Source organism: Microbispora sp. NPDC046933 (genome assembly GCF_040644635.1).
Classification (GTDB): Bacteria; Actinomycetota; Actinomycetes; order Streptosporangiales; family Streptosporangiaceae; genus Microbispora.
Genome location: NZ_JBEYWW010000018.1, coordinates 1 through 56190, shown reverse-complemented (window position 1 = coordinate 56190; position 56190 = coordinate 1). Strand labels below are relative to the sequence as shown.

At 71.5% G+C, this 56190-nt stretch carries 52 protein-coding genes and 1 pseudogene (1 of these 53 only partly in view); 29 read left to right on the top strand and 24 right to left on the bottom strand.

What is annotated here, in order from left to right; translation table 11 throughout:
- Positions 1–405, bottom strand: the 5' portion of a protein-coding gene (locus ABZ857_RS23800; RefSeq protein WP_357046288.1) for an Rrf2 family transcriptional regulator. The gene continues 24 nt to the left of window position 1, outside the view; 405 of the gene's 429 nt are visible here — the first part of the coding sequence; the start codon lies at positions 403–405; the stop codon falls past the left edge of the window.
- A 125-nt stretch (positions 406–530) separates the two neighbouring features.
- Between ABZ857_RS23800 and ABZ857_RS23795 the strand changes: the two genes are divergently transcribed.
- From ABZ857_RS23795 to ABZ857_RS23780, 4 genes are all read left to right on the top strand, one after another.
- A complete protein-coding gene (locus ABZ857_RS23795; protein ID WP_357046287.1) occupies positions 531–1091 on the top strand; it encodes a cysteine hydrolase family protein in 561 nt (186 codons plus the stop codon).
- 173 nt (positions 1092–1264) lie between these two features.
- Positions 1265–1912 carry a methyltransferase domain-containing protein gene (locus ABZ857_RS23790; RefSeq protein WP_357046286.1) on the top strand — a complete coding sequence of 216 codons (648 nt, stop codon included), beginning with the start codon at positions 1265–1267 and terminating at the stop codon, positions 1910–1912.
- 230 nt (positions 1913–2142) lie between these two features.
- Entirely contained in the window at positions 2143–2475 is a 333-nt protein-coding gene (locus ABZ857_RS23785) for a hypothetical protein (RefSeq protein ID WP_357046285.1), read from the top strand.
- 249 nt (positions 2476–2724) lie between these two features.
- Entirely contained in the window at positions 2725–2886 is a 162-nt protein-coding gene (locus ABZ857_RS23780) for a hypothetical protein (protein ID WP_357046284.1), read from the top strand.
- Between the two features lie 40 nt (positions 2887–2926).
- Here ABZ857_RS23780 and ABZ857_RS23775 read toward each other — a convergent pair whose 3' ends face one another.
- From ABZ857_RS23775 to ABZ857_RS23760, 4 genes are all read right to left on the bottom strand, one after another.
- Positions 2927–4510 carry a fatty acyl-CoA synthetase gene (locus ABZ857_RS23775; RefSeq protein WP_357046490.1) on the bottom strand — a complete coding sequence of 528 codons (1584 nt, stop codon included), beginning with the start codon at positions 4508–4510 and terminating at the stop codon, positions 2927–2929.
- Positions 4511–4720: 210 nt separating this feature from the next.
- Positions 4721–6706, bottom strand: coding sequence for a glycosyltransferase family 39 protein (locus tag ABZ857_RS23770; protein WP_357046283.1), 1986 nt, complete (start codon positions 6704–6706; stop codon positions 4721–4723).
- Between the two features lie 127 nt (positions 6707–6833).
- A complete protein-coding gene (locus ABZ857_RS23765; protein ID WP_357046282.1) occupies positions 6834–6977 on the bottom strand; it encodes a hypothetical protein in 144 nt (47 codons plus the stop codon).
- A gap of 102 nt (positions 6978–7079) precedes the next feature.
- Positions 7080–7952 carry a LysR family transcriptional regulator gene (locus ABZ857_RS23760; protein WP_357046281.1) on the bottom strand — a complete coding sequence of 291 codons (873 nt, stop codon included), beginning with the start codon at positions 7950–7952 and terminating at the stop codon, positions 7080–7082.
- Between the two features lie 114 nt (positions 7953–8066).
- On the opposite strand from ABZ857_RS23760, the gene ABZ857_RS23755 reads away from it, so the two are divergent.
- Positions 8067–8930 carry an aldo/keto reductase gene (locus ABZ857_RS23755; RefSeq protein WP_357046280.1) on the top strand — a complete coding sequence of 288 codons (864 nt, stop codon included), beginning with the start codon at positions 8067–8069 and terminating at the stop codon, positions 8928–8930.
- Positions 8931–8952: 22 nt separating this feature from the next.
- Here the strand turns inward: ABZ857_RS23755 and ABZ857_RS23750 are convergent, their stop codons facing one another.
- Positions 8953–9822 carry a hypothetical protein gene (locus ABZ857_RS23750; RefSeq protein WP_357046279.1) on the bottom strand — a complete coding sequence of 290 codons (870 nt, stop codon included), beginning with the start codon at positions 9820–9822 and terminating at the stop codon, positions 8953–8955.
- Between the two features lie 220 nt (positions 9823–10042).
- On the opposite strand from ABZ857_RS23750, the gene ABZ857_RS23745 reads away from it, so the two are divergent.
- The gene (locus ABZ857_RS23745; RefSeq protein ID WP_357046278.1) at positions 10043–10867 is read left to right on the top strand and encodes an SAM-dependent methyltransferase; all 825 of its coding nucleotides are present in this window, start codon (positions 10043–10045) and stop codon (positions 10865–10867) included.
- A 39-nt stretch (positions 10868–10906) separates the two neighbouring features.
- On the opposite strand, the gene ABZ857_RS23740 is transcribed toward ABZ857_RS23745, so the two are convergent.
- The 8 genes from ABZ857_RS23740 to ABZ857_RS23705 all read right to left on the bottom strand — a co-directional run bounded on the left by ABZ857_RS23740 (position 10907) and on the right by ABZ857_RS23705 (position 17918).
- Positions 10907–11710: an ABC transporter permease gene (locus tag ABZ857_RS23740; RefSeq protein WP_357046277.1), complete on the bottom strand. Its 804-nt coding sequence runs from the start codon at positions 11708–11710 to the stop codon at positions 10907–10909.
- A complete protein-coding gene (locus tag ABZ857_RS23735; protein WP_357046276.1) occupies positions 11707–12681 on the bottom strand; it encodes an ATP-binding cassette domain-containing protein in 975 nt (324 codons plus the stop codon). Before ABZ857_RS23735 ends, ABZ857_RS23740 begins: the two co-directional genes overlap by 4 nt.
- A gap of 26 nt (positions 12682–12707) precedes the next feature.
- Positions 12708–13553 (bottom strand): DUF4097 family beta strand repeat-containing protein, encoded by an 846-nt coding sequence (locus ABZ857_RS23730; RefSeq protein WP_357046275.1) that lies wholly within the window; start codon positions 13551–13553, stop codon positions 12708–12710.
- 100 nt (positions 13554–13653) lie between these two features.
- Positions 13654–14211, bottom strand: a complete 558-nt coding sequence (locus ABZ857_RS23725; RefSeq protein WP_357046274.1) for a toxin-antitoxin system HicB family antitoxin — start codon at positions 14209–14211, stop codon at positions 13654–13656.
- Between the two features lie 93 nt (positions 14212–14304).
- Positions 14305–14916: a helix-turn-helix domain-containing protein gene (locus ABZ857_RS23720; protein ID WP_357046273.1), complete on the bottom strand. Its 612-nt coding sequence runs from the start codon at positions 14914–14916 to the stop codon at positions 14305–14307.
- A gap of 17 nt (positions 14917–14933) precedes the next feature.
- Positions 14934–16550, bottom strand: a complete 1617-nt coding sequence (locus ABZ857_RS23715; protein WP_357046272.1) for an MFS transporter — start codon at positions 16548–16550, stop codon at positions 14934–14936.
- A gap of 37 nt (positions 16551–16587) precedes the next feature.
- Complete coding sequence (locus ABZ857_RS23710) at positions 16588–17541, bottom strand: ATP-dependent DNA ligase (protein WP_357046271.1); 954 nt, start codon at positions 17539–17541, stop codon at positions 16588–16590.
- A gap of 32 nt (positions 17542–17573) precedes the next feature.
- The gene (locus ABZ857_RS23705; RefSeq protein ID WP_357046270.1) at positions 17574–17918 is read right to left on the bottom strand and encodes a hypothetical protein; all 345 of its coding nucleotides are present in this window, start codon (positions 17916–17918) and stop codon (positions 17574–17576) included.
- Positions 17919–18013: 95 nt separating this feature from the next.
- Between ABZ857_RS23705 and ABZ857_RS23700 the strand changes: the two genes are divergently transcribed.
- The 6 genes from ABZ857_RS23700 (at position 18014) to ABZ857_RS23675 (ending at position 23418) form a co-directional block, all read left to right on the top strand.
- Positions 18014–18910, top strand: a complete 897-nt coding sequence (locus ABZ857_RS23700) for an MMPL family transporter (RefSeq protein ID WP_357046269.1) — start codon at positions 18014–18016, stop codon at positions 18908–18910.
- A gap of 37 nt (positions 18911–18947) precedes the next feature.
- Entirely contained in the window at positions 18948–19760 is an 813-nt protein-coding gene (locus tag ABZ857_RS23695) for a methyltransferase domain-containing protein (protein WP_357046268.1), read from the top strand.
- A gap of 225 nt (positions 19761–19985) precedes the next feature.
- Entirely contained in the window at positions 19986–20921 is a 936-nt protein-coding gene (locus ABZ857_RS23690) for a ribose-phosphate pyrophosphokinase (protein WP_357046267.1), read from the top strand.
- Between the two features lie 39 nt (positions 20922–20960).
- Positions 20961–21674 carry a hypothetical protein gene (locus ABZ857_RS23685; protein WP_357046266.1) on the top strand — a complete coding sequence of 238 codons (714 nt, stop codon included), beginning with the start codon at positions 20961–20963 and terminating at the stop codon, positions 21672–21674.
- Position 21675: 1 nt separating this feature from the next.
- A complete protein-coding gene (locus ABZ857_RS23680; RefSeq protein ID WP_357046265.1) occupies positions 21676–22800 on the top strand; it encodes a CapA family protein in 1125 nt (374 codons plus the stop codon).
- Between the two features lie 12 nt (positions 22801–22812).
- Positions 22813–23418 (top strand): CBS domain-containing protein, encoded by a 606-nt coding sequence (locus tag ABZ857_RS23675; RefSeq protein WP_357046264.1) that lies wholly within the window; start codon positions 22813–22815, stop codon positions 23416–23418.
- Here ABZ857_RS23675 and ABZ857_RS23670 read toward each other — a convergent pair.
- Positions 23411–23872, bottom strand: coding sequence for a MarR family transcriptional regulator (locus tag ABZ857_RS23670; protein ID WP_357046263.1), 462 nt, complete (start codon positions 23870–23872; stop codon positions 23411–23413). The two genes, ABZ857_RS23675 and ABZ857_RS23670, sit on opposite strands and share 8 nt — an antisense overlap.
- Positions 23873–23968: 96 nt before the next feature.
- Here ABZ857_RS23670 and ABZ857_RS23665 point away from each other — a divergent pair, with 96 nt between their 5' ends.
- Genes ABZ857_RS23665 through ABZ857_RS23655 form a run of 3 tightly spaced genes read left to right on the top strand, consistent with a single transcriptional unit; the run spans position 23969 to position 26057 of the window.
- A complete protein-coding gene (locus tag ABZ857_RS23665; protein ID WP_357046262.1) occupies positions 23969–24739 on the top strand; it encodes a pirin family protein in 771 nt (256 codons plus the stop codon).
- Between the two features lie 23 nt (positions 24740–24762).
- Positions 24763–25098 carry a GNAT family N-acetyltransferase gene (locus tag ABZ857_RS23660; RefSeq protein WP_357046261.1) on the top strand — a complete coding sequence of 112 codons (336 nt, stop codon included), beginning with the start codon at positions 24763–24765 and terminating at the stop codon, positions 25096–25098.
- A gap of 32 nt (positions 25099–25130) precedes the next feature.
- Complete coding sequence (locus tag ABZ857_RS23655; RefSeq protein ID WP_357046260.1) at positions 25131–26057, top strand: pirin family protein; 927 nt, start codon at positions 25131–25133, stop codon at positions 26055–26057.
- Here the strand turns inward: ABZ857_RS23655 and ABZ857_RS23650 are convergent.
- Positions 26050–27528 (bottom strand): MFS transporter, encoded by a 1479-nt coding sequence (locus ABZ857_RS23650; RefSeq protein WP_357046259.1) that lies wholly within the window; start codon positions 27526–27528, stop codon positions 26050–26052. The genes ABZ857_RS23655 and ABZ857_RS23650 overlap by 8 nt on opposite strands.
- A gap of 118 nt (positions 27529–27646) precedes the next feature.
- On the opposite strand from ABZ857_RS23650, the gene ABZ857_RS23645 reads away from it, so the two are divergent.
- Complete coding sequence (locus ABZ857_RS23645) at positions 27647–28570, top strand: SDR family oxidoreductase (protein ID WP_357046258.1); 924 nt, start codon at positions 27647–27649, stop codon at positions 28568–28570.
- A 1-nt stretch (position 28571) separates the two neighbouring features.
- The gene (locus ABZ857_RS23640; RefSeq protein WP_357046257.1) at positions 28572–29417 is read left to right on the top strand and encodes a MaoC/PaaZ C-terminal domain-containing protein; all 846 of its coding nucleotides are present in this window, start codon (positions 28572–28574) and stop codon (positions 29415–29417) included.
- Between the two features lie 158 nt (positions 29418–29575).
- Here the strand turns inward: ABZ857_RS23640 and ABZ857_RS23635 are convergent, their stop codons facing one another.
- Complete coding sequence (locus ABZ857_RS23635) at positions 29576–30295, bottom strand: helix-turn-helix domain-containing protein (RefSeq protein WP_357046256.1); 720 nt, start codon at positions 30293–30295, stop codon at positions 29576–29578.
- A gap of 158 nt (positions 30296–30453) precedes the next feature.
- Between ABZ857_RS23635 and ABZ857_RS23630 the strand changes: the two genes are divergently transcribed.
- Together ABZ857_RS23630 and ABZ857_RS23625 are read left to right on the top strand one after the other, a co-directional pair.
- On the top strand, positions 30454–31623 hold the full coding sequence (locus ABZ857_RS23630) for an acyl-CoA dehydrogenase family protein (RefSeq protein WP_357046255.1): 1170 nt from the start codon (positions 30454–30456) through the stop codon (positions 31621–31623).
- A gap of 2 nt (positions 31624–31625) precedes the next feature.
- Positions 31626–33749 (top strand): acetate--CoA ligase family protein, encoded by a 2124-nt coding sequence (locus tag ABZ857_RS23625; RefSeq protein WP_357046254.1) that lies wholly within the window; start codon positions 31626–31628, stop codon positions 33747–33749.
- Positions 33750–33823: 74 nt separating this feature from the next.
- Here ABZ857_RS23625 and ABZ857_RS23620 read toward each other — a convergent pair whose 3' ends face one another.
- Positions 33824–33946 (bottom strand): hypothetical protein, encoded by a 123-nt coding sequence (locus ABZ857_RS23620; protein WP_357046253.1) that lies wholly within the window; start codon positions 33944–33946, stop codon positions 33824–33826.
- Between the two features lie 332 nt (positions 33947–34278).
- Here ABZ857_RS23620 and ABZ857_RS23615 point away from each other — a divergent pair, with 332 nt between their 5' ends.
- The 3 genes from ABZ857_RS23615 (at position 34279) to lanL (ending at position 38593) form a co-directional block, all read left to right on the top strand.
- Positions 34279–34674 carry a cellulose binding domain-containing protein gene (locus ABZ857_RS23615; RefSeq protein WP_357046252.1) on the top strand — a complete coding sequence of 132 codons (396 nt, stop codon included), beginning with the start codon at positions 34279–34281 and terminating at the stop codon, positions 34672–34674.
- 39 nt (positions 34675–34713) lie between these two features.
- Positions 34714–35781, top strand: coding sequence for a hypothetical protein (locus tag ABZ857_RS23610; RefSeq protein WP_357046251.1), 1068 nt, complete (start codon positions 34714–34716; stop codon positions 35779–35781).
- 190 nt (positions 35782–35971) lie between these two features.
- Positions 35972–38593 (top strand): class IV lanthionine synthetase LanL, encoded by a 2622-nt coding sequence (gene lanL / locus ABZ857_RS23605; RefSeq protein ID WP_357046488.1) that lies wholly within the window; start codon positions 35972–35974, stop codon positions 38591–38593.
- A 286-nt stretch (positions 38594–38879) separates the two neighbouring features.
- On the opposite strand, the gene ABZ857_RS23600 is transcribed toward lanL, so the two are convergent.
- The 3 genes from ABZ857_RS23600 to ABZ857_RS23590 form a co-directional block, all read right to left on the bottom strand.
- Positions 38880–40007 (bottom strand): thiolase, encoded by a 1128-nt coding sequence (locus tag ABZ857_RS23600; RefSeq protein ID WP_357046250.1) that lies wholly within the window; start codon positions 40005–40007, stop codon positions 38880–38882.
- Positions 40004–40429: a Zn-ribbon domain-containing OB-fold protein gene (locus ABZ857_RS23595; RefSeq protein ID WP_357046249.1), complete on the bottom strand. Its 426-nt coding sequence runs from the start codon at positions 40427–40429 to the stop codon at positions 40004–40006. Before ABZ857_RS23595 ends, ABZ857_RS23600 begins: the two co-directional genes overlap by 4 nt.
- 74 nt (positions 40430–40503) lie before the next feature.
- Positions 40504–41016 carry a VOC family protein gene (locus ABZ857_RS23590; RefSeq protein WP_357046248.1) on the bottom strand — a complete coding sequence of 171 codons (513 nt, stop codon included), beginning with the start codon at positions 41014–41016 and terminating at the stop codon, positions 40504–40506.
- Positions 41017–41187: 171 nt separating this feature from the next.
- Between ABZ857_RS23590 and ABZ857_RS23585 the strand changes: the two genes are divergently transcribed.
- Complete coding sequence (locus ABZ857_RS23585) at positions 41188–42516, top strand: MFS transporter (RefSeq protein ID WP_357046247.1); 1329 nt, start codon at positions 41188–41190, stop codon at positions 42514–42516.
- Positions 42517–42532: 16 nt separating this feature from the next.
- Here the strand turns inward: ABZ857_RS23585 and ABZ857_RS23580 are convergent, their stop codons facing one another.
- Positions 42533–43168 carry a TetR/AcrR family transcriptional regulator gene (locus tag ABZ857_RS23580; RefSeq protein ID WP_357046246.1) on the bottom strand — a complete coding sequence of 212 codons (636 nt, stop codon included), beginning with the start codon at positions 43166–43168 and terminating at the stop codon, positions 42533–42535.
- Positions 43169–43241: 73 nt separating this feature from the next.
- Here ABZ857_RS23580 and ABZ857_RS23575 point away from each other — a divergent pair, with 73 nt between their 5' ends.
- A complete protein-coding gene (locus tag ABZ857_RS23575; protein WP_357046245.1) occupies positions 43242–44228 on the top strand; it encodes an ATP-binding cassette domain-containing protein in 987 nt (328 codons plus the stop codon).
- On the top strand, positions 44225–45079 hold the full coding sequence (locus ABZ857_RS23570) for an ABC transporter permease (RefSeq protein ID WP_357046244.1): 855 nt from the start codon (positions 44225–44227) through the stop codon (positions 45077–45079). Before ABZ857_RS23575 ends, ABZ857_RS23570 begins: the two co-directional genes overlap by 4 nt.
- A gap of 126 nt (positions 45080–45205) precedes the next feature.
- Here the strand turns inward: ABZ857_RS23570 and ABZ857_RS23565 are convergent, their stop codons facing one another.
- A complete protein-coding gene (locus ABZ857_RS23565) occupies positions 45206–49606 on the bottom strand; it encodes an AAA family ATPase (RefSeq protein ID WP_357046243.1) in 4401 nt (1466 codons plus the stop codon).
- Positions 49593–49973: a hypothetical protein gene (locus ABZ857_RS23560; protein ID WP_357046242.1), complete on the bottom strand. Its 381-nt coding sequence runs from the start codon at positions 49971–49973 to the stop codon at positions 49593–49595. The genes ABZ857_RS23565 and ABZ857_RS23560 overlap by 14 nt, the downstream gene beginning before the upstream one ends.
- A gap of 328 nt (positions 49974–50301) precedes the next feature.
- Here ABZ857_RS23560 and ABZ857_RS23555 point away from each other — a divergent pair, with 328 nt between their 5' ends.
- The 4 genes and pseudogenes from ABZ857_RS23555 to ABZ857_RS23540 form a co-directional block, all read left to right on the top strand.
- Positions 50302–51414, top strand: a complete 1113-nt coding sequence (locus ABZ857_RS23555) for a polyprenyl synthetase family protein (protein ID WP_357046241.1) — start codon at positions 50302–50304, stop codon at positions 51412–51414.
- A gap of 239 nt (positions 51415–51653) precedes the next feature.
- The gene (locus ABZ857_RS23550; RefSeq protein ID WP_357046240.1) at positions 51654–53042 is read left to right on the top strand and encodes a family 2B encapsulin nanocompartment shell protein; all 1389 of its coding nucleotides are present in this window, start codon (positions 51654–51656) and stop codon (positions 53040–53042) included.
- Positions 53042–55477, top strand: coding sequence for a germacradienol/geosmin synthase (locus tag ABZ857_RS23545; protein ID WP_357046239.1), 2436 nt, complete (start codon positions 53042–53044; stop codon positions 55475–55477). The genes ABZ857_RS23550 and ABZ857_RS23545 overlap by 1 nt, the downstream gene beginning before the upstream one ends.
- Positions 55474–56190, top strand: a pseudogene (locus tag ABZ857_RS23540) (Crp/Fnr family transcriptional regulator); the annotation flags it as partial. The gene ABZ857_RS23545 and the pseudogene ABZ857_RS23540, both read left to right, overlap by 4 nt.

Genomic DNA, 56190 nt, shown 5'->3' with positions numbered 1-56190 from the left:
CCTCGACGACGAGGAGGCCAGCTGATCCACCGTGATCGGATCCAGGGAGGCGTAGAAGGCCTGCTGTGCCGCGCGCAGCGCGCCGCGCAGGCTGCAGACGGCCCGCAGCGGGCAGGGGATCTCCCCCTCGCAGGTGACGACCTCCTCCTCTCCCTCCAGTTCGCGGACCAGCCAGCCGATCGAGGCCGTACGGCCGAACTCGGTCAGCTCCAGGCCGCCCCCGCGTCCCCGGCGGGCCTCCACGACGCCGAGGTGCTGCAGGCGGGCGATGGCCTTGGCGGTGTGGTTGTAGGGGATCATCATCGCCTCGGCCACCTGGCGGGTGGTGAGCGACGCCCCCGGTTCCAGGACCGCCAGGCGCATGGTGACGCGTAGGGCCAGATCCGTGAACTTCGTCAACCGCACACCCCTGACGCTAGCAAATCGGTATCTAGCACTCCAATTTGGGGTGCTTCGTACGCGGGCCGAGACTGTCGGTGGACGGTTCTAGGGTTGAGCGGCACAGGATCCGCGACGAGAACGGGAACCCCATGACGACCCTTGCCGATCGCCCGAACACTGCGCTGCTGGTCATCGACGTGCAGAACGGGGTGGTGGCGGGCGCCCCCAACCGCGACGCCGTGATCGCGAACATCGACACGCTGGTCGGCAAGGCGCGCGCGGAGGACGTGCCGGTGATCTGGGTGCAGCACTCCAACGACGAGGATCTCCAGCGGGACAGCGAGAACTGGCAGTACGTGCCGGAGCTGGTCCGCCGCGATGCCGAGCCGCTCGTCCACAAGAGGTACGGCGACTCGTTCGAGGACACCGACCTGGAGGCGCTGCTCGCCGAGCGCGGGGTGGGCCGGCTCGTCGTCACGGGAGCCCAGACCGACGCGTGCATCCGTTCGACCCTCCACGGGGCCTTCGTCCGCGGCTACGACGTGACGCTCGTCGGCGACGCGCACACCACCGAGGACCTCACCACCTATGGTGCGCCGGCGCCGGAGCAGGTGATCGCGCACACGAACCTCTACTGGCAGTGGCAGAGCGCCCCCGGCCGCCGCGCGGGGACCGTCGGCACCGCGGAGGTGACCTTCGCCGCCGACTGACCCGGCCGCCCGCGAGCCGCGCAGACGGCGGCCCACCCCGGCAGCGGTGCCGCTGGCGTGGAGAGCATGTTCGGCGCGGGCGCCTGCGGATTCCGGCGCGGCTGAGAGGGCATCACCCGGGGTGAGCGGGCCGCCGACGGGGACGGCGCCGCTCGCCGTCGATCGTGAGCGTGATGGACGTGACCGCAGCCGCCTGTCCCGAAGACCTCGTCCGGGCCGTCCGGGCGGTGGGCGTCCATGACGAGCGCCTGCTCCAGGCCGTGCGCTCGACCCCGAGAGCCGGGTTCGTCCCCGGCGAGCACATCGCCCACGCGTACGAGGACGTGCCGATCCCCATCGCGCACGGGCAGGTGACCACCCAGCCGTCGCTGTCGGCGACGATGATCGAGGGGCTGGGCCTCACCGGCCGGGAGCACGTGCTGGAGGTCGGCAGCGGCCTCGGCTACCAGACCGCGCTGCTCGCCCGCATGGCCGCCGACGTGGTCAGCGTCGAGTTGTGGCCCGACCTCGTACGCGGGGCGCGCCGCAACCTCGCCCGGCAGGGCATCCGCAACGCGGAGGTGCTCGTGGGGGACGGTGGCCAGGGGGTGCCCGAGCACGCCCCTTACGACGCCGTCATCGTCTCGGCCGCCTTTCCCACTGTTCCCGCGCCGCTGGTGGAGCAGTTGCGGCTCGGCGGCCGTCTGGTGCAGCCCATCGGCACCGGCGGCCGGGAGGAGGTCGTGCTGTTCGAGCGCACCGTCATCGGCCTCGAACCCCGTCAGGTCCTCACGCTGGCCCGCTTCGTCCGCCTCCACGGCCGCTATGGCTATCCCTCCTGACCGTACGGCCGGCCTCTGGGAGGACGTCAAGGAAATGGCACGCTCGACGCCGGGATATTCGCATCAATCGGCGTAGGACGGTCTTTTGGGTGATCTATCCGATCGACGGCTCGTGCCGTAAGATCAGGCGCCCATGTTTCATCGAGCTGATCGGGCGGTGATCGCGAAGAGTTTCCGACACCCGTGACGGTGACGCCGGAGAGGAGTCACCGCTCCGCGGATGTGGAAGTGTGGCGCTGATCGCCCTGGGATGCGGCATCGGCGGGCCCGTTCTGGACGCGTATCTCGTCGGAGGAATACAGCGGAACTGCGCGGGTGGCCTCGATGCCCCGGAGAAGTTCGCGGGATTCCTGTTGCTGATGGAGAGGGTCCCGGTGTTCGGGGCCATCGCGTTCGTCTCCGTCCTTTCCGTCGTGCTACTGGACGTCGCCTCGCGGAGATTCGCATTCCTCAAGTGGTGCCACTGGGGAAGGGCGCTCCTGCTGAGCCTGACCCTCGCGGTCGCCGCGTCGGCCGTGATCGTCGTCCATGACGTCCACGCCGCGAACCTGCGTCTTTGCTGAGGAGAAGGTGGTGGAAACCGAATCCGGCGACCCGCGGGGCCGTTCCGGGCCCCGTTTCCCGCGAGAATTGTCAGGCACGGCCCTCGTGGTCCTGGTCCTGACTGCACCGCTCTGGTGGGCGGGCTGATGCGAATGTCTCAAGCAGGCCGTCAGGGACCAGCGATGCAGAGAGCGCCTGGAAGGTCGAGCATTTCAGTCGTCCGTAGAATTCGCCGGCTGACGGCGATCGTTCAAGGTTCCGCTTTCCTGATGGCGGCTGCGTCGATCCCGCTGGAGCCGCCGGGGGAGCACAAGTGGACGAATGTCCTGTTCGCCATCGGGATCTCGCTCACCCTGGTCGTCATGCTGCTGATGCTCCTCGAGATGTACCTCGACAGGAGGCGTGCGCCTGGGGCCGGGGACGGTTCGTAGCCTGCCGATCACCAGTCCCCGGCCATGGGCCGCGGTCGGCTCAGCGGGTGCCGGGGATGCGGTCGGCGAGGGCGGCGTGGCGGTCCCGCAGCTCGCGCTTGAGGATCTTGCCGCTCGGGTTCTTCGGCAGCGCGTCGACGAACGCGACGGCCTTGGGCACCTTGAACGCGGCGAGCCGGGCCCGGACGTGGGCCCGCAGTTCCTCCTCGGTGACGGTCACGCCCGGCTTGGTGACCACGATCGCGACGACGGCCTCGATCCAGCTCGGGTGGCGGACCCCGACGACGGCCACCTCCGCGACCGCCGGGTGCTCGTAGACGACCTCCTCGACCTCGCGGCTGGCGACGTTCTCCCCGCCGGTCTTGATCATGTCCTTGATCCGGTCGACGACCGTGAGGTAGCCCTCCTCGTCCATCACCCCCAGGTCGCCCGAGTGGAACCAGCCGCCCCGGAACGCCTCGGCGGTCTTCTCGGGGTCGTCCAGGTAGCCGAGGATCGCGTGCGGGCTGCGGTGCACGATCTCCCCGATCTCCCCGGGAGGGACGTCGTTCCCGTCGGCGTCCACGACCCGGGTCTCGACGTTCAGGGCGGCCTGGCCGGCCGAGCCCGCCTTGCGGATCTGGTCCTCCGGCTGGAGCATCACCGCGACCGGCGCCATCTCGGTCTGGCCGTAGAAGTTCCACAGGCGCACGTCCGGCAGCCGCTCGCCGATCTCCCGCAGCACCTCGACGGGCATGATCGCCGCGCCGTAGTAGCCCTTGCGCAGCGAGGACAGGTCGCGCCGGTCGAAGTCCGGGTGGCGCAGCAGCGAGATCCACACCGTGGGCGGCGCGAAGAACTTGGTCACCCCGTGGCGCTCGATCGCCTCCAGCACGGCGGCGGGGTCGGCTCCGGGGAGGATGTGGCTGGAGGCGCCGAGCTGGATGTCCGGCACCAGGAAGCAGTGCTGCTGGGCGCAGTGGAACAGCGGCATCGCGTGCAGTTCGACGTCGTCGCGGGTCATGCCGCCGTCGATGACGCAGCTCGCGTACTGCGCGATCAGCGCGGCGTGGGACAGCACGGCGCCCTTCGGGCGTGACTCCGTGCCCGAGGTGTAGAGGATCTGTGCCGGGTCGTCGGGCCCGATCGGCACGACCGGCTCGGCCACGACCTCCCGAAGCAGCGAGTCGAACGGCTCCCAGCCCTCCTCCGGCGCCGAGCCGTACACCACGCGCAGCCGCAGCCCGTCGGCCTGCTTGGCCGCGTCCCGTGCCACGGGCAGCAGGGCGTCCTGCGCGATCAGCGCGACCGCGCCGGAGTGGGACAGGACGTAGGCGATCTCGTCGGCTCCGAGCATGAAGTTGACCGGCACGAGGACGGCCCCGGCGCGGGCCACACCGAAGATGGTCCGCACGTAGTCCACGCTGTTGCGCGACAGCACCGCCACGCGATCCCCGGGGCGCACGCCCCGGGCGGCCAGCGCGCCCGCCACCCGCGTCACGTCCTCGTCCAGCTCCGCGTACGTACGAACGTGGGCGGCGTCCGCCACCGCCAGGCGGCCGGGGTGCCGCCGGGCGGAGCGCCGGAGGAGGTCCGCGAGCGACTGACGGCGGGCGAGGGCGACATCCGGCGAGGCGGGGGACATGAGCGGCTCCAACACCAGAACAGAGGAAACTTCTGGATCAGCCTAGTGAGAACCGATGGTCTTGGGGAGTGGCCGTGCTGCCGTCCGTCCGTGTTCCGCGACCTCACACCCTCCCGCCCGGCTGCGGCCGGCCTGCGTGCCCCGCCGATGGGCTGTCCGGTCCCTTCCGTGACCGGCCTGCCCCGCCGCCAGCGGCATTGGGCCACCCGGTCAGGCGGCCGTCGCCGCAGTGGCCGCGGTGGTGAGGTCGAAGACCGTGACGCCGTCCACCGTCCGCGGCTCGAAGGTCTCCCGCACCCACGCGGCGATCCGGGCGGCCTCGTCGCTGCCGCTCGTGCCGCCGCGGCCCGTGCCCATGCCCGTGCCGATGAAGTAGTGGATCCGCCCCTCGGCGACGTACTGCTGGAATCGCGCCAGTGTGGGCGCGGGATCGGTGCCGTTGAATCCGCCGACGGCCATGACGGGCTCCTCGGCGGCCAGCTGGTATCCGGCGGCGTTGTTGGAGCCGACGGTCGCCGCGACCCACGTGTAGCGTTCCGCGTCCGCGGACAGCAGCGCGGTGAGCTGGGCTCCGGGCGTCGCCGCGTTCAGCAGCCCGCCGCCCGGGCCACCCGCACCGCCTCCCGTGCCGCGCCCGCCGCCGAACCCGCCGGGGAGTCCGCCCTGGCCGGGCCGTCCGGGGAACGCACCGCGCGGACCGCCGTTGAAGCCGCCCCGTGCGAAGCTCCCGCGACCGCCGAAGCCGCCGGGTCCGCCGAAGGCGCTCGGGCCCGCCGACGGGATGGCGCCCGTGTGCGGGGTCGCCGCCGTCTCCACCGCGTACGCCGCCGGGCCCGCCAGGCAGGCCACGAGCCCGGTGACGGCGGCCGTGGCGAACAGCCGCACGCCCGCCCGCCGTACGGCGAGGATCGCCACGGCGGCGACCGCGCCTGCGGCCGGGATCACAAGAGAAAGCCAGGGATTCCAGTCCGGGGTGCGTGACAGCAACACCGACGCCCACCAGGCGGTCACGACCACAGTCGCCGCGAGCGTGACGACGGCGGTGGGGCGGTGCCTGCGCTCCCACAGCAGGGCCGCGCCCATGCCCACGAGCGCGGCGACGGGCGGGGCCAGCGCGACCGTGTAGTACGCGTGGAAGATCCCCTGCATCAGGCTGAAGATCAGGCCGGTCACCAGCAGCCAGCCGCCCCACACGCCGAGCGCGGCGCGGGCCGGGTCGGTGCGCGGCGCGCGGCGCCGCAGCCACAACCCGGCCAGCAGCAGGATGAGCGCGGCGGGCAGCAGCCAGGAGATCTGCCCGCCCACCTCGGTGTCGAACAGGCGCAGCAGCCCGGCCTGCTGGTTGGTGTTGCCGAGCCCGCCGGCCTCGTCGCCGTTGAGCCGGCCGAGGCCGTTGTAGCCGAGCGCGAGCTCGAGCACGCTGTTGTCCTGAGAGCCTCCGATGTACGGCCGGGAGCCGGCGGGGATCGCCGCGACGACCGCCGGCCACCATCCGGCCGACACGAGGACGGCCAGGCCCGCGAGGGCGAGCTGTCCGAGCCGCCGGCGCAGGCTCGCCGGGGCCGCGACCAGGTAGACGAGCGCGAAGCCCGGCAGCACGAGGAACGCCTGGAGCATCTTGGCCAGGAAGCCTGTGCCGACGCAGAGCCCGGCGAGGACCAGCCAGCGGGTGTCCGCCTTCTCCTGCGCCCGCACCAGGCAGTACGCCGCCAGCGTGAGCAGCAGCACCAGCAGCGCGTCGGGGTTGTTGAACCGGAACATCAGCACGGCCACCGGGGTCAGCGCCATGACCGCGCCCGCCAGCAGCGCCGCCCAGACGGGGAAGCGGCGGCGGACGGTGGCGTACAGAACGCCCACGGCGGCCGTGCCCATCAGCGCCTGGGGGACCAGGATGCTCCAGGAGTTCAGCCCGAAGATCCGCACGCTGAGAGCCATCGGCCACAGTGCGGCGGGCGTCTTGTCCACGGTGATGGCGCCGGCCGCGTCGGAGGCGCCGAAGAAGAAGGCCGACCAGCTCTCGCTGCCCGCCTGGACGGCCGCCGAGTAGAAGGAGTTGGCCCAGCCGGAGGCGCCGAGCCCCCAGACGTACAGCACCGCCGTGGCGGCGAGCAGCACGGCCGGGGCGAGCCGGGCGGGAGGCCGCCGGGGTACGGCTCCCACGGCCGGCCGGGGCGGGCGGAGTGTGTCAACGGTCACCGGGATCGTCCTTCGCGTCGTGTCGTCGTCTCACGACGCTAGGAAGCGCGTCTCGGCCTCCCCTGAGATCTCCATGAGGATCCGATGAAGGAAACCGCCCCGCGTCCTTGCCGCGGGATCCGGTGGCTCAGTTGCTCTCGGGTTCGCCCTCGTCGACGCGGTAGGTCGTCTCCCACGAGGCGCCGCAGTGGCAACTGCTCCGCTCCAGAAGCTCTCCGTCCTCGGTGACGGCGTACCCGTCGTTGAGGCGGACGTGGACGTGCACGCTCATAAGAGTCGCCTTCGTGGTCGTGGGCTGTGCGGCGGCCCAGGGTCGAACCCCGAAGCCTTATGAGGTGTTATATACCAACTTGGGTGATTTTTGACTAGAAAACTATCCGGCAGCGCGGCGGATCTCGGCCAGCAGGGCCGCCGCCGCGGCTCCGCCGGGCGCTCCGTTCACCGCCACGGTCTCCCACATCGGAGCGGGGTCGTCGAGCTCCGGGAAGCGCACGCGGCCGGTCTTCGCCGAGAACGACCGCGGGACCAGGGCCACGCCGAGGCCGTTCCCCACGAGGTCGAGCAGGGAGTGGACGTCGGTGACCTCCAGGGCCACGTGCCGGTCGACGCCTGCGGCGGCGAGCGCCTCGTCGGCCCGCGTCCGGGTGCCCCAGTCCGGCGGGAAGTCCACGAAGCGCTCGCCCCGCAGCGCCTCCAGCCCCACCCTGCTGTGTGCGGCCAGCGGGTGCCCCGGCGCGCAGGCGAGCACGAGCGGCTCGGCCGCAAGAGGGGTCACCACGACGTCTTCGGGTTCGCGCGCCGGGCGGGACACCAGGGCGAGGTCGAGTCGGCCCTCGCGCACCTGCTCGACCAGCTCGCCCGAGCCGCCGTGGCGCAGCCGGATGTCGAGCCCGGGATGGGCCGCCACGAACCCGGCGAGCACCGTCGGCAGGTGCACCGCGTGCAGGCACTGCAGCGAGCCGATGGACAGCGATCCGCGCAGCAGGCCACGGACGGCGGCCACGGCGTCACGGGCCGCGTCGCTCGCCGCGAGCGCCCGCCGGGCCTCCGTCAGCAGCGCCCGGCCCTCGGGCGTGAGCCGCACCTGCCGGGTGTTGCGCCGGAACAGCTCGGCGCCCAGCTCGCGTTCGAGCGCGCGGATGGACGCCGACAGGCCGGACTGCGCGATGTGCAGACGCTCGGCCGCCCGGGTGAAGTGGCTCTCCTCGGCGACCGCCACGAAGTACTTGAGCTGCCGCAGCTCCACCGCTCATCACCCACGCTGCTCAATGCGATCGAAATCTTCTGTTGGACGGCTTAATGCCGGACTCGCAGGATAGGACACATAACTCTGATCTGTGTCCTTGAAGGGGGATCTTCCATGCGGACTCGCCGCATCGGTGACGTGCAGGTCGGCGCGATCGGCCTCGGGGCCATGCCGATGTCCATCGAGGGGCGGCCGGACGAGCGGCGCTCCATCGCGACCATCCACGCGGCGCTGGACGCCGGGGTGACGCTGATCGACACGGCCGACGCCTACCACCTGCACGCGGACGAGGTGGGCCACAACGAGCTGCTGATCGCCAAGGCTCTGGCGAGCTACGACGGGGACACCTCGGACGTGCTGGTCGCCACCAAGGGCGGGCACCTGCGGCCGGGCGACGGCTCGTGGACGCTCAACGGCTCGCCCGACTACCTGAAGCAGGCGTGCGACGCCTCGCTCAAGCGGCTGGGCGTCGACGCGATCGGCCTCTACCAGTTCCACCGGCCCGACCCTCGGGTGCCGTACGAGGACTCGGTCGGGGCGATCCGCGACCTGCTGGACGCGGGCAAGATCCGCTACGCCGGCATCTCGAACGCGGACCCCGAGCAGATCCGCCAGGCCGACGACATCCTCGGTGGCCGTCTGGTCAGCGTGCAGAACCAGTTCTCCCCGGCCTTCCGCTCCAGCGAGCCCGAGCTGGAGCTGTGCGCGGAGAAGGACATCGCGTTCCTGCCCTGGAGCCCGCTCGGCGGCATCTCCAGGGCGGGCGAGCTGGGCTCGCGCTTCGCGCCGTTCGCGGAGGTGGCACGGGCCCACAACGTGAGCCCGCAGCAGGTGTGCCTGGCGTGGATGCTGGCCAAGGCTCCGGTGGTGATCCCGATCCCCGGCTCGTCGCGGCCGGAGACGATCCTCGACTCGGTGAAGGCGGTGGACCTGGAGCTGTCGCCCGAGGAGCTCGCCCGGCTCGACGCCGCGGGCTGAGGACTACGTCACCCGGGCCGCCTCACTCGTCCGCCCACTGTCGGTGCCGGGCCGCCGCGGCCAGCGCGGCGGCCCGCGCCGTCTCGGTCGGCGTGAACGGCAGGTCCGGCCGCCGCGCCACCAGCACGCCGCCCGCGGGCACCGGAATGGTCATCACGGTCGGGCCTCCCTCGGGCGCCGGCTCGCCGGGATCGCGCCGGCGGATGTCCGCCGTGCGCAGCAGCTCGGTCATGGCCGCGACCAGCTCGCCCGGGTCGTCCCGTACGCGCTGACCCAGCAGCAGCGCCTGGATGCCGGGGTCGATGAGGTCCCTGACCTGGGCGGGGACGATGACGGCGTCGGCCCCGCCGGCCCGGTCGACCGCGCGCCACAGGTCGAGCGGCGTGAGCGTGGCCGGGGCCTCGACGATGAACTCGTCCAGGGCGTCGCAGCCTCCCGGCGTCATCGCCGCGCTCCCGGCGGGCGCGATCTGCAGGGCGAGGATGTTGCAGCGCAGCCGGGCGAACGCCCCGGCGAGCGCGGCGAGGCGGCCGGGACGCTCGGCGACCCTGGCCCGCACCCGCCACAGGCTCGTGGGCTGCTCCGCCCTGACGCGGGCGCGCGGCCGTACGCCTCCCGTGGCCGACAGCCGCCTGTGCACGGCCGAGCCGAGGATCAGCGCCAGGCCGAGGCCGACGAGGACCACCGGGCCGGGGTCCCGGTGGCCGAGCAGGGTGGTGAGCACGTGGGCGAGGCCGACGGCGAGGAAGAGCGCGGCCAGCTCCGCGATCTCCCGCCGCCAGGACCGGACGCCGTGGTCCCGGTGATGCGGGTGCCGGGGACGCGGGTGCCGGGGACGCGGGCCGGGAGACGCGTGCCCGCCCCCGTCGGCGGCATTTCTCGGTTCGCTCATACCCGGAAGTCTGACCAGGCGTTGTTACGTGGTCACGGTCCGTGGAGTGTCGCCCGCATTAATCCGCTTTCACATGCCCGCCGTCCTCGCCGCCAGATCATCAGGGTGCCGGTAAGTCCGTGAGCCGTGCCGCTGCCCCATTGCCCGGAGGTGAATCTCAGGGGATGATCTTCGAGTCATGGACTCCGGGGGAGCGGTCCCATCGGCGAGGAGCGGGCGAATGGACGACTTCGGACAGGCACCGGCGGGCATCGATCCCACCGTCCCCAGTGTCGCCCGGATGTACGACTACTACCTGGGCGGCAAGGACAACTTCCCGGCCGATCGCGAGGCCGCGGAGAAGATGCTCGCGATCGGCCGGCAGATGGGCAACGACGGGCGGGAGATCGCCCGGGAGAACCGCGGCTTCCTCGGCCGCGCCGTACGGCTCCTCGCCGAGTCGGGCGTCACCCAGTTCATCGACATCGGCGCCGGGCTGCCGACGCAGGAGAACGTCCACCAGGTGGCGCAGCGGCACGCCCCGGGATCGCGAGTCGTGTACGTCGACAACGACCCCGTCGTCCTCGTCCACGCGCGGGCGCTGCTGGCCGACAACCCGGACACGATGGTCATGAGCGGCGACCTGCGCGATGCCGACGCCATCTTCGACGACCCGGCGGTGCGGGCCCACATCGACTTCACCCGGCCGTTCGCCGTGCTGATGGTCGCGGTGCTGCACTTCGTGCCGGACGACGAGGCCGCCGACCGGATCGCGGCGAGCGTGCGCGAACGGCTGGTCCCGGGCGGTCACCTGGTGCTGTCGCACATCCACAAGGCCGACATCCAGGAGGAGGTCGTCGAGGCGAGCAAGCAGGTCTACTCGGCCACCTCGTCCGGTGGGATCGCGGGCCGGCCGCTGGCGAGGATCGCGTCCTACTTCGACGGGCTGGAGATCCTGGAGCCCGGCCTGGTCCCCGTACAGGCGTGGCGGCCCGACGTCCCCTGGGAGGTGCCGGCCGACACGAGCCGGTCCGGCATCGTGGGAGCCGTGGGCCGCAAGCTCTGACCGGGCGCCGGGCCCGTCGCCGACCCACGGCGCCGGTGGTCAGGCGCTGACCGCCTTCTTGTAGAGGCGGGTCGCCAGCGGGATGAACACGACCAGGATGACGGCGATCCAGAGCAGTGACGCCGGGATGGCATGCCGGAGGGGCCAGGCGTCCGAGGCCTTCATCGCGGAGCTGGTGTTGCCGAAGAGCTCCCGTACGGCGTGGGTGATGGTGGAGACGGGGTTCCACTCGGCGACGACGCGGAGCGGCGTGGGCAGCTTGGAGCTGTCGAGGAAGGCGTTGGAGACGAACATCAGCGGAAAGGAGACCATGGTGGCGATGTTGTTGAAGCTTTCCGGCGTGCGCAGGGCCAGCGCGACGGCCGCGGTGAACCAGGAGAACGCGTAGGCGAACAGCAGCAGCAGCCCGAAGCCGAGGACGACCTCGTAGGGCGAGGTGTGCACCCGCCAGCCGACGATCAGTCCCATCACCGCCATGACGACCAGGCTGGCGAGGTTCATCAGCAGGTCGCTGACGGTCTGGCCGATCAGCACCCCGGACGGGGCCATGGGCAGCGAGCGGAACCGGTCGAAGATGCCCTTCTGCAGGTCCAGGGTCAGTGTGTAGCCGGTGATCTGCGCGCTCATGATCACGGCTTGGACGAAGATGCCGGGGAGCAGGAACTCCCGATACGACATCCCCGGGACGTCGATGACGCTGCCGAAGACGTAGGCGAACATCAGCACGAACACGATCGGGAACATGATCGCGGAGCCGAGCAGGTCCGGCGACCGCCTGATCTTCAGCGTGTTGCGCCTGGCGATGGTCCAGCCGTCGGCGATGGGCATGGTGAGCGCGTTCATCGGGTGGCCTCCCGGGCCTGCTGGTCGGTGCCGGACGCCTGGTGCCCGGTCAGGGTGAGGTAGACGTCGTCGAGGGTGGGCCGCCGCAGGCCCGCGTCGCGCACCCGGACTCCCGCGTCGGCGAGCATGCCGAGGACCTGGCGCAGCGACTCGGGGCCGTCGGTGACCGGGACGGTGATCTGGAGCGATTCCGGCACGGTCCGCACGGCGCCGGCGGCGAACCGGGCGAGGGTCTGCCGGGCGGTCTCCAGTTCGGCGGCGTCGGTCACGGTCAGTTCGATGCGGTTGCCGCCGATCTGGTCCTTGAGCTCGTCGGCGGTGCCACGGGCGATGGCGCGGCCGTGGTCGACCACCATGATCTGGTCGGCGAGGTGGTCGGCCTCCTCCATGTACTGGGTGGTGAGCAGCAGCGTGCTGCCGGCCGCGACGAGTTCCGAGATGGTGTCCCACAGCGCGGCGCGGGCGCGGGGGTCCAGGCCCGTGGTGGGTTCGTCCAGGAACAGCACAGGCGGGTCGGCGACCAGGGCGCCGGCGAGGTCGATGCGGCGGCGCATGCCGCCGGAGTAGCCCTTCACCGGACGGTCCGCGGCGTCGGTAAGGTCGAAGCGTTCGAGCAGCTCACGGGCACGGGCCTTGCTGCGCCTGGCGCCCAGGTGGTACAGCCGCCCGATCATCTCCAGGTTCTCGGCGCCGGTGAGGTGCTCGTCGACCGCGGCGTACTGGCCGGACAGTCCGATGGACGAGCGCAGCCGCCGGGCGTCACCGACGACGTCGCATCCGGCGACGGTGGCGCGTCCGCCGTCGGGGCGCAGCAGCGTGGTCAGGACCCGCACCGTCGTGGTCTTGCCGGCGCCGTTCGGGCCGAGCAGGGCGAGCACCGTCCCTCGCGGGACGGAGAAGCTCAGCCCGTTCAGAGCGGTCACCTCCCCGTATCGCTTGACCAGTCCTTCGGCTGTGATCGCGTCGCTCATGGGGGTCTCCTTGCTGGGGTTGGGGGTCAGGCCCGGTGGATGTCGACGTCGCCCCAGTTGGTGTTGACGTGCACCTCGACGACCGTGTCGGTGGTCTCGGGGCCTTCGGCGGCGTCGAGGGTGTTGCGGACCACGCCGTTCTTGGAATGCAGGTCGAGCCAGGCGGCCGTGCCCTCGGCGATGCCGACGCCGACCTTGCCGTAGCCGGTCTCCAGGTGGATGGTGCCGCTCACCGCCGCCTCGATCCGGATCCCGCCGTGCGCGGTCTTGGCGGTGAGGTCGGCCAGCACGCGGTCGACGGTGATGTCACCGTGCGCGGTCTTCAGTTGCAGGTCACCGGTCGCTTCGCCGAGGGTGATGGCGCCGGTGGAGGTCTTCAGCGTGCCGGAGCCGTCGATGGTTCCGATCCGGATCGCCCCGGTGGAGGTGGTCACCTCGGCGGGTCCGGTCACCCGGTCGACGGAGATGTCGCCGTTCGACGCCTTGACCTCCAGGGGACCGGTCTCCTCCAGGCGCAGGTCGCCGTACGAGCTGTGCAGGACGGCCTGGCCGAGCGGGCCGGTGGCGATGAGCTCCGCGGCGCCTTGGGTCTCGACGCGGGAACCGGCCGGCAGTTCGACGGTCACGTCGATGAAGCCGCGCCAGGGCAGCAGGTATCTCAGGGCCTTGGGTTTGGGGTCCTTGACCAGCAGCCGTCCGCCGGAGAACTCGACGATCGTCCGCGCGGCGGCCTGCACGCTCGCCTCGCTGGACGGGTCGCTGGGGCGCACCTCCACCACGGTGTCGGCGCGGTCGCTCGCGTGGATGCGAACCTGGCCGAGGTAGATCTGGATGTCGGCGACGATCGGCTCGGGGGTGTCGAAAGCAGGCATGGCGGAGCCCTCCTCACGGGTCCGGTGGAACATCCCGGCCTTCGGGCCGGGCGAAGAGTGGCGAACAGTGGCGACGGGTGACGAGACCGGGCGGGTGCCGCTAGCGCACCCAGCCGGTGTAGCTACGCCCGGTGCGGGGCTGCCGCGGCCGGTCGGAGGGACCACTCCCGGCGCCCGGCTCGAACGCCGCGGAGACAGCGCGGACCAGCCAGGCGTTGACCGAGATCCCCTGCCGTGCGGCCGCCTCCTCCACACGCACCTTGAGGTGCTCGGGCAGCCGCAGGGTCACCCGCGCGGTGCCGCCCTCCTCACCGGACAGTGGCCCGGCAGGAGGGACGGCCTCCGGCGCTGTCGGCGGCGCTGTCGGGGGCGTGGTGTCCGCCCCGCCGGCCGCGCCCTCCGAAGACGGCGCCGGCTGCGGTGGCGTCACCACGAACGCCGGGTCGCCGCCGCGCAGCCGCACGTCGACCGAACCTGGTGCGAGATCACGGGTGATCTCGTCGGCCGCCGCCGACAGCGCCTCCAGGAGGGTGAGCCTGGTGGCCGCTTCGAGGGCGCCGGTGAGGCGCTCGGCCAGCGCGTGGGCATCCGGGCCACCCGCCTCGGCGGCGACGGCGAGCTGACGACGGAGGTTCTCGACGTACGGCATCAGGTCCATGGCTCAACTATGACGCCACTCTGACGTCACGTCAATCGCTTATGACGTCATCCGGCGTCGGAGTGATGTCAAATGTGAGGCGCGGCGCAGGCGTCAGCGCAGGGCGCGGGTGAGCACGTCGAGGGTGATCTCGATGATCTCGTCCGGGTCCGCGGCCACGGGCTCCGGGTCGTACGCCGCCGCGTCCGGCATGAGGCGGCGGGCCCCCGCCCGCAGCACGCCCCACGCCAGCTCGGCCCGCAGCGCCGGATGGTCGGCCCCGGCCTCGCGCAGCGCCTCGGCGAGCGGCGCGATCAGCGCGCCGTGCAGCTCGTCCACCCGGACCCGGCACTCGTTCGGCAGCCCGACGGCCTGCAGCGCCGGGATCAGCGCGTAGTCGGGGCTGCCGACGAAATCGAGCGCGGCCCTGCCGTACGCGCGGATCCTGCCGGGCAGCGAGCCGTCCGGGCCGGCGGGGGCGATGGCGGCGCGCAGGCGGGCCGACCAGCGGGGAAAGGCGTCCTCCACGAGCTGGGCCAGGATGTCGGCGGTGGAGGCGAAGTAGCGGTAGACGCTGGAGCGGGCCAGGCCGATCCGGGCGCCGACGGCCGCCGGGGTGAGCGCGTGCACGCCTTCGGCGGCCAGGATCTCCCGCGCCGCCTCCAGCAGGGCGGCGTGCTGGTTGGCCCGGTGATCCGCGACGGTCGCCGCGCTGATCCTCGGCATTACCCCCTCCAGGGTCGCTACATGTCCAGGTCGCGACCTCCAGTATCCGGCCCGCCCGCCGCGATCGGCTCCGGCGACTCGTCCCGCACGGCCGGTGTGCGGGGGAGCAGGAGGGTGACGCCGACCCCGGCCAGCAGCGCGAGCGCCGTGATGAACGTGACCCTGCGGGTCGCCTCGGCGGCGGCCTCGACCGCCGCCGCGTGGATCACCGGGTCGCGGAGCGCGGGGATGGCGGCGCCGGCGCTCTCCTCGACCGCGCGCGCCGCACTCGTGCGGACCTGCTCGGGCCGGTCGGCGAGCCCGCGCTCGACGGCCGAGCCGAGCCCGGCCACCAGCACCCCGCCCAGGATGGCGACTCCCAGCGCCGCGCCGAGCTGGCGGACCGTGCTCTGGAGCGCGGACGCGCCGCCGGACAGACGCGCCGGCACGTCGGCCATGATGACGCCGGTGAGCTGGGCCGTGGCGAAGCCGATGCCCGCGCCGTAGAGGAGCAGCCACGGCACGGGCCGCCAGGCGCCCATGTCCGGCGCGAGGGACAGGCCGATGCCGGCCGCGCCGACGGCCTCCATGCCCAGGCCGATCCGCACGATGGTCCGCGGGGACAACGTCTTCGACAGCGGGGGGACGAACCCGCCCGCGAGGAAGGTGCCGAGGGCCAGCGCGGCGATGACGAGGCCGGCCCGGAAGGCGGTGTAGCCGAGCGCGGACTGAAGGAAGAGCGGCAGCACGAGGATCATGCCGAACTCGCCGAGCGCCACGATCACCGCCGCTGTCGCGCCGTAGCGGAAGCTCGGCAGCTCGAACAGCGTCAGGTCGACGAGCACGGGCCGGCCGGCGCGCTCGCGCCGCCGTTCGAGTACGACGAGGGCGACCAGCGCGAGGATGCCGACGCCGAAGGCGAACGGCACGGGGGAGACGCTCTCGAACCGCAGGCCGAACAGGTCCGCGGTCCGCCGCGGCTCCAGCCAGCCGTACTTCTGGCCCTCGATCAGCGCGAAGACGACGCTGGTCGTGCCGAGCACGGCGAGGACGAGCCCGGCCAGGTCTCCGCCCGCCGCGTGGCCGTCCCGAGACTCGGGCACCCGCAGCGAGCCGAGCAGGAGCAGCGCCCCGATGGGCAGATTGATCCAGAACGCGGCCCGCCAGCCGTGCTCGGTGACCAGCCAGCCCCCCGCCAGTGGGCCGACGGCGGCCATGCCGCCGATGATGGAGCCCCACACCGCGAAGGCGATCACCCGCTGACGGCCCACGTAGACGCGGTTGATGATCGCCAGGGTCATCGGCACGGCCATCGCCGCCCCCACGCCCTGCACGGCTCGTACGCCGATGAGCATGGGCCCGTTCACCGACGTCGCCGCCAGCACGCTCGCCAGCAGGAAGACCGCGACGCCCAGGGCGAACAGGCGGCGCCTGCCGTACCGGTCGCCGGCGTGGCCGAACGGGATGAGCAGCGCCGCGAACATCAGCGAGTAGATCGAGTTGACCCACTCCACGTCGGTGGCGCCGAGGCCCAGGTCGGCGATGATCGCGGGCACCGCCACGTTCACGATCGTGCCGTCGATGACGACCATCGACACGCCCGTGGCGAGCACGACGAGGGGGACCCAGCTTTGGCGCGATGTTGGCGACGGCATGTCGCGAACTATAGCAACACGCTGTCGCCAACCTGCCTCACGAGGTGGCGCGGCGGGCGCGGGCGCGGCGCTTGCCCTCGTGCATCGCCTGGACGCGGGCGACCGGGATCGTGTGGCCTTCCTCGATCAGATCGCGGGGCAGCCGCTGGGGCCCGGGCATGAGCGCGGCCCAGGGGTCCCCGTCCCGCAGCAGCTTCGCCGCCGTGTGCACGGTGAAGTCGCCGGGGGTGACACGGTCCAGGTCGTCCCAGGCCACCGGGAACGACACGGGAACGCCGGGCCGTACGCGCGGGCTGTAGGCCGCGACCACGGTCGCCCCGCCGGACCGGGTCGAGTCGATGAACACCCTGTCGCCGCGGTCCTCCCGGATGAACGCCGTCGTGGCGAGGGCGGGGTCGAGGCGTTCGGCGCGTACGCCGAGCGCGCGGGTGGCCGCGGCGACGTCCTCCGTCGTGTGCGCCTCCAGCGGCACGAACACGTGCAGGCCCTTGGCGCCGCTGGTCTTCACCGCCCCCGACAGGCCGGCGTCGGCCAGCGCCCGGCCGACCAGGCGGGCGGCGGCGACGGCCTGCGGGAACGCCTCGGCCGACGGAGGGTCGATGTCGAGCACGAGATGGGTGGGACGGTCCCAGTCGCCGGCGTGGACGAGGGCGGGGTGATACTCCACCGCCCTCTGGTTGGCGAGCCACAGCAGCGTGCGCCGGTCGTCGCACAGGGCGTACGACACCCGCCGCTGTGACGACTCGGCCCACAGGGTGACCGTCCGCACGAAGTCCGGGGCGTAGGAGGGCACGTTCTTCTGCATGAACGGCGCCTGGCCCTGCCGCACCCGCACCACGGACAGTGGCCGGTCGCGCAGCACCGGGATGACGCGGTCGCGGACCGCGTCCAGGTAGTCGACCAGGTCGCGCTTGGTCGCGCCCGCGCCGTCGAACAGCGGCTGGTCGAGGTTGGTCAGCGTGACTCCGTCGCGAACCTCATCGCTGGTCATCCGCTCACCATGCCCCCGCTGGGGGCGGGGAATCAACCGTCCAACGGGGCCAGGTAGCCGCGCAGGACCTTCTTCAGCTCGCGCACCTCGGCCTCCCGCTCCTCCTCGGGGGCCGCCACCACCACCGGCGTCATCGCCTGGAAGATCTGCACGAGCACCCGCGCGCTGCGGGTCCGCTCCGCCGCGGACAGGCCGGGCGCCCGTACGGCGAGGATCGCCTCGACCCGGCCGAGCAGCGCCGACTGGATCGGCCCGGCCGCCGTCGCGAGGCCCGGCGGCATGTCCGGGCGGGCGAACAGCGCCTTGAACCCCGGGTTGGCGACGTTGAACGCCACCAGCGGATCGACGACCCGGTCGATCAGGTCGTCCAGGTCCATGGCGGCCAGGTCGGCCGGGGCGAACGCCTCCCCATGCGCGGCGCGCGCCGGCGGGACTTCGTCCGGGCCGAGCTGGTCGTGCTGCGGCGGTCCACGTGGTCGCGCCGGAGGGGAACGCCACCCAGGTGGGGCCGTACGCCGCCGCGCTGTCGCGGATCGACGGCGTCGTGCGGGTGGACTCGGCCGCCGGGTCCTACGCGGACGGCCGTCCGGCCCCCGGGCCCGTGGGTGCGCGGTTCGCCGCCGCTCGCGGCACGTGGCTGTCGGTGGTGGCGTCGAGCGGCCGTCTCGACGCCGACGCGCCCGGTCTGGTGCGCCAGGTGCGGGCCGTCCCGGCGCCCTTCGCCGTGGAGGTGGGCGGCTACCCGGCCGAGCTGACCGACTACCGGGACGGCGTGACCGCGCGCCTGCCGCTGATCGGCCTGCTGATCGTGCTGGTGACGTTCGCGGTGCTCTTCGTCATGACCGGCAGCGTCGTGGCGCCGCTGAAGGCGTCGGCGCTCAACCTGCTGAGCCTGTCGGTGATGTTCGGCGCGCTGGTGTTCGTCTTCCAGGACGGTCACCTGTCCGGGCTGCTCGGCTTCACGCCGACCGGGTCGATCGAGCCGAGCATCCCGATCCTGATGTTCTGCGTGGCCTACGGGCTGTCGATGGACTACGAGGTCTTCCTGCTCGCGCGCATCAAAGAGGAGTACGACCGGACGGGTGACGTCGTGGCATCCGTGCCCGCGGGCATCGCCCGCAGCGCGCCGCTGGTCACCGCGGCCGCGGCCATCCTGGCCGCCTCGTTCGCGGCGTACGCCACGGGACGGGTGGTGTTCCTGCAGCAGCTGGGCGTCGGCATGGCGCTGACGGTCGCCGTCGACGCGACGCTGATCCGCGGAGTGCTCGTGCCGGCGCTGATGCGGCTGGCCGGTCCGGCGAACTGGTGGGCCCCCGGCCCGCTGCGCCGCCTGCGCCGAAGGCTGGGTGTATCAGAATATGAAACATAATTGCTCAGATTGCGAGACACGTGGAATCGTGGCCGGCATGGCAAGCGAAACGGCCGTGTACACCCACGGCTTCCACGAGTCCGTCCTGCGCTCCCACCGCTGGCGTACGGCCGCCAACTCGGCGGCGTACCTGCTGGGCGCGCTGAAGCCCCACATGCGGATCCTGGACGTCGGCTGCGGTCCGGGCACGATCACCGCGGACCTGGCCGAACTGGTGCCGCAGGGCGAGGTGATCGGCCTCGACACCGGGCCCGGAATCCTGGAGCAGGCCCGCCGCGAGGCGGAGGGGCGCGGCCTGGGCAACGTGAGCTTCGCGACCGGCGACGTGCACGCGCTCGACTACCCCGACGCCTCCTTCTGCGTGGTGCACGCCCACCAGGTGCTGCAGCACGTCGGCGACCCGGTGGGCGCGCTGCGCGAGATGCGGCGGGTGACCAAGCCGGGCGGGATCGTGGCGGTGCGCGACTCCGACTACGCCGGCTTCGTGTGGTATCCGCGGATCCCGGCCCTGGACGACTGGCTGGACCTCTACCGCAGGGTGGCCCGCGCCAACGGCGGCGAGCCCGACGCCGGCCGCCGCCTGCGCGCCTGGGCCAGGGAGGCGGGGTTCACCGAGATCACGTCGTCGTCGGCCACCTGGTGCTACGCCACCCCGGAGGAGCGGGCCTGGTGGGGCGGCCTGTGGGCCGACCGCACGGTCCAGTCCTCCTACGCCCGGCGCGCGGTGGAAGGCGGCCACGCCACCGAGGACGACCTCCGGCGGATCGCCGACGCCTGGCGGGAGTGGGCCACGAGCGAGGACGCCTGGTTCAGCGTCCTGCACGGCGAGATCCTCTGCCGTGTGACCTGATCTGTGCACACCGGGGGGCGACCCCCGGACCCCCGCGATGGCAGGTCAGGTGATCCTCGCTCCGCTGCGGGTCACCTGACTCGCCGACACCGGGGGGCGACCCCCGGACCCCCGCGATGGCAGGTCAGGTGATCCTCGCTCCGCTGCGGGTCACCTGACCTGCCGCGCTTGCCTCCGCTGCGTACGGGGGACGGTGCCAGTGGGGCGATCGAGGGGGGAACGGCGATGACGCTGCTGATCGTGGCCGGGACGGCCAACCGCCCGCTCGCCGCCGCCGTCGCGGCCGCGCTCGGCCAGGAGCCGTCCGTCCCGGTGGTCGAGCGGTTTCCCGACGGCGAGTCGCGGCCGGTCGTCAGCGGCGTCCGGGGCGCGGACGTCTACCTGATCCAGCCCACAGGGCCGCCCGTCAACGAGCACGTCATGGAGGCGCTGCTGCTCGCCGACGGCTGCCGGCGGGGCGGCGCCGCCCGGCTGACGGCGGTCGTGCCGTACGTCGGATACGCCCGGCAGGACCGGCGCCGCCGCGAGGGGGAGGCGATCGGGCTGCGGGTGGTGGTGGCCGCGCTCGCCTCCGCCGGCGTCGAGCGCCTGGTCGTGGTCGATCCGCACACGGCCGCGCTGGAGGCGGTGTGCCCGATGCCGGTGGAGACGCTGACGGCCGTGCCCGCCCTCGCCCGCGCCGCCGGGCGCGGACTGCCGCGGGAGGCGGTGGTGGTCGCGCCCGACCTCGGCGCGGTCACGCTCGCCCGGCACTACGCCCGCCTGCTGACGCGGCCCGTCGCGCTGGTCCGCAAGACGCGGCTGACCGGGGCGGACGTGCGGGCCGAGCAGGTCTTCGGCGACGTGACCGGCCGTCCCGCTCTGGTCGTGGACGACATGATCAGCACGGGCGGGACGATCGAGGCGGCCGTCGACGTCCTGCTCCACCAGGGGGCGACGCCGCCGTTCGCCGTCGCCGCGACGCACGGCCTGTTCGCCGGGGACGCGCGGGAGCGGCTGCGCCGTACGGAGATCCGGAGCCTGGTCGTGACCGACACCCTGCCCCAGGACGAGACGGCCCCGCCGTCGCTGGAGGTGTGCCCGGTCGCCCCGCTGCTGGCCGACGCGATCGGCCGCCTGCACCGGGACGAAGCCGTGGACGACCTGCTGGCCGGCACCTGAGACAGGTGGCGGCGGGCGGCCAGTGGGAAGGATGGAAGTGTGACGTCCAGGACGCGCAGCCGTACGGCGGCGGACAGGGACCTGACCCGCCTGCCGGACCGCGCGTGCCGTCTCGTCGAGACCCTGGGCGGCCGGTTCTCCCGCGAGATGGGCATCGACGTCGACCGGGGGGACCGCGAGGTCGAGCGGTGGCTGCTCGCGGCGACGCTGTTCGGCACCCGGATCTCCGCCGCGATCGCCGTACGGACCTACCGGGCGATGGCCGAGGCGGGGGTGCGGAGGCTCTCCGACGTCGAAGGCCGCACCTGGGACGAACTGGTCGAGATCCTCGACCGCGGCGGCTACGCCCGTTACGACTACCGGACGGCGACGCGGCTGCTCCGCCTGGCCGAAGCGGTGGGCGGCGAGGTCGGCCGCCTGCGCGGGGGCGGGCTGGACGAGACCCGCGCCGCGCTCGACGCGCTGCCCGGCTGGGGCCCGGTGACGGTCGCGCTGTTCCTGCGCGAGCTGCGCGGCGTCTGGCCAGGGGTGGACCCGCCGCCGGACGAACGGGCGGTGGAGGCCGGGCGGCACGTGGGACTCCTCGGCGCGGGACGCCACCCCCTCGATCGGCTGCGGGCGATCGCCGGTGAGGCGGGGCTGGACGTGCGCGACCTCGAAGCCGCCCTCGTCCGCCTGTGGCTGGCCCACCACAAGGACTTCCCCCACTGCCCGGGCGGCGCCCGCTGCGTCACGCTCGTGAAGGAGGGGTGAGATGCGGTCGGCGGCGGGGGACCCGGTGACGCTGTTCCTGTGCGGCGACGTCATGCTGGGCCGTGGTGTCGACCAGATCCTCCCGCATCCCGGCGACCCCGCGCTGGAGGAGCCGTACGTCCGGGACGCCCGCGCGTACGTCGAGCTGGCGGAGGAGGCGAACGGCCCGATCCCGCGGCCGGTCGGCTACTCCTGGCCCTGGGGCGACGCCCTGGAGGTGCTGGACGAGGCCGCTCCCGACGTGCGCGTGCTGAACCTGGAGACGAGCGTCACCCGCAGCCGCGACTTCGCGCCGGGCAAGGAAGTGCACTACCGGATGAACCCGGCCAACCTCCCCGCCCTGGCCGTGGCCCGGCCCGACGTGAGCGTGCTGGCCAACAACCACGTGCTCGACTTCGGCGTACACGGCCTCACCGAGACGCTGGACGCGCTGGCGGGGGCGGGACTCGACCAGGCGGGCGCGGGACGGGACGAGGACGAGGCGCGGCGGCCGGCGGTCGTGGCGCTCCCCGGCGGCGGGCGGGTCCTGGTGTTCGCGGTCGCGATGCCGTCCAGCGGCGTCCCCGGCGGGTGGGCGGCGGCCCGGGACCGGCCGGGGGTGGCCTTCCTGCCCGGGCCGTCCCCCGAGGCCGCGGCGGAGACGGTCCACCGCGTACGGCAGGTCAAGCGGCCGGGGGACATCGCGGTCGTCTCCGTGCACTGGGGGTCGAACTGGGGCTTCGAGGTCGGGGACGACCAGGTCGGGTTCGCGCACACGCTGGTCGACGGCGGCGTCGATCTCGTTCACGGCCACTCCTCCCACCATCCCCGCCCCGTCGAGGTGTACCGGGACCGGCTGGTCCTCTACGGCTGCGGGGACTTCGTCGACGACTACGAGGGCATCACCGGCTATGAGGAGTACCGCGACGACCTGCGGCTGCTGTACTTCGCGACGGCCGAGGCGGCGTCGGGGCGGCTGCTGGAGCTGCGGATGGCGCCGATGCGGGCCGTGCGCATGCGGTTGCGGCACGCCTGCGGCGAGGACCGCGAGTGGCTGCGGGCGACGCTCGACGGGATCAGCCGGGAGTTCGGCGCGCGGGTCGCACCGGCGCCCGGCGGCACGCTCGCCCTCGCACCGGCCGCGTAGGAGGTGGTCAGGATGCTGGTCCGCGAGATCATGACGACGCCGGTGGTGACGGTTCGGCGCACGGCGACGATCAAGCAGGCCGTCCGCCTGCTGTACGAGCAGGACATCACGGCCGCGCCGGTGGTCGACGCGGCTGGGCGGATGGTCGGCATCGTCAGCGAGATGGACCTGCTGCGTGGCGAGTTCGGGGCCAACCCCCGGTCCTTCCTGCGCCCCGAGGCGCTGCCCACCGGCAGGCCGCCCGGGCTCGTCGAGGAGGTCATGACGCCGCGCGTCGCCACCGTCGGGGACGGCGCCGACACGATGGACCTGGTCGAGCTGATGATCACGACGGGGGTGAAGAGCGTCCCCGTCGTACGCGACGGCGAGCTCGTGGGGATCGTCAGCCGCCGCGACCTGATGGGCCTGCTGGCCCAGGGGGACGAGCGGATCCGCGAAGACGTGCTCGCGGCGCTGCGCGACTGTGCCGACACGGCGTCCTTCGGCGCGGCCGTGCGGGACGGTGTCGTCGAACTGTACGGCCCCGGCGACGAGCGGTCGGCCCGCATCGCCGAGCTGGTCGCCAGGACCGTCCCCGGGGTGGCCGACGTCGTCTTCCCCGAGGGGCTCGTCAGTTAGCCGGGTCGAGCCGGTCGAGCACGTCCGTGGCGAGCCGTTCGAGTGCGGCGACCTGTTCGCGGGTGAGCCCGTCGAAGAACAGGCGCCGTACGGTCTCCACGTGTCCGGGGGCCGCGGCGGTGATGGCCCGGCGGCCCTCCTCCGTGATCACGACGTACGCGCCGCGGCCGTCGTCCGCGCACTCCTCCCGCGTGACGAGCCCGCGGCGCTGCATCCGGGTCAGGTGGTGGGACAGCCGGCTCTGCTCCCACTGGAGGTCGCGCTGCAGCTCGTACGGCCGCAGCCGGCCTTCCTGTCTGTCGGTGAGGTGCACGAGGACCTCGTAGTCCGCCAGGGACAGGGCCGAGTCCGTCTGCAGTTGCCGGTTGAGCCGGGCCGTGAGGCGGCCCTGCATGCGCAGGTACGCGCGCCAGGCGCGCTGCTCGTCCGTGTCGAGCCACCGTGGGCTGTCCATGTCTCCCAGGCTAGCCGGAATGAATGACTCGTCATGTATGTTGAGGGGCACCAGTAGATGACACATCATCTACATGGCGACGAGGAAAGGGCACTCATGACCACGACCAGGCCGACCCCTCGCGTGGACGTCCGCCGGGCGGCCGAGCGTTTCGCCACCCGCATCACCTGGCTGGATTCCAAGCACTCGTTCTCGTTCGGCGGCCACTACGACCCCGACAACACCCACCACGGGCTGCTGCTGGTCAACAACGACGACGTCGTCCACCCGGGCACCGGCTTCGAGACCCATCCGCACCGCGACATGGAGATCGTCACCTGGGTGCTCCAGGGCTCCCTGGTCCACCAGGACTCCGAGGGCCACTCCGGCGTCATCTACCCGGGCCTGGCCCAGCGCATGAGCGCCGGCACCGGCATCCTGCACTCGGAGAAGAACGACTCCTGGCGGCTCACCGGCGGCGACACACACGACAAGCCGGTGCACTTCGTCCAGATGTGGGTGGTCCCCGACGAGCCGGGCATCACTCCTGGCTACGAGCAGCTGGAGATCGAGAACGATCTGCTGGCCGGCGGCCTGGTGCCGGTCGCCAGCGGCATGGACAAGCACGCCGGCGAGGCGGCCATCCGCATCAAGAACCGGTACGCCGCGCTGTACGCCGCCCGTCTTCAGCCGGGCCAGAGCGTGGAGCTGCCCGAGGCGCCGTTCCTGCACCTGTTCGTACCCCGGGGGACCGTCACCCTGGAGGGTGCGGGCACCCTGGAGACCGGCGACGCCGTACGGTTCACCGCCACGGGCGGGCAGAAGGTCACCGCGACGGAGCCCGCCGAGATCCTCGTGTGGGAGATGCACGCGACGATCGCCGCCTGACGACGACCCTGGAAGGAATCCCGATGCAGCAGTCAGAACCGAAGGTCGCCGACAACCCGGAGGCGAGCCGCTTCGAGATCACCGTCGACGGCGCGCTCGCCGGCTTCGCCGACTATCGGCTCAAGGGGCCGACGATCTCCTTCACCCACACCGAGATAGACCCGGCCTTCGAAGGCCGGGGCCTCGGCTCGACGCTGGTCCGGGCGGCGCTCGACGCCGCCCGGGACGCCGGGCTGTCGGTCCTGCCGTTCTGCCCGTTCGTGCAGCGGTACATCAAGCGGCACCGGGACTACCTCGACCTGGTGCCCGCCGACCGGCGCGCTCGGTTCTCCCTCGACGGCGGGGAGGCGGCCGAGTGAGTGGCGGGGAGCCGGCGGTGTACGGCTGTACGGTGGCTGACGGCACGGAGCCGGAGAGCGTGCTCCTGCCGGGCCACGACGTGCCGCTCGGCCGCTACACGACCGTGCGCCGGCTGCTCCCGCAGCGCCCGCGCAGGATGGTCGGCGCGTGGTGCTTCGTCGACCACTTCGGGCCCGACGACGTGAGCGGCCGGCCGGGCATGCAGGTGCCGCCGCACCCCCACACGGGACTGCAGACGGTCACGTGGCTGGCCGAGGGCGAGATCCTGCACCGCGACAGCCTCGGCAACGTCCAGCCGATCGTGCCCGGGCAGCTCAACCTGATGACCGCCGCCCACGGGATCGCCCACTCTGAGCACTCGCCGCCGGAACACCCGCCGGGCATGCACGGGCTGCAGTTGTGGGTCGCCCTGCCGGAGGAGGCACGGCACGGGGAGGCGCGGTTCGAGCACCACGCCGCGCTGCCCGTGCTGCGCGACGGGGACGTCACGGTGACGGTCGTGGTGGGCGAGGCCGGGCCGCTGCGCTCGCCCGCCCGCGTCCACACCCCGCTGCTCGGGGCCGAGGTGCTCTTCGAGGGTCCCGGGCGGCACCGGCTGCCGGTCGATCCCGCGTACGAGACGGCGGTGCTGGTCATGTCGGGCACGGCCGACGTGGCCGGGGTCGCGCTGGCGCCGGGCTCGCTGCTCTATCTCGGGCAGGGCCGTACGGAGGTGCCGATGGAGGCGCCCGGCCCGGCCCGGCTGTTCGTGCTGGGCGGCACGCCGTTCGAGGAGCCCCTGGTGATGTGGTGGAACTTCGTCGGCCGTTCACACGAGGAGATCGCGCGGGCGCGCGACGACTGGATGCGGGGCGGCCGCTTCGGCGTCGTCCCGGGCGGGGAGCGGCCGCTCCCGGCCCCCGAGATGCCCACCGTGCGGCTGAAGGCCCGCGACCGGCACGGCCGCGTCCTCAGCTGACCGGCGAGCCCGCCCGCCTTCTGGTGAAGCAGGTCAGCACGGCGAGCGCGGAGACGGCGGTCATGCAGGCCAGCGCCCAGCGGTAGCCGGTCACGAGCCGCTCGACCGCCGTGGATGAGACGTGGGACAGCGTGCCCGCGAAGACGGCGTCGTGCAGCCCGGCCGGCAACGGCACCGTGATGATCGACAGGACCAGCGCGGTGCCGACCACCACTCCGGTGTTCTGCAGCATCAGGCGCATGGCGTTGACGATTCCCAGCCGGTGCGACGGCACCCCGTCCAGGATCGCGGTGGTGTTCGAGGGCAGGAACATGCCCGAGCCGACGCCGATCAGCACGAGGGCGGCCGTGAGCGCCGCCAACGACATGTCGGGGGAGATCAGCCACAGCAGGACGGCGAGGCCCGCCGTCGTCAGCGAGGTCGCGGCGACCGCCACCGTGCGCGGGCCGAGGCGGCGCAGCAGGAAGCCCGACGCGACCGACGCCGCCATCGCCGCGATCGAGAGCGGCAGCACCTTCACCGCCGCGCGCACCGGGTCCTCCCCGCGGACGGCCTGGAAGAACAGCGACACGAGAAGCACGACGCCGACCCGGGCGGCCGAGTTGAGGAACGACGCCAGCGTCCCGAGGGCGAACGTGAGATCGCGGAACATGCGGATGTCCACCACCGGATGACGGGCCCGCAGTTCCCGCACGACGAACAGCGGAAGCGTCACCGCGAACACGGCGAGCCCGGACACCACCATCGGGTGTCCCCAGCCGAGCCTGGTCACCTCCGACAGCGCGAGCAGCAGGCCGCCGAGACAGGCGAGGACGAGCGCGTTGCCGGGCAGGTCGAACCTGCAGCCCCGGCCCTGCGTCGGGCCGGCGTTCTTGACCGGCGCGGGGAGGGCCACCGCGCCCCAGACCAGGCACGCGATGCCGAGGGGCACGTTGTACCAGAACACCCAGCGCCAGCCCAGGTGCTCGGTGAACAGGCCGCCGAGCGCAGGGCCGGCGAGCTGGGCGATGGAGAACGACGCGGTGTAGACGCCCATCCCCTCGCCGAGCCGCGACTTGGGGAAGGCGTCGGTCACCAGGGCGGCGCTGTTGGTCAGCAGCATGGCCCCGCCCGCCGCCTGCGCCACCCGCAGCGCCACGATGACCCACGCGTTCGGCGCGAGCCCGGCCAGCAGGCTGGCGACGGTGTAGGTGGCCAGGCCGCCGAGGTACATTGCCCGCCGCCCGAACAGGTCGGCCAGCCGGCCGAACACCACCATGAGCACGGTCGTCGTGAGCTGGAAGGCGAGCAGGATCCAGCTCGCGGCGTCCGCGCTCGCGTGCGTCTGCCGTACGACCTGGGCGAGCGCCACGTTGAGCGCGCTGCCGCCGAGCGCGGTCAGGACGCTGGCCATGCTCACGACCGACAGCGTCCGCCAGGCGTGGCGCAGCCGCTCCCGCTCGCCGGGGTCCGCCGCGATGGTCTGCGGCACGGCCGTCATCGTACGGCGAGCTGGATCATGACCGGCTCCTCCCTACCGAATTCTAGATTCCATTACTAGAATCCCGTTCACGCGAGGTTGGGTCAAGGTCGAGTCAAGGGAGCTGCGCATGGGCGGAATCGTGGAAGGCCGTGTCGTGATCGTCACCGGCGCCGCGCGGGGCATCGGGCGGGGACACGCGCTGGAGTTCGCGCGCCAGGGCGCCAAGGTCGTCGTCAACGACCTGGGGGCCGAGGTCGACGGCACCGGCTCGTCCACCGGCGCCGCGGGCGAGGTGGTCGAGGAGATCAGGGCCATGGGCGGCGAGGCCGTGGTCGACGGCGAGGACGTCTCGGACTTCGACGGCGCGCAGCGCATGATCAGGAGGGCCGTGGAGACCTTCGGCGACCTGCACGTCCTGGTCAACAACGCGGGCATCCTGCGCGACCGGATGCTCGTCAACATGACCGCCGACGAGTGGGACGCGGTCATCCGGGTGCACCTGCGCGGCACCTTCGCCCCGCTGCGGCACGCCGCCGCCTACTGGAGGTCCAGGGCGAAGGCGGGCGAGCCGGTGGACGCCCGGGTGATCAACACCACGTCGTCGTCCGGCATCTACGGCAACGCCGGCCAGGGCAACTACGGCGCGGCCAAGGCCGGGATCGCGTCGCTGACGATCATCGCGGCCAAGGAGCTGGCGCGTTACGGCGTGACGGTCAACGCGGTCGCCCCCGCCGCGCTCACCCGCATGACCGAGAACCTCATCCCGGGCGGGAGGCGGCCCGCCGAGGGCGGCTTCGATCCGGCCGCGCCGGACAACATCGCGCCGGTGGTCGTGTGGCTGGCGAGCGCACAGTCGCGGGGGATCACCGGCCGGGTCTTCAACGTGCGCGGCGGGCACATCAGCGTCGCCGAGGGCTGGCACGCCGGGCCGGGCGCGGACAAGGACGCCCGGTGGGATCCGGCCGAGCTGGGCGAGGTGATCCCCGCCCTGGTGGACAAGGCCGCGCCGAACGCCCTCACCAGCGGGCGCATCCCGGGCGGGGAGGACTGACATGCCGCTCGACCACAGCCTGATCGGGGTGGAGAGCGCGCCGTACGAGCGGTCGTGGACGTCCGCCGACACCCTGCTGTACGCGCTGGGCGTCGGGGCGGGCACCGAGGAGCTCGCCTTCACCACGGAGAACTCGGCGGGGATCCGGCAGCGGGTGCTGCCGACGTTCGCGGTGCTGGCCGCCCAGGCCCCCACCGGACGGCGGCTCGGCGACTTCGACCCGGCCATGCTCGTGCACGCCGAGCAGGCCTTCGAACTGCACCGCGAGCTGCCGCCCGCCGGCCGCGTCCGGACGACCTCGACGGTGACCGGCATCTACGACAAGGGCTCGGGGGCGCTGGTGACGACCGAGGCCCGGGCGGCCGACGCGGAAAGCGGCGAGTTGCTGATCACGAGCCGGAGCTCGGTGTTCATCCGGGGCGAGGGCGGCTTCGGCGGCGAGCGCGGCCCCCGCGACGAGTGGGCCGAGCCGGGCAGGCCGCCGGACCACACGGTGACCTACGAGACCCGCCCGGACCAGGCGCTGCTGTACCGCCTGTCCGGCGATCGCAACCCGCTGCACTCCGACCCCGCCTTCGCCGCCCGCGCCGGCTTCCCCCGGCCGATCCTGCACGGGCTGTGCACGTACGGGATCATCGGGCGGGCGCTGCTGCACGCGGTGGCGGGGTCCGACCCGGCCCGGTTCGCGGCCATGTCGGGGCGGTTCAGCAAACCGGTCTATCCGGGCGAGACGCTGACCGTGTCGATCTGGACGTCGGATGACGGTGCGACGGCCCTGTTCCGGACGGCGAAGGAGGACGGCGCCGTCGTGATCGACCGGGGCAGGGCCGCCTTCCGCCCCGCCTGAGTGCCCGCCCAGGCCGATCGGGCGGCGTCGCCGCCCAGTCTCGCGACCGCGGGGACACGGGCGGGGACACGGGCGGGGACACGGGCGGGGAGGCAGCCCGGGGCGGCGCGCCCCGGGAGCGTCGCCCGTGAGCTCCGGTGAGCTCCGGTGAGCTCCGGTCAGCTCCGGACGGCCCCGGCATCTTCCGCGACGCCGTCCAGGTCGGTCCTGCCGGTCGGGTCAGCCGTGCCGGCGGTGTCATCGGTGCCGGTGGTGTCCTCGTGGGTGGACAGGGGGTCGCCGAAGCGGCGGATGAGCGCGATCGCCGCCTCGACGACCTCCCCGGCCTCCTCCTCGGTCTCGCTCGTCGCCACCTCGCGGCCGGCCTCGCCGATCACGCTGGTGAGGACCGAGACGGTGAGGCGGTCGGTCGGGGTGTTCGACGCGCCGAGCAGGACGGCGTTCTGCCGGACCCACTCCCGGCCGCGGGTGCGCCGCATCAGCTCGAACCCCGGCGGGCCGTCGCCGTCCATGAACAACCGGGCCAGGTCGCGCCGCTGCCAGGACCCCTCCAGGAACGCCCTGGCCCCGGCGATGAACAGCTCGACCGGGTCCTTCACACCCGCCTGCTTCGCCGCGGCGACGCTCGATGCGGCGGCCTCCTCGTGGGCGGCCTGGTGCTCCTCCCACAGCGCGAGGAACAGCTCGGTCTTGCCGCCGAAGTGGTGATAGAGGCTGCCGACGCTGGAGCCCGCGCGCTCGACGACGTCCGCGACGTTGGCGTCGGCGAAACCGTGCTCGGAGAAGACCTCGCGGGCGGCCTGAAGCATGCTCTTGCGCGTCTGGGCGGTGCGGCTCCACTCCCACGAGCCGCTCCTGCCGCCGGGCTTGCGTGCCATCTGGGCTCCTCGTTTCCAGGGACGGCGCGTTTCCAGGGACGACGCCATCGTAGCCGGTCAAATTCTAGAAACTGATTCCAGACCTCTTGACACCCATCCGGCGGGGAACCAGGCTGGAACCGATTCCTAGAGAGCAATTCTAGAAAAGAGTCGCGTCGATGGACTTCTCCCTGAGCCCAGAGGAACTGCAGATCCGTGACACCATCCGCGCGTTCGTGGAGCGGGAGGTCATGCCGCTCGAACCCGAGGTGCTGCGCAGCGAGCGCGCCGGCGGCCCGGGGCTCGATCCCGAGGTCCTGCGCGACCTGCGGCTCAAGGCGAAGAAGATGGGCTTCTGGGGCATCAACACCCCCGAGGAGTACGGCGGAGCCGCCCTGGGCCCGGTCATGTCCGCGATCATCGCCATGGAGATGGGGCGGACGTTCGTCCCGTTCAGCTTCGGCGGGTCGGCCGACAACATCCTCTACGCCGGCACCGAGGAGCAGAAGCGGCGCTACCTGATCCCCACCATCGAGGGCGAACGCCGCTCCTGCTTCGCCATCACCGAGCCGGGCGCGGGCTCGGACGCCCGAAACATCCGTACGCGTGCCGTCAAGGACGGCGGAGACTGGGTCATCAACGGCGAGAAGACCTTCATCACCGGCGGCAACGAGGCCGACTTCGTGATGGTGTTCGCCGTGACCGACCCCGACAAGGGCGCGAACGGCGGCGTCACCTGCTTCCTGGCCGACCGCGACATGGGCTGGAAGTCCGAGCCGATCCCGACGATGGGGCAGTGGGGCCCGGCCTCGCTGGTGTTCGAGGACGTCAGGGTGCCGGAGGAGAACATCCTCGGCGAGCTCGGCAGGGGCTTCGAGCTGGCGATGCAGTGGATCGGCCAGGGCCGCTACATGATCCCCGCGCGGGCGGTCGGCTCGGCCGAGCGCATGCTCCAGATGGCGATCGACTACGCCAGGATCCGCGTGTCGATGGGCAAGCCGATCGCCGAATACCAGGCGATCCAGTGGATGATCGCCGACTCGCAGGTGGAGATCGAGGCGGCCAAGTGGCTCACGCTGTACGCCGCCTGGCGCGTCCAGGAGGGCATGGACGCCCGGCACGCCTCCTCGATCGCCAAGCTGAACGGCGCGGTCATGGCCAACCAGGTCGTCGACCGCGTGCTGCAGATCCACGGGGGCATGGGCTACACCAAGGAACTGCCCATCGAGCGGTGGTATCGCGAGTTGCGCCTGTTGCGGATCTTCGAGGGCACCGACGAGATCCAGCGCAGGACGATCGCCCGCAACCTGCTCAAGGGTCACGCCCGCCTCGGCACGATCGGGGATTGAGGATGCCGGTAGGAGAGCTGTTCAACCCCCGGTCGATCGCCCTGGTCGGGGCGACGGACAAGTCCGGCTGGTCGATCAGCACGCTGACCAACCTCCGTACGCACGGGTTCCGGGGGCCCGTGCACCTGGTCAACCCGCGCGGCGGCGTGGTGCACGGCGAGCAGGCATACCGCAGCCTGTCCGACATCCCCGGCCAGGTCGACCTCGCGTACGTGATGGTGCCGACCACGGCCGTGCTGCCCGTGCTGCGCGAGGGGGCCAAGCTCGGCATCCGTCACTACGTGATCCTCACCGCGGGCTTCGGCGAGACCGGCCAGGAGGGCGCCGCCCTGGAGGCGGAGATCGTCGACTTCGCCCGCGAGAACGACCTCACCGTGCTCGGCCCCAACGGCAACGGCTTCATCAACGCCGCCGCGGACGTCACGCCGTACGGCCTGCCGATCCCGTCCCCGCTGCTGCGCGGGTCGGTCGGCGTGGTGCTGCAGAGCGGCGCGCTGGCCAGCTCGGTGCTCGGCTTCGCCCAGGCCCGCAACGTCGGGATCAGCCTGCTCACCTCGATGGGCAACGAGTCGCTCGTCACCGTCACCGACGTGATCGACTACTTGGTGGACGACCCGGCGACCAAGGCCATCGCGCTGTTCCTGGAGTCGGTCCGCGACCCGGCCGCGTTCTCCCGGGCGGCGCGCCGGGCGCTGCTCGCGGGCAAGCCGATCGTCGCGCTGAAGATCGGCCGCAGCCGGCTGGCCTCGCGCACCGCCCAGGCGCACACCGGCGCGCTCGTCGGCGACGACAACGTGATCGACGCGGCGTTCCGGCAGCTCGGGGTGGTGCGGGTGCGGTCGCTCGAGGACCTCATCATCACCGCGGGCCTGCTGGCCGAGGTGGGCCCGCTGCCGGGCCCGCGGATCGGCGTCGTCACACCCTCGGGCGGGGCGTCCGAGATCATCGCCGACCGGGCCGAGGACGAGGGGCTGGAGCTCCCGGCGTTCGCCCCGGAGACCGTCGCCCGGCTGCGGGAGATCGTGCCCGCCTTCGGGACCGTGCAGAACCCCCTCGACGTCACCGGATATGTGCTGATCGACCGTACGCTGCTCGGCCGCGCGCTGGAGGCCGTCACCGCCGACCCCGGCGTGGACGCGGTCATGCTGCTGTCGGACCTCCCGCGCGTCGCCCCGCCCGACCCCGCGCCCGCGTACGCCATGTTCTCCGCGAGCGCCAGGCGCATCGCCGAGGCCCCGATGCCGGTCGTCGTCGTGAGCAACGTGCTGACCGACGTCACCGAGTTCGGCCGCGACGTGCAGCGGGAGACGGGTTTCCCGTACGTCGCGGGCGGCATGGAGCACGGCATGCACGCCATCGGCGCGGCCGTCCGCTGGTCGCAGGCCTACCGCGGGGCCGTCGAGGCCGCGAACGGGGCCACCCCGGCGAAGGCCGCGGCGAGCGCCCCGGCGGCCGAGACGGGGACCGGCGTGTGGGCCGAGCACCGGGCCGCCGCCCTGCTGTCGTCCGCCGGGCTCCCGGTCGTGCCCGGCGAGCTGGTGTACAACGAGGAGTCGGCCGTGGCGGCGGCGGTCGGGTTCGGCTACCCGGTCGTCCTCAAGGTCGCCGCCGACGGACTCGGGCACAAGAGCGACGTCGGCGGGGTCCGGCTGGGCCTGTCCGACGCGCGCGACGTCGAGCGGGCCTACCGCGAGGTCGTGGCCGCCGCCGCGGCGGTCCCCGGCGCCGGCCGGGTGGGCGCGCTCGTCCAGCCGCAGCGCGGCGGCGGCGTGGAGCTCTTGGTCGGCGTTGTACGGGATCCCGCGTGGGGGCTCACCCTGGCCGTCGGCCTGGGCGGGATCTGGGTGGAGGCGCTGCGCGACACGGCGCTGCGCGTCCTGCCGGTGAACGCGGCCGAGGTGCGGCGGGCGCTGGACGAGCTGCGCGGCACCGCGCTGCTGCGGGGCGCCCGCGGCACCGAGCCGGCCGATCTCGACGCCGTCGCCGAGGTCGTGGCCCGCGTCGCCGCCTTCGCCGAGAGCCTCGGCGACGACCTGGAGTCGCTGGAGATCAACCCCCTGCTCGTGCGCGGCTCGCACGTGGAGGCGCTCGACGCCCTCATCACCTGGCGCGAGCGAGCCGGCTGAGCCCTGCCGCTGACCCTGCCGCCCGTGCGCACCCGTGAAGCGCGCCGGTCCCCCCGGCGCGCTTCACAAGGGCGTCACCAGCCCTCGTCGAAGAACGCGGCGCTGCTCTCCTTCCACGCCAGCGTGTACAGCAGCACGGCGGCGACAGCCATCACGAGCCTGAAAGCGCACGGGCCCGGCCACCGGGGTGCGGGCACGTCCGTTCAGCGGCGGCCGCCGCCGTGCGCGGACGGACGACGAACTTATTCGGGCATATTCCGGCGCGGCTGAAAAGCGCAATTCGCGACGCCGATCAGGGGCGTTCCGGCGGCCTCGATGAAGTAATCGGTATGTGGCCGACGGTGAAACTCCCAGCTCGGATTGCACGGAGTCGCGAACGTAGGCGCGACAGGGCCGGGAAACGCGAAAAATGCCCTAAGAATTGTTTGACAGCGCATGTCGGGTGGCTCACGATCACATCGAAACCGGTTTCATCGACCGCCACTCCGAAGGGGGACCCATGCGTTTTCGGGCTTTGCCGGGGATCGGTATGGCCGGGCTTCTCCTGGCTGCGTTGCTCACGAGTCCCGCCCAGGCGGCGCCCGCGGACGTGCCGGCCGGTTACGACTGCGCCGTGACCTACGCCAGCTTGGGGTGGACCACCGGTTTCACGACCAGAATGACGATCACCAACACCGGGACCCGGGCGTTCAGCCCCTGGATCCTGCAGTTCGTCTTCCCCGGAAGCCAGACGCTCATGCAAGGATGGAACGCGACCTTCTCCGAGACCCCGCCGAGCGTCCAGGCCGTCAATCCGAGCTGGCAGAAGAGCATCGATCCCGGCACGAGCTTCTGGATCGGCTTCAACGCAAACGGGGCCGACGACCACCCCACCGGCTTCACGCTCAACGGCGTCCCCTGTGCGGTGACGTACGGGCCTTACTGATGGCGGCGCGGTCCGCGTCCGCGGCGAACGGGTGACGAGATGCATCGGATCAGAAAGACGGTTCTCCGGTTCTGCGTGGCGCTCATGATGGTGGCCGGGCTCGTCCCGGCGGCCACGGGCGCTCGGGCGGCCGTTCCGAACATGTGGGGGTTCGCCTACGTCGACGCGCTCGCGGGGCCTCCACCGGCCGCCCATCAGGGCCTCTCGCCCGCGGGCGTCATCACGAGCACCGCGTTTCTGTCCTGGGTCGATGTCACGTTCCCCACGATCCCGCTCACGGACGGAGTGGTGCACGTCACGGCCGTCTCGCCCAACCCCGAGTGGTGCCAGGTCGCCAAGTGGGGTCCCGGCGGTCCGGGGCTGCTGGTGCGGGTGCGGTGTTACAAGTACGGCGGCGCCCCGGTGATCGTGCCGTTCACCATCGCGTACGAGGAGAGCAGCGGCACTCTCCCCCCGCCGGAGGCCGTCGGCTACCTCTACTACGACGGCGCGTCGGTGGTCTCCTCGTACAACTCGACCGCGGGAGTGAACAGTGTCGCGGCGGGGCCCGTGGGGGTCTGGACGGTCACCCTGCCCGGGCTGCCCACGACCCCCACGGGGAATCTGCAGGTGACGGCGGTCGATCCGGCGCAGCCCGCGCGGTGCAAGGTCGGCAACTGGACTCCGAGCGCGGCCGGGCAGGTGGTCGAGGTGCGCTGCTTCGACGCCACCAGCAAGCCTCTCAAGACCGGCTGGACCCTGAGCTACACGCGGCAGCGGGCGATCACGGGGGGAGCGAAGCCGCCGAAATACTTCGCGTACACGATGGACGAGTCCCCGGCCACGCCCGGGCCTTACCCGCCGTCGTCCGCCTGGAGCTACAACCCCGTCATCATGCCGAACACTGTGCAGGACGCCCTTCCGTTCCGTTCCGTGACATTCCCCGGCGTGGGAGTGCTCCCCGACGACGTCCAGGTGACGGCTTTCGGTCCCGGCCCCGAATACTGCCAGCTCGGCGGCCTCTGGTCGGTCAGTTCCGTGAACGCGTACGTCAACAAGGTGATTTGTTTCAACGGCACCGCGTTCACCAAGCAGCGCACCTTCGTCACCTACACGTCGGCCATCTGACCGGAACGGCGCCGGCCTCGGCGCGACCGTTGTGGACTGGATTCAGGACCTCGTCCCGATCCACGCCTGGCCCTCCTACGACGCGGATGCGCTGACGAGGTATTGCAGGGCCTCGCAAGCGGATTCCAAGAACCTCTCCGCACACTCACCGCCCAGAACCATGTGTGGTGAAGGGGGACCTGCGGTGGGGATGCGTCCGGAAGACGAGGCCCTGCTCCGTGACATCGTCACGGCGGAACTGCGACGTGCCGATGCGGCCGGCTGGTCGATCATCCAGAGCGACGCCTGGTGCCAGGCCTCGCCCGACGATCACAGGCTGCCGGACCAGGGATGGAAACTGCACGTCTCGGCCACGATGCTGTCCGCTCCCGTGGTGCTCTCCCGCGCCGCACGGGTGCTGATCGAGGCCGGGTGCGTCTTCAAGTTCCCCGCGCGGCTCGACGACTACTGGAAACTTCTCGAACCGCACTGCGGCCGCGCGCAGGCGGGCAAGTTCGTCACGGCCTACCCCCGTGACGACGCCGAATCCCTACGGCTCGCCGCGGCGCTCGACGAGGCCACCCGGGGGCTTCCCGGCCCGGTGATCCTGTCCGACCGTCCCTACCGGCCCGGCGGGATCGTCCATTACCGGTACGGCGCGTTCGGCGGGCACCGGGTGCTGGGCAACGACGGGTTCTACGAGGTCCGGCTGCGGTCGCCGGACGGGGAGCTCGTGCCCGACGAACGGCGACCGCGGTTTTCCCCGCCGTCCTTCGCCACCTGCCCGTTCGGCGACCCACCTGCCCCGGCGCGCGCCGCCTCGGTGCTGCTCAACGACCGGTTCCTGGTGCGGCAGGCCGTGCGGCACTCGAACCGGGGCGGCGTGTACTACGCCGAGGACACCAAGACCGGACGCGAGGTGGTCGTCAAGGAAGGCCGGCCGCACGCGTGCGGCGACCTGCGCGGCATGGACGCCGCGGACCGGATCGAGGCCGAGTGTCTGCGGCTGCGAGAGCTGGCGCCGAGCGGGGCTGTGCCGGCCGTGGTCGACTTCTTCGAGCAGGGCGGGCACGCCTTCCTGGTCGAGGAACGCCTGCCCGGCGTCACACTGCAGCGATGGGTCGACCGGCATGCCGGGCCGCTGGGCGAGACCGGGTTCGGCCTCGACGCGGCACGGGTCTCACCCGTGATCATCCGGCTGGTCGGGCTCCTTCGGGCCGTGCACGACCGGGGGCGCGTGCTCGGTGATCTGTCGCCGAACAATGTGATGGTGCTGCCCGGCGGCGAACTGCGACTCATCGATCTGGAGCACGCGGCGGCGCCGGGGGAGACCGTCATGGTCGCCGGCACCGCCGGATATCTGGCGCCGGAGCTCGCCGATCATGTCGGGCGGCTCCGCCCCGCGCCGGACCAGAGCGCCGACCGCTACAGCCTGGGCGCGATGGCGTACTTTCTCGCGGCCGGGACGCATCTGCAGCCACCGGGCCTGGCCAGAGCCGCCGAAGCCGCCGCCGCCAATCCCACCCTGGCCCTGCTGCGCCCCCTCGTCGAGGGGCTGCTGGCGGCGGAGCCGGAGCAGCGGTGGTCGCTGGACGCCTGCGAACGCTTCCTGGCCGGCCTCACCGCGGGCCGGGGGGTCGGCGAGCACCTGCCCCGGCCGCCCCGCGGGGTCGACCGGCTGATCAGCGACGGCGTCGGGTACCTGGTCGAGACGATGAACGCGGGTGCGGACAGCCCCTCGCCCTGGGCCAACGTGGACGACGACATCGAGGCCGACCCGTGCACGGTGAGCGGTGGCGCGGCGGGCATTCTGGGCGTGCTCACCCAGGCCATGCCGGTAGCCGAGGTCGGGGAATCGCCCGAGGTCCTGAGCCGGTGGCTACGGCGCCGGCTCGAGGACGAGCCGGCGTGGGGCCCGGGCCTGTACTTCGGGCGGTCCGGAGCCCTGTGGGCGCTGTACGACGCGGCGACCGCGCTCGGAGACGAGGAAACGGCCCGGTTCGCCGTGCGCGCGGCGCGCCTGCTGCCGGCCGTCAGTCCCAGCCCCGACGTGACGCACGGGCTGGCCGGCTGCGGCATGGCGGTCCTGCACCTCGCGTCGCGGTCAGGCGACCCGGCTCTGCGGGAGCACGCCATGCGGATCTTCGGCAACCTGCACGACGCGCGGTCGTACCTGGACGGACATCCCCAGTGGCCGACACCGGATTCGTACGACTCGGGGCTCGCCGGAGCGAACCATTTCGGCTTCGCCCACGGCATCGCCGGGATCGGCACGGCGTTGCTCCAGGCGAGCCGCGCCCTCGCCCGGCCGGAGTGGATGGCGACGGCCCATGAGATCGCGCGAGCCTTCGCCGCGTACGCGGACGTGGACGGGGACACGGTCTGGTGGCCCATCCTGCGCGGTGACCTGGAGACGGCACGGCCGCGGCGGCCGCACTGGTGCAGCGGCTCGTCGGGGATCGGCACATTCCTCGTGCGGTACTGGAGGGCGACCGGCGACCCGGTGTCCCTCGATCTGGCTCGCAAGGCGGCGACGGCCGTGCACCGCACGCGCTGGCAGTCCGGACCGACCCACTGCCATGGACTGCCGGGGGACGGGGAGTTCCTGCTGGACCTGGCCGACCTCACCGGTGAGGAACGTTACCGGTCGTGGGCGGAGGATCTGGCCGGTTGCCTGGAGTTCGCAGCGGTCGAACGTTCCGGCCGGCTGTTGATCCCCGGCCCGCGAGGAGATTTCCCGCCGGCCTACTTGGGAGGCATGGCGGGGGCCCTCGCCTTCCTCCTCCGGCTGCGCCGCCGCTCCCCGCGGCTGTGGATGCCGGACGAGGCGTGAGGGCTCGCCGTTTCGCGAAGGAACGGCGATCGAGACCGGGCCGCATCAGGGCCGGCCCGGAAGCACAGAAAGGGGAAACACCATGTCCATCGACGTTCGTAACCTGCAGGACCTGCCCGAGATCGAGTCCAGCGACAGGGAGGCGACGCGGCGTTCCAGCTGTGTCTGGGACGCCTACTGCACCGTCATCTGGGTGTGATGATCTGCGTGGCCCCGTCCGCGATCCGCGGGCGGGGCCACGCTCCCACCGCCCGGCCTCGGTGAGCGGCCGGAGGGGCCGGACGGGTCAGGGGCGACGGTTGGACAGGACGAGTGTGGCGGCGGAGGCGAACATGCCGCCGTTGCCGAGAACCACGCCGACCTCGACATCGGGCACCTGGGCGGCCGCCTCGCCGCGCAACTGCCGTACGGACTCCTGGATGGCGAACATCCCGTACATGCCGGTGTGGGTGTAGGAGAGGCCGCCGCCGTTGGTGTTGAGCGGCAGGCGGCCGCCGGGCGAGGTGTGGCCCTCGGCGATGAACGGCCCGGCCTCGCCGCGCTTGACGAAGCCGAGGTCCTCCAGGCCATAGATCGGCACGTGCGCGAAGGCGTCGTAGATCATGAGGTGGTCCACGTCGTCGTGGGAGATGCCCGCCTCGGCGAAGGCGGCCTCGCCGGAGCGGCGGAAGGCGGCGGAGGTGGTGAAGTCCTCCATCTGGGAGATGATCGGCGACTCGGCGGACTCGCCGGAGCCGAGCAGATGGACCGGCGACCTGCGGGCGCGCTCCTCGGTCGTCACGATCAGCGCGCCGCCGCCATCGGTGACCAGGCAGCACTCCAGCAGGTGGAAGGGGTAGGCGACCATCCGGGAGGCGAGCACGTCGTCCACGGTGATCAGATCCTGGTACATCGCCCGGGGGTTGAGGTGCGCCCACCGGCGCTGCGCGACCGCCACCTCCGCGAGCTGCTCGTGCGTCAGCCCGGTCTCCTTCATGTAGCGCAGCGCCGTCAGCGTGAACATGGTGGGCGGGCCGAGCACGCCGTACGGCAGCTCGAACTGGCCGATCAGAGAGTCGGGGCCGAGGGCGGGCCGGGGCGCGCCGACCCGCGACCGCCCGGACTCGCCGTGCGTGATGAGCACGGTCGTGCACAGCCCGGCCCGGATGGCCGCGGCGGCGTGCCGTACGTGGAAGAGGAAGGACGAGCCGCCCACGCCGGTGCCGTCGAGCCAGGCGGGGGCGATCCCGAGCGCGTGGGCGATCTGGATCGGGCCGGGCATGCCGACCGTGGCGACGCCGTCGATGTCGTCCTTGGTCATCCCGGCGTCGGCGAGAGCGTTGCGCGCGGCCTGGAGGTGGAGCTGCGCGGTGGACATGTGGGGGAGCTTGCCGAGCTCGTCGGTCTCGGCCGCGCCGGCGATCACGATGTTCATGCGGCGGCCCCGACCGAGGCGGGGGTGAAGAGGGGGACGTGCACGTCGCCGCGCCGCTCGAAGACGACGCGCAGCTCCATGTCCAGGGGAAGGTTCTCCGGCGTGATCTCGACGCCGACGATGTTCGTCATCATCCGCACGCCCTCCTCCAGTTCCACGACCGCGATGGCGTACGGCCCGTCCTGCTCGAAGCCGGGAGCCGGGCGATGGCTGATCACGTACGAGTAGAGGGTGGCCCTGCCACTGGCCGTCACCCACGCGACGTCGTCCGAGCCGCAGTGCGGGCAGGCGGGCCGTGGATAGAAGTAGTGCCGCGAGCAGGCGCGGCAGCGCTGGATCCGCAGCCGTCCCTCCGCCGTGCCGTCCCAGAACGGCTGGGTTTCCGGCGTCGGTTTCGGGACGGGCTTGTGCGATGCGGTCATGGCTCTCCTACAACGCGGAGGAAGTCTTAGAGTCGAATTCTAGAACTCTAATCTAGAGTTGGCGAGGTCCGTTGTCAGGGGCTCGGGACGCCGTTGCCGCGCCGGCCGCGACCGGCCAGCAGGTCGTCCAGGGACGGCGCCGGCTCGGGGCCGCGTGGCCCCGGCTGGGCGAGCTGGACCAGCACGCCGTGGGCCTCCTTCGGGTGGAGGAAGACCTCGCGCCAGCGGGGCTCGGCGAGGTTGAGGCCGAACAGCCGGTAGCCGCGCCCGCGCAGCGCCGCCACGGCGGCCTCGATGTCGGTGACGTGGAAGTTGAGGTGGTGGACCCCGCCTCTGCCGCGGGTGAGGTCGAAGAAGCTGTCGAAGAACGAGGATCCGGCCAGTGGCTCCATCAGCTCGATCTTGCTCCCGTTGGCGTACCTGAGCTGGAGCGTCCGGTAGCCGTTCACCACGTTGTCGCCCCCGCCGAGATAGACGCCTCCCAGCAGGTCCCGGTAGATCGGCAGCAGGTCCCTGATGCGCGGCGCGGCGACGGCCGTGTGGTCGAAGGCCGCGTCCAGCCCGGCCAGCTCCTCGGCGATGTCCACCCGTCCTCCTTCGATCGAAATCCTAGAATCTCATTCTAGTCATTCGATTCCCAGGAAACACCATGCTCACAACCCTTGACTCCGGGCGTGAGAGGGCGGAGCATTCGTGGAAATGAATTCTAGAGCTAGCTTCTAGAACTCATCGCCGGGACGGGGGCTGACGAGAAAGGCATGTCAATGGGCCTGTCCTACGTACGCGAGCTCGACGAGTACCCCACCGGTGCCCGTCGCATGAAGATCCTCACGATGGCCGTGCTGGCCGTCCTCATCGGCTCCTATGAGGCGCAGATCGCCCCCGTGGTCCCGCTGCTCCTCAAGGACCTCGACATGTCCCTCGCGACGTACGGCGCGGTGTCCGGGGCGGCGGCGGTCGCGGGGGCCCTCGCGTCGGCGCTCGGCGGCAGGCTCACCGACCGGCTCGGCAGGGTGCGCCTGCTGGTCCCGCTGATGCTGCTGACCGCCCTGTGCTGCTTCGCCATGACGCTCGTCCACAGCTCAAGGGACCTGCTGATCGCCCGGATCGTGCTCGCCTTCGTCGACGGTGTGGCGATGGCGAGCACGGCGCCGCTGGTCCGCGACTTCTCGCCGCGCCTCGGCCGGGCCCAGGCGTTCGGCTTCTGGACCTGGGGTCCGGTGGGGGCCAACTTCCTCGCCGCCGCCGTCGCGGGCTGGACACTGCCGATCTTCGACGACTCCTGGCGGTCGCAGTTCGTCATCATGGGCTGTTTCTCGCTGGTCATCTCGATCGTCATCGCCCTCAACATCGCCGACCTGTCGCCCGAACTGCGCGCGCAGATCCAGCACACCGAGCGCCAGTCCAGCAGCATCGTCGACCTGACCAGGCCGGCCAGGGCCACCTCGCTGTTCGTCCGGCGCAACATCTGGGCCCATGTGGTCGGCATCTCGCTGTGGCTGGTGCTCTACATCACGCTCACGCTCTTCGGTCAGACCATGCTGGTCGGCGCGCTGGGCATCACGGCCGCCGAGGCGTCCACGATCATGGCGTGCTTCTGGAGCCTCAACCTGATCACCCTGATCGTCGCCGGCCGCCTCTCCGACCGTACGCAGCTGCGCAAGCCGTTCACGCTGGGCGGCACCGTGGCGGCCGTGCTCGTCACCGCCTACCTGGCCTCGCTCCTCGGCGGCCAGGGCGTCTCCAGCGGCATGCTCATGGTCGTCGGCGCGCTGCTCGGCGGCTCGCTCGGCGTGGCGTACGGCCCGTGGATGGCCAACTACTCCGAGGACGCCGAGGACGTCGACCCCCGGCTGCAGGGCACGGCCTGGGGACTGTTCGGCTTCCTCACCAAGGCGATCGCCGTGGTCGGCCTGCTGGTCATCCCGCACGTGGTCGAGGCCACGAGCTGGCAGACCTGGCTGGTGGTCTCCCTGGTGTGCCTGGCGCTGTTCGCGCCCGCCGTCTTCCTGTTCCACGGCCCCTGGCGGCGTGAGCGCGCCGAGACCGTGGACGGCTCGGAGGCCAGGGTCGCGGTGGCCGAATGAGGCCCGTCTTCAGGGATCACGCCGGCGGGTAGCCGCCCAGGCCCTTGCCGAGCAGGTCGAAGACCCGTTCGACGTCCGCGCGGTGGGCGCGCTCGATCTCCTCGTCGGGCCCGCCCTCCCGGACCCGCTGCCGCAGCCGCCGGTAGAGCGCCCGCTGCGCGCCGACCAGCGTCGAGGCGACGATGCGGGGCAGCGGGTCGCCGGGCTCGGCGCCCGCCTCGGCCGCCAGCGCGTCGGCGAGCACCCGGGTGATCCGCTCGTTGACCTCGTGCATCTTCCGCTCCAGCGACGGGTTGCCGCTGACGAGGTCGAAGAAGCTGCGCGGATGGACGAGGTCGCGCCGCATCTTCGCGACGAACCGGGTCTGCGCCAGGCACAGCGCGCGGAAGGAGTCGAGGATGGAGACCCCGGCAGGGCGGTCGGTGACCGCCGCCAGCGACATGGCCTCCCGGTCCTCGGCCCGGTAGAAGACCAGGTCCTCCTTGGTCGCGAAGTGGTTGAACACCGTTTTCTTCGACACCTGGGCGGCCGCCGCGATCTCGTCCACGGTGACCTCGTCGAACCCCCGGGCCCGGAAGAGCGCGTTCGCGGTGTCGGCGATGAGCTGCCGGGTCCGGTTCTTCTTCAGCTCCCGCAGTCCGCCCGCACTCATGGGCACAGCGTATCGGCCTCCTTGGTTGCACCTGGTGTACTGTTACACCAAGTGTAATGAATCGGGAGGCGGGATGACACATCCGGCGGTTGTCACCATCGGCCTGGCCAAGCATTACGGCGACGTCGAGGCCGTACGCGGCATCGACCTGACCGTGCGCAGAGGGGAGATCTTCGGCTTCCTCGGCCCGAACGGCGCCGGGAAGTCCACGACGATCAGCATGCTCTGCACCCTGACCACGCCCACGGGGGGCGAGGCGCGCGTGGCCGGTCACGACGTGGTGCGCGAACGCGACAACGTGCGGCGCTCGATCGGCCTGGTGTTCCAGGATCCGACGCTGGACGGCTACCTGACGGCCGAGCGCAACCTGCGTTTCCACGCCGAGCTGTACGGCGTGCCCCGCGCGGACATCGGTCCGCGGCTGCGGGGCGTGCTCGAGATGGTGGGGCTGTGGGACAGGCGCGGCGCCAAGGTCGCGACGTTCTCGGGCGGGATGAGACGACGACTGGAGATCGCCCGCGGCCTGCTGCACTCGCCGCGGGTGCTGTTCCTCGACGAGCCCACCGTGGGCCTGGACCCGCAGACCAGGAGCTCCATCTGGTCCTACATCCGGGAGCTGAAGGAGGCCGAGGACATCACGGTCTTCCTGACCACCCACTACATGGACGAGGCCGAGCACTGCGACCGGATCGCGATCATGGACGGCGGCCGGATCATCGCGCTCGACACCCCCGCCGCGCTGAAGGCCGGTGTCGGCAAGGACCGCGTCCAGATCGAGACCGGCGACGGCGCGGCGGCCGTCGCCGCCCTGGACGAGCGGTTCGGCATCCGGGCCGTCGCGTCCGGGGACGTGGTCGTCTTCCACGTGGACGAGGGGGAGCGTTTCGTGCCCGAGTTGTTCTCCCGGTCGGGGCTGCCGATCCGGTCCGTCAGCGTGGCCAGGCCCAGCCTCGACGACGTGTTCATGTCCTACACCGGCCGGTCGATCCGCGACGCGGAGGCGACCGGCGGCGCACGCGGCCCGGCCGCGCTCGCGGCGGCGCGGGGAGGCCGGCGATGACGTCGCCTGTCACGGCGGTCCGGGTGCCGGGGCGCAGCGCGATGAGCGAACTGCGCGCCGTCAAGGTGGTCTGGCAGCGCGAGATCATCCGGTTCTTCAACGGCCCGCTGCGCATCCTCACCTCTCTCGTGCAGCCGTTCCTGTTCCTGTTCGTCCTCGGCACCGGCCTGTCGCAGCTCACCTCGGGCGGCACCGGCGGGCTCGGCCTGCGGACCTTCCTCTACCCGGGCATCCTCGCCATGGCCGTCCTGTTCACCGCCATGTCCTCGGCTGCCTCGATCGTCTGGGACCGGGAGTTCGGCTTCCTGCGGGAGATGCTGGTCGCGCCGGTGTCCCGTGCGTCGATCGTCATCGGCAAGTGCCTGGGCGGGGCCACCGTCGCGGCCTTCCAGGGCCTCGTCGTCATCTGCATCGCCGGGCCGGTGGGCGTGCCGTACGCGCCGGGCCTGATGCTCGGCGTCTTCGGCATCCAGGTGCTGCTGGCCTTCACCATCACGGCCTTCGGGGTCGCGATGTCCGTACGGGTCAGGCAGATGCAGTCGTTCATGGCGCTCAACCAGCTGCTGATCATGCCGCTGTACTTCATGTCGGGCGCGATGTTCCCCGCCTCGAACCTGCCCGCGTGGCTGACCGCGCTCAACCGGATCGACCCGCTGTCGTACGCCGTGGATCCCATCAGGCGGCTGGTCTTCGCGCATCTGAACCTGTCCGCGGCCGCACGCGCCCGGCTCGCGCCCGGGCTGACCTGGGGTGGCTGGCACGTCCCCATCCTGGTCGAGGTGGCCGTCCTCGCGGTCCTCGGGCTCGCCCTGCTCACGATCGCGATCACACAGTTCGGCAGAGCCGACTAAGCGGCGCAGTTCGGCAGAGCCGACTGAGGGCCGCGGTTCGGCAGAGCCGGCTGACGCCCGGCCCTTCGATCAGAAGTGGTCAGGACATGCCCTGCCGGGAAAGGGCGAGGCGGAGGGGTGACCTCCTCAACTCCGCACCGGGCATACATCCCGGTAGGGCGCTTCCGGAATGAGGCGCCTCCACTCCGCGGGGGTGAGGGTGGTCCGCAGGCGGGCGCAGAGTGCGGTGGCGGCTCGTTCGGGATCCGTGGGGAAGTCTGAGAACCAGGCTTCTTCGTTTTCGTCGAGTCCGGTTGTGTACAGGGCCGACCCATCGGGCGCGAGGGCCATGGAGTTGCCGCCCACCGTGGTCAGCACAGGTCCCAGTTGCTGCCGGGTCGCGCTGTCCCAGATGCGTACACCGTCGTCGCCGGAGACGGCGAGCAGCCTGCCCCGGGCGGAGAATGCGAGCGAGTCCGCGCTACCTGGGTGACCGGGCAGGCTCAAACCGGCTCTCTTCAGAGTGCCCGCGTCCCAGAAGGTCACCTGTCCGTCGACGCCGGCGGTAGCGATCACTCTGCCGTCCGGGCTGAACGCCATGTCGAGCATATGATCCGACTCCGGGCCGAACCGGCCTGGCAGCAGCTTCCCTGACCGTACGTCGAGGACGCGTCCGGGGAAGGTGCCCAGTGCGAGGAGACGTCCCCCCGGTTGGAATGCCATCAGTCCGGCGGATCCGGGGGTGGCATCGATTTTGGCCGTGTGCAGCAGGCGTCCGGACGCGACGTCATAGAGGAGTACCGTCTGCCGTCCCGAGTCGTTCTCGTACTCGGTTATGACGGCCACCATCGTCCCTTCGGGACTGATCGCCATTCCGTAAACGAAATTGACCCAGTCCCCTGCGGGTGGGCGGCCGGGCAGCTTCACGGTGACCTTGCCGGCTGTGCTGATGAAGGTGAGCTCGGCGCCCCTCTGCACGGCCATCGTCCGCCCGTGTGACCCCACCTCAAGGTTGTCGAAGCCGGCCGGTACGCTCCCCACGACCTTGCGGGTGCGGGGGTCCAGTAGCGTGGTCGCGGTGTCGCCCTCGGAGAGCAGGATCGACCCGTCCCGGATCATGTATGCGCCCTTGACGGGCAGCGGATGGGTGAGCGCTCGCAGATCCAGAGTCAGCACGGCTCCACCCTCCGCCAGGAGTCGGAGCGCCCCAGCGTCGGCGTCGAATCCGAAGTCGAAGATCTTCTCGTGGGCAGGCCGGTAGACCAGGAGCGGGAGATGGTCGGCCGTGCGCCAGACGTGCAGCGACCTCTCACTGTCGAACCCCGCGAGGAAGCGCCCGTCGGCGCTGAAGCGCAGTGCCTGGATGCTGCCACCATGGTAGGTGTCATTGCCGTTTTGATCCTGCACGACGCTGCCGTCCGAGAGGTTCCACAGCCGCGGCCCGCCGCCGTGGTCGCGCCCAAGGGCCAGGTATCGCCCGTCCGGGCTGAAGGCGATAGCCAGTGATTCGGTGTTCGTCTCCGTGCTGAAAGAGGTCTTTCCCAAGCTGAAGAGCTGCTTTCCGGCCAGAAGGTCCCACACGACGGTGTCCTGGTTCATCCCCGTGTACGCCGCCACGCGATCGTCCGGGCTGACCGCAAACAGCCTCCGGCTCGATTGGGTGTGGTGAATCACGGCCTGCCGAGCCACGTCCCATGCTTCGAGAACATAGTTGTTGGCTTCGACCTGACCCTTGTCGAGAATGAGCCACTTCCCCCCAGGGCTGAACCGCACCGACTTGATTCCCGACCCGAATTCGGCGCCGACCCGCTTGCCTGATCCGGCGTCGTACAGCCGCACCCGGCCCTTCTTGGTGACGAGTGCCAGGGTGTTGCCGTCCGGGCTGAGTGCGAAGGTGTTGAAGGACTCTCCCGTGGCCGACGCCCATGTCGTGGGCGTCGCGACGTCCGATCCGGGGACGTTCAGGGTCCGTACTCGTCTGCCTGAGGCGGAGTCCCAAATGTTGCCGCCGTCGGAGCCGAACGTGACCACCGTCGAGGCGTTCCGTCTGAACTCGTATCCGGCAGCGTCGGCGGGAATGGTGGCGACGGATTGCTCCACCTGGTCCAGCGCTCCGTAGAGACTGCCTTGTGCGGCCGGAACGCGGGCGATTCGCCAGGCCGCGATGCTCAGCAGCATGCCCCTGACAGGATCGGTGTGGCGCAGGCTGTCCGCGCGTGCGGCGACGAGGGGGGCGAGAGCGAGGTCACGCTGCTCCTCCGCCAAAGCGGTCTGCTCATTCGCCGTACGCCGTTGGGATTCGGCGAAACCCGCCGCCGCCAGAGCGGTTATCAGGAGTGCCACCAGGCTTGCCGTGATCGCTTTGCGCCGGCGATTGCGGCGCGTCGTCTGCGTCCGACTCGCATCCAGGAACGCGCGCTGGACCTCGTTGAGTGCGAACTCGCGTCGCGAGGGGTCGGCTTCCCATCGTCTGGCGGCCTCGCCGGCGGTGGCGAGACGCGTGCCCTGATAGAGGAAAGCGGCGTCGCGGTCATGCCGAAGCCACGTATTGGCGTCTTCGTCGAGTTGCTGCAGGGCCAGCAGGATGGCCCGATCCGCTTCCACCCAGGAGCGTAATCGCGGCCAGGCGCGGATGAGCGCCTCATGCGTGATCTCCACCATGTCCTCGTCCGTAGTCACCAGACGGGCGCGTACGAAGTGGTCGAGGATCTGCCGGGCGGGGGAATATCCCGGCGAGCCCGCCGATGGGATCAGGTCGGCGAGTTGCGCTCTTCTCCGGGTGTCCTCTGTGCCCTCACCTACCCGTACAAGGCGGGGTAGGAGCCATCGTGCGGTCTGCCGGCTCGCCGGAGGGAGGCCTTCGAGCACGCCGTCGGCGGTCTGTGCGAGCGATCGCGCGATTCCACCACTCGCGCGGTATCCGGCCAGGGTCAGCGTCCGGCCCTCGCGATGATGCCATGTGGAGAGCAGAGCGTGGGACAGGAGTGGGAGAACGCCTCCGGTGGCGCCTGCCGCCTGCGCTCCGGCGCCGACGTCGTCGAGAAGGAGATCCACCAGGCCGTCCTGGAGCACGAGGCCGGCGAGCGCAGCGGGCCTCTCGATGGCCTCGCGTAGCTGTGCAGCGGTCATTGGGCCTACGACCACCGGGTGGTCGAGGACATTCAGGAGCTCTGGGTGAGCTGTGCAGTGCGCGTAGAAGTCCGCGCGGACCGCGACGACGACCACGGCCGGCGCGGGGCCGGTCCGATCACAGGACGCTTCCTGCAATGCCCGAATGAAAATCAGCCGCTGGTTCTCGTCCGGGCACGCGGTGAAGATCTCCTCGAACTGGTCGACGATGATGATCGGGCGCGCTGCTCCGCTTCGCGGAACTCCCTCGAGAATCTGCCGCAGGGCAGCAGGATCGGCTTCGAGTCGTCGTTGTGGTTGTCCGGGAGCCAGGGCGGCAAGACTCGAGAACCGCTTCGCGAGCACGCCGACGGGGTCATCACCCGGACTGAGGACCATGAAACCGGCGTCGGGCTCACCACGGTCCGATGCCCGTAACAGCGCGGGGATGAGACCGGCGCGCAGGAGCGACGACTTTCCCGAACCTGACGGCCCGATCACAACAAGCGGTCCCGTGTGGGAGGGGGCGTAGAGCACGCGTCGGACCAGGGTCGCGGTGAGGTCCGCGCGCCCGAAGAAAAAGTCGGCGTCTTCCGGACCGAAGGCGGCCAGACCCCGGTAGGGACTGAAGTCTCCCGTCCGATCCTGAGCCTGTCTGATCTTTTCTGGAACGTTCCGATAGGCAGGGTTGGGAGCTATCGGCTGCTGATCCGCGTAGTCAGCGGCCTGCCGCCGAGGCCGTGGAAAACCTCGCTCCGTGAGCGTGCGTGCCAGCGACCGATACAGGTGGTCCAGGGTCAGCAGCGGCGGTGCGGCCGGATCACCCGTGGTGAGCAGATTGATGAGGGCGCCGGAGAAAGCGGTGTGCGGCTGATCTTCCGGTGCCCAGGCCGCCTCGTCTCTGCTGGTGGAGGTGAGTAGATACATCCCCTGCTGAGCGGTGTCGAAGGCTTCGTCGACGTCCGCGCGGACGGTGCTTCCCTGTGCGCGCCCGGAGAAACAGCAGTCGAGAATGACGAGTACCAACCGGGCCGGACACTCGGACAGGACTTCTCGTACGATTGAGTACGGCACAGCTTGATGGCTGGGAATTCCTTGGGTCAGATCGATGGTCGAACGTGTCGCCAGATGGAGTTCCTTGCGCATGCTCACGAGACCGTGGCCTACGTAATAAACGACCAGTACGTCTCGCGCCCGCTTGGCCGTTTGCACAAGGGCGGTCCCGAACTCTCTCGGGTCGGCGGGATCGACCAACGTTACGAGGTTCGACGGATCCAGGCCCGCACGGTCGATCAGACAGCCCCCGAGATCACTGATCGTTCTCGGGACGGCGGCGACATCGGTCAAGCGTGAACCGGCCGCGTACGTTCCCGATCCGACAAGGAGAACCTGGGTTCCTGATGAGGTGAGGAGGAGGCGGGGACGTTCAACCGTCGTCATCGGACCGGGTATCTCTCAGCGCCTGGACGAGATGTGCGGTCAGCGCCTGCGTTCCGGCCAGGTCCAGGGCTTTGACGCCCTTGGCGGTCACTTCCACCCGGGTCTCGTCCTCGCTGCGGCTCAGGGTCACGCCTATCTCACCGCCGCGGGTTCTCAGCCAGGCGATCACTACACTCGCCAATGACGCCACGGCTCCTCCGGCGCCGAGCGCCACCTGAAGCCCGTCGGCCACCGGACCAAGGGCGCCGGGTAGCGCGGCGGCCTCCCTGATGTGAACATGTCCGCGCAGCTCCGGCTCATCGGAGAGCCACGAATACAGATCGAGAATCTGCTCCGCCCGATCCTCGGCTGCGATGGTCACCACCACGCGCAAAACGACACCCCGCGGTTCTGTGTGGAATTCCGGGCCCGTGTCAGCCGCGTTTATTACCACACATTCGGCATACGCGACCGGAGTAGCTCAAGCTGCAGAAGCGCTCCCTCTTGGCACTTTTCGCAGTGTCTCATCAGATATCTGCAGGGCCTGAAGCACCGTTACAGCTTCCGCGGTTCAACTGGGCCGGACGTCGCCGGCCGTACGACGGACCGGCTGGCCGTCGAGAGGTTCCAACTATCGGAACAGCGGGTTCTACTTTGCGTGTTCATTAAGTAACTTTCCGCAGGGGATACCGGCTCGCCGAGCGAGGAGGCCGAGCATGACCGCGGACACCGTGGACACGTCCATCAGCAGGATCACCGGCGCCGACGACACCGGCGGCATCGCCGCCGTCACGAGCGCCGTCCGGGGACGGGTCGACGAGCTGCTGGCCGGCTTCCTCGACGCCCGCCGCCCCCCGGTCGGCGACCCGGACGTCGCCGAGGGCTACCGGCTGCTGCGCGAGTTCGTCGTCGAGGGCGGCAAGCGCATCCGGCCGCTGCTGTGCTACTGGGGCTGGCGGGGCGCCGGCGGCGAGGAGCCGCAGGAGGAACAGGCGGTCATCACCGGCGCGGCGCTGGAGCTCTACCACGCCGGCCTGCTGATCCACGACGACGTCATGGACGGCAGCGAGCTGCGCCGTGGGCGCCCGACCATCCACAGGGGACTCGCCGGGGCGCCGCGGTGGGCGGGCGCGGAGACGTTCGGTCAGTCCGCCGCCATCCTGCTCGGAGTGCTCGCGCAGGCGTGGGCGGACGAACTGCTCGCGGAGGCCGCCGCAGGCGACCTGCGGGCGCGCGCGGCGCGCGAGCTGTTCAACCGGATGCGAACGGAGGTCGTCACCGGGCAGTATCTCGACATCCTGGCGCACGCCCGCGCGGACGCGGACGTCGAACAGGCCCTGACGGTGATCCGCTACAAGACGGCCCGATACACCGTGGAGCGCCCGCTGCAGATCGGCGGCGCGCTCGCCGGGGCCACGCCCGCCCTGCTGGACGCGTACTCCCGGTTCGGCCTGCCGCTCGGAGAGGCCTTCCAGTTGCGCGACGACGTCCTCGGCGTCTTCGGCGACCCCGCCGTCACCGGCAAGCCGGTGCTCGACGACCTGCGTGAGGGAAAACGGACCGTGCTCATGGCGTACGCGTACGCGCGGGCGCGGGGACCCGAACGGGACCGGCTGCGGACCTGGCACGGCGCCCCCGACCTGGACGAGCGGCGGGCGGCCGAGCTCCGGCAGATCATCGTGGACACCGGCGCCCTCGGTGCGGTGGAGGACCTCATCGCCCTGAGGGCCGGGCAGGCGCTCGACGCGTTGCGCGACTGCGCGATCGCCCCGGAGGCGGCGCGCGCGCTCGTGGTGCTCACCGAGCGGCTCACCCGCCGCGTCCGGTGAGGCGCGCGATCGGACACCCGCCTCTCTCACGACTCCCGCCGTGCCGGAACGACTCCGGCCGGCTCCGCGCCCGGCCGCACGGGCACCCGGTGCACCCGGTGCACCCGGCCTGTGGCGGTGCGGCCCTGTCCGGGCCGGTAGAACCCTGATCTTTCCTCCCCCCTCCGCCGCTCGGCGACGAGCGTGACCAGTCACCGAACAACCGGCCGCCGTGCCGATCACAGATGGGGTGATGTGCTGTGACCGAAAACACCATGCCGACCGACAACCGGTTGAGCCTCAGCACCAGGGCCGCGCGCAATCTGGCCACGACGACCAAGACACCGCCGCAGATGCAGGAGATCACCTCCCGTCATCTGCTGCGGGTGCTGCCGTGGATCGAGGCGGTGGGCGGCGTCTACCGGGTCAACCGGCGGCTGACCTACCAGATGGCCGACGGGCGGGTGACGTTCGTCTCGACCGGGGCGGACGTGCGGGTCATCTCCGCCGAGCTGTGCGAGCTTCCCGCCCTGCGCGGCTTCGGCGACGCCGACGTGCTCGCCGCCATGGCCGACCTGTTCACCCAGCGGGAGTACGAGGCCGGTCAGGTCATCGCTCAGGCCGGCGCCCCGATGGACGAGGTCGTGCTCCTCGCCCACGGCAAGGTCGACAGGCTCGGCGAGGGGGCGTACGGCAACGAGACGCGGCTCGGAGTGCTGGCCGACGGGGAGTACGTCGGCGAGCAGATGCTGGTGAACGCGGACGCGCGGTGGGAGTGGACGGTCAAGGCCGTGACGTCGTGCACCGTGCTCGCCCTCGGCAGGGAGGAGTTCGAACGGCTGCTCACCCTGTCGGACAGCCTGCGTGAGCACGTCCAGGCGTACCGGGAGGACCCGGACCGGCCGGTGAACCGGTACGGCGAGGCGGAGATCGCGCTGGCGGCGGGGCATGAGGGTGAGGCGACGCTGCCGGGGACGTTCGTGGACTACGAGCTGGGGCCGCGTGAGTACGAGCTGAGTGTGGCGCAGACGATTCTGCGGGTGCACTCGCGGGTGGCGGATCTGTACAACGAGCCGATGAACCAGACCGAGCAGCAGTTGCGGCTGACGATCGAGGCGTTGCGGGAGCGTCAGGAGCACGAGCTGGTCAACAACCGCGACTTCGGTCTGCTGCACAACGCCGACCTCAAGCAGCGCGTGCACACCCGTTCCGGCCCGCCCACCCCCGACGACCTCGACGAGCTGCTCGCCACGGTCTGGAAGAACCCGACCGTCATGTTCGCCCACCCCAAGGCGATCGCGGCTTTCGCCCGTCAGTGCAACGCCCGAGGCATCTACCCGCAGACCGTGGAGTTCAACGGCCAGAAGGCGCCGGCCTGGCGCGGGGTGCCGATGCTGCCGTGCAACAAGATCCCGGTGAACGACAAGGGCATCAGCTCGATCATGGTCATGCGCCTGGGGGAGAAGGACCAGGGCGTGGTCGGTCTGCGCCGCACCGGGCTGGTGGACGAGTACGAGCCCGGCCTGTCGGTGCGCTTCATGAGCATCGACGACAAGGCGATCATCTCCTACCTGGTGACCACCTACTACTCGGCGGCCGTCCTGGTCCCCGACGCCCTCGGCATCCTGGAGAGCGTCGAGGTCCTGTGATGTCCTCCTACCGGCTGCCGGACTTCTACCTCCCCTATCCGCCCCGGCTGAACCCGCACGTGGAGACCGCCCGGGCGCACACGCGGGGGTGGGCGGCGGACATGGGCATGCTCGACGACCCGGACATCTGGACCGAGGAGTCGCTCGACGCGATGGACTACGGCCTGATGTGCGCCTACACCCATCCCGACTGCTCCGCCACGGAGCTCGACCTGGTCACCGACTGGTACGTGTGGGTCTTCTACTTCGACGACCACTTCCTGGAGACGTTCAAACGCAGCAGGGATCTGGACGGCGCCCAGGACTACCTGGACCGGCTCGACGCGTTCATGTCGGACGACCCGCCCGAGCCGTCGAACCCGGTGGAGCGGGGACTGGCCGACCTGTGGCCCCGAACCGTGCCCGCCATGTCCGAGGCGTGGCGGCGCCGGTTCGTCCGGGTCACCCGGGACCTCCTGCAGGAGTCGATGTGGGAGCTGTTCCACATCGAGCGCGAGGCTGTCTCCAACCCCATCGAGTACATCGAGGAACGCAGGAAGGTCGGCGGCGCCCCGTGGTCGGCCGCGCTGGTGGAGCACGCGGTGGGCGCCGAGCTGCCGGCCCGGCTGGCCGGCTCCCGGCCGATCCGGGTGCTGACGGAGTCGTTCGCCGACGCCGTGCACCTGCGCAACGACCTGTTCTCCTACCAGCGGGAGGTGCTGCAGGAGGGCGAGCTGTCCAACTGTGTCCTGGTCTGCGAGCGTTTCTTCGGCTGCGACACCGAGCGGGCCGTGGAGATCACCAACGACCTGCTCACCTCCCGGCTGCACCAGTTCGAGCACACCGCGCTGACCGAGCTTCCGGCGCTGTTCGCCGACGAAGGGGTCCTGCCGCCCGAGCAGGCGCTGGTCCTGAGCTACGTCAAGGGGCTGCAGGACTGGCAGGCGGGCGGACACGCCTGGCACACCGCCTCCAGCCGCTACACCAAGACGGCGGGAGAGACCGGCTTCCTCGGCATGAACGTGGCCCGCGCCCACCTCACGGGCGCGGGCGGCCTGCGCAACCACACCCATCGGCCCTTCTTGGAGGCGGCGGTGCGGCTGCCGCAGCCGTACATGCCGTTCGAGGTGCGCGACAACCCGCACCTGGACGCGGCGCGGGCGGCGGACGTCGAATGGTGCGCCGCCATGGGCTTCTTCGACGGGGTTCCCGGCATCCCGGCGACCGCCGTCTGGAACGAACCGCAACTCGTCGGCTTCGACCTCGCCCTGTGCGCGTCCGGCATCAACCCGGACGCCACGGCCGACGAGCTGATCCTGGCCGTCAACTGGCTGGCCTGGGGGACGTACGGCGACGACTACTATCCGCGGGTCTACGGGGCGGCGCGCGACCTGGTCGGCGCGAAGCTCGGCAACCGGCGGCTCAAGGAGTTCATGCCGCTGGACCTCGTCCCACGCCTGACCCCGGTGACGGGGCTGGAACGCGGGCTGGCCGACCTGTGGCCGCGCACGGCGGGGCCGCTGCCGGAGAGCTCCCGCCGGGACTTCCGCGCCGCCGTGGAGGAGATGATCGACAGCTGGGTGTGGGAGCTGGCCAACCAGGCCCAGCACCGCGTGCCCGACCCGGTCGACTACATCGAGATGCGGCGCAGGACGTTCGGCTCGCAGATGACGATGAGCCTGGCCAGGCTCGCGCCGGGCCGGGTCATCCCCATGGAGATCCATCGCACCCGCGAGTTCCTCGGCATGACCGACGCCGCGCAGGACTACGCGTGCCTGATGAACGACCTGTTCTCCTACCAGAAGGAGATCCAGTTCGAGGGGGAGCTGCACAACGCCGTCGTGGTGCTGGGCACCTTCCTCGACTGCGCGCCTGAGGAGAGCGTGGCCGTGGTGGACGCGCTCATGACCAGCCGGATGAGGCAGTTCGAGCACATCACCACCGTCGACCTGCCCGCCCTGCTCGACCGCATCGAAGCGGGGGAGGCCGTACGGGAGTCGGTCGAGGGATACGTGTCCGACCTGCGCAACTGGATGGCGGCGATCCTGCGCTGGCACCAGCGGTCCCGGCGCTACTTCGAGGAGGAGCTGCGCAGGGGGCCGGCGGCCCGCTGGACCCAGGGCCCGACCGGGCTCGGCACGGCCACCGCCCGCATCCTCTCCCTAGCGCCGCCAGCACACAGGGCGCCCCCGGCTCACGGGTCGCCGGCGCTCACGGCGTCGTCTGTGACGGCGCCTGCTCTCGCGCCGCCGGACCTGGTGGCGTCGTCCGCGACGGCGCCTGCTCTCGCGCCGCCGGACCTGGTGGCGTCGTCCGCGACGGCGCCCGCTCTCGCACCGCCGGACCTCGCGGCACCGGCTCATTCGCTCCCAGCTCATTCGCTGCCGGATCACTCGCTTCCGGCTGCCGCGGACCTCCCCGTGCCGGCGCACTCGCTTCCGGTGGGGGCGCCATGAGCGGGACGCGCCTGACCCTGAGCACGGCCGCCGCGCGGAACCTGGCGACGACCACCAAGACACCGCCGCAGATGCGGGAGATCACTCCCCGGCACCTGCTGCGGGTGCTCCCGTGGACGGAGGTCCAGGGTGGCGTCTACCGGGTCAACCGGCGGCTCACCTGCACGGTGGGGGACGGGCGGGTGAGCTTCGTCTCCACCGGAGCGCGGGTCCGGGTCATCCCGGCCGAGCTGTGCGAACTGCCGTCCCTGCACGACTACGGCGACCTGAACACCCTCGGGGCGCTGGCGGACCGGTTCGTCCAGCACGACCTGCGCCCGGACGAGCCGGTGCCGCCGGGACAGGTGGTGCTCGTCGCCCACGGCAAGATCGCACGCATCGGAGCCGGCGCGTACGGCGGCGAGGCCCTGCTCCAGGTCCTGGCCGACGGAGATCACCTGGGGGACCTCGCCGGTCCGGGGGCCGCGCCCGCCAAAGCCCTCACCTCCTGCGTCGTCCTCGTCCTCGGCCGGTCGGCGCTGGACAACCTGATCGCACTGTCCGGCGGTCTCCGCGAGCATCTCGGCCGTCCTCCCGTGGCACGGCCGGTGAACCGGTACGGCGAGGCGGAGATCGCTTTGGCGGCGGGGCATGAGGGTGAGGCGACGCTGCCGGGGACGTTCGTGGACTACGAGCTGGGGCCGCGTGAGTACGAGCTGAGTGTGGCGCAGACG

Coding starts and splice junctions, on each gene's coding strand:
- ABZ857_RS23795 (WP_357046287.1), top strand. CDS start 531: ATGACGACCCTTGCCGATCGCCCGAACACTGCGCTGCTGGTCATCGAC.
- ABZ857_RS23790 (WP_357046286.1), top strand. CDS start 1,265: ATGGACGTGACCGCAGCCGCCTGTCCCGAAGACCTCGTCCGGGCCGTC.
- ABZ857_RS23780 (WP_357046284.1), top strand. CDS start 2,725: ATGGCGGCTGCGTCGATCCCGCTGGAGCCGCCGGGGGAGCACAAGTGG.
- ABZ857_RS23775 (WP_357046490.1), bottom strand. CDS start 4,510: ATGTCCCCCGCCTCGCCGGATGTCGCCCTCGCCCGCCGTCAGTCGCTC.
- ABZ857_RS23765 (WP_357046282.1), bottom strand. CDS start 6,977: ATGAGCGTGCACGTCCACGTCCGCCTCAACGACGGGTACGCCGTCACC.
- ABZ857_RS23755 (WP_357046280.1), top strand. CDS start 8,067: ATGCGGACTCGCCGCATCGGTGACGTGCAGGTCGGCGCGATCGGCCTC.
- ABZ857_RS23750 (WP_357046279.1), bottom strand. CDS start 9,822: ATGAGCGAACCGAGAAATGCCGCCGACGGGGGCGGGCACGCGTCTCCC.
- ABZ857_RS23745 (WP_357046278.1), top strand. CDS start 10,043: ATGGACGACTTCGGACAGGCACCGGCGGGCATCGATCCCACCGTCCCC.
- ABZ857_RS23740 (WP_357046277.1), bottom strand. CDS start 11,710: ATGAACGCGCTCACCATGCCCATCGCCGACGGCTGGACCATCGCCAGG.
- ABZ857_RS23735 (WP_357046276.1), bottom strand. CDS start 12,681: ATGAGCGACGCGATCACAGCCGAAGGACTGGTCAAGCGATACGGGGAG.
- ABZ857_RS23730 (WP_357046275.1), bottom strand. CDS start 13,553: ATGCCTGCTTTCGACACCCCCGAGCCGATCGTCGCCGACATCCAGATC.
- ABZ857_RS23725 (WP_357046274.1), bottom strand. CDS start 14,211: ATGGACCTGATGCCGTACGTCGAGAACCTCCGTCGTCAGCTCGCCGTC.
- ABZ857_RS23720 (WP_357046273.1), bottom strand. CDS start 14,916: ATGCCGAGGATCAGCGCGGCGACCGTCGCGGATCACCGGGCCAACCAG.
- ABZ857_RS23715 (WP_357046272.1), bottom strand. CDS start 16,550: ATGCCGTCGCCAACATCGCGCCAAAGCTGGGTCCCCCTCGTCGTGCTC.
- ABZ857_RS23710 (WP_357046271.1), bottom strand. CDS start 17,541: ATGACCAGCGATGAGGTTCGCGACGGAGTCACGCTGACCAACCTCGAC.
- ABZ857_RS23705 (WP_357046270.1), bottom strand. CDS start 17,918: ATGGACCTGGACGACCTGATCGACCGGGTCGTCGATCCGCTGGTGGCG.
- ABZ857_RS23695 (WP_357046268.1), top strand. CDS start 18,948: ATGGCAAGCGAAACGGCCGTGTACACCCACGGCTTCCACGAGTCCGTC.
- ABZ857_RS23690 (WP_357046267.1), top strand. CDS start 19,986: ATGACGCTGCTGATCGTGGCCGGGACGGCCAACCGCCCGCTCGCCGCC.
- ABZ857_RS23680 (WP_357046265.1), top strand. CDS start 21,676: ATGCGGTCGGCGGCGGGGGACCCGGTGACGCTGTTCCTGTGCGGCGAC.
- ABZ857_RS23675 (WP_357046264.1), top strand. CDS start 22,813: ATGCTGGTCCGCGAGATCATGACGACGCCGGTGGTGACGGTTCGGCGC.
- ABZ857_RS23670 (WP_357046263.1), bottom strand. CDS start 23,872: ATGGACAGCCCACGGTGGCTCGACACGGACGAGCAGCGCGCCTGGCGC.
- ABZ857_RS23665 (WP_357046262.1), top strand. CDS start 23,969: ATGACCACGACCAGGCCGACCCCTCGCGTGGACGTCCGCCGGGCGGCC.
- ABZ857_RS23660 (WP_357046261.1), top strand. CDS start 24,763: ATGCAGCAGTCAGAACCGAAGGTCGCCGACAACCCGGAGGCGAGCCGC.
- ABZ857_RS23645 (WP_357046258.1), top strand. CDS start 27,647: ATGGGCGGAATCGTGGAAGGCCGTGTCGTGATCGTCACCGGCGCCGCG.
- ABZ857_RS23640 (WP_357046257.1), top strand. CDS start 28,572: ATGCCGCTCGACCACAGCCTGATCGGGGTGGAGAGCGCGCCGTACGAG.
- ABZ857_RS23635 (WP_357046256.1), bottom strand. CDS start 30,295: ATGGCACGCAAGCCCGGCGGCAGGAGCGGCTCGTGGGAGTGGAGCCGC.
- ABZ857_RS23630 (WP_357046255.1), top strand. CDS start 30,454: ATGGACTTCTCCCTGAGCCCAGAGGAACTGCAGATCCGTGACACCATC.
- ABZ857_RS23625 (WP_357046254.1), top strand. CDS start 31,626: ATGCCGGTAGGAGAGCTGTTCAACCCCCGGTCGATCGCCCTGGTCGGG.
- ABZ857_RS23615 (WP_357046252.1), top strand. CDS start 34,279: ATGGCCGGGCTTCTCCTGGCTGCGTTGCTCACGAGTCCCGCCCAGGCG.
- ABZ857_RS23610 (WP_357046251.1), top strand. CDS start 34,714: ATGCATCGGATCAGAAAGACGGTTCTCCGGTTCTGCGTGGCGCTCATG.
- lanL (WP_357046488.1), top strand. CDS start 35,972: ATGCGTCCGGAAGACGAGGCCCTGCTCCGTGACATCGTCACGGCGGAA.
- ABZ857_RS23600 (WP_357046250.1), bottom strand. CDS start 40,007: ATGAACATCGTGATCGCCGGCGCGGCCGAGACCGACGAGCTCGGCAAG.
- ABZ857_RS23595 (WP_357046249.1), bottom strand. CDS start 40,429: ATGACCGCATCGCACAAGCCCGTCCCGAAACCGACGCCGGAAACCCAG.
- ABZ857_RS23585 (WP_357046247.1), top strand. CDS start 41,188: ATGTCAATGGGCCTGTCCTACGTACGCGAGCTCGACGAGTACCCCACC.
- ABZ857_RS23580 (WP_357046246.1), bottom strand. CDS start 43,168: ATGAGTGCGGGCGGACTGCGGGAGCTGAAGAAGAACCGGACCCGGCAG.
- ABZ857_RS23575 (WP_357046245.1), top strand. CDS start 43,242: ATGACACATCCGGCGGTTGTCACCATCGGCCTGGCCAAGCATTACGGC.
- ABZ857_RS23570 (WP_357046244.1), top strand. CDS start 44,225: ATGACGTCGCCTGTCACGGCGGTCCGGGTGCCGGGGCGCAGCGCGATG.
- ABZ857_RS23565 (WP_357046243.1), bottom strand. CDS start 49,606: ATGACGACGGTTGAACGTCCCCGCCTCCTCCTCACCTCATCAGGAACC.
- ABZ857_RS23555 (WP_357046241.1), top strand. CDS start 50,302: ATGACCGCGGACACCGTGGACACGTCCATCAGCAGGATCACCGGCGCC.
- ABZ857_RS23545 (WP_357046239.1), top strand. CDS start 53,042: ATGTCCTCCTACCGGCTGCCGGACTTCTACCTCCCCTATCCGCCCCGG.